Below are 56,255 nucleotides of genomic sequence, written 5' to 3'. Positions count from 1 at the left end.
TGCCAGGCACTTGGCAAGAACAACCATCTCAGGCATACGCGCGAAGTCACTGGCGCTGGCTGGGCGCGCTTGTTAGCATCGCCCCCTACTTGGACATCCGAACCCAGCGAATCCAGCCGATGCAATCCCGGCAGAACGCCCTTTCCACTTTCCTTGCCGAGGCCGAGCGCCGCGCTTTCCGGCACGCGTTGTACGCCGTGCGCGACGAGGAAGCCGCGCTCGACATCGTGCAGGACGCGATGATGCGACTGGCCGAACGGTATGCGGACCGGCCGGAAGCCGAATGGCCGCTGCTGTTCCAGCGCATTCTGCAAAACGCCATTCGCGACCATTTCCGGCGCAGCAAAGTACGCAACTGGTGGGTGACGCTGTTTTCGACATTTCGCCGCGATGGCGAGGACGACACCGACGATCCGCTGGACTGGTTGCCCGAACAGCCGGCATCGCCCAGCCCGGAGCAGGATCGCGAACAGGCGCAGACCATGGCCTTGATCGAAGCCGGCGTGGCGCGTTTGCCGGCACGTCAACGCGAGGCGTTCCTGCTGCGTTACTGGGAAGAGTTCGATGTGGCGGAGACCGCCGAGATCATGGGTTGCTCCCAGGGCAGCGTGAAAACCCATTGCTCGCGCGCGACGCAGGCGCTCGCCGAATGGATGCGGCAGCACGGTGTAGACTGGCAAGGTGGCAAATGAAGCACGGGGGTGCGGCGATGGATGAGCATATGGAACAACGTCTGGGCAGCCTGACCAAGGCGGCGCTGGATGCGCGCGCCGTATCGCCTCAGGTTGCCGCGCGCCTGGCGCAGGCCCGGCAGCGCGCGGTGGCGCGTGCCGGCGAGCGTGCCCGCTTCAACCCGTTGCGCTGGCTGGGCGAACGATTCGGCGCGCATCCGGCGGCCTGGGGTGCCGGCCTGGCCTTCGGGCTGGCGGTCCTGGTCGGCGGAACCTGGCAATGGCAGCACGCAAGTGCCGTCGATCCCATGCTGGACCTTCAATTGCTGGCGGATGAAGTGCCGCTCGATATCTACGTGAGCAACGATTTCGATAAATGGACTACCGCTACCAACTGATCGCCGCGCTATGCGCGGGAGCCCTGCTTGCGCTGCCGGCTGCCGCCGCGGAGTGGCAGTCGCTGACGCCGCAGCAGCGCAGCGTGCTCAAGCCACTGGCCGGCCAGTGGAACAATCTTCCCCCCGATGATCAGGAGCGCTTCGCCCGCATGGCGGATCGCTATCCGCAATTGCCGGCCGACAAGCAGGAGCGCGTTCGGGAGCGGATCGGTCGCTGGGCCGATCTTTCGCCCGAGGACCGCGGTCGCGCGCGCGAAAACTATCGGCGTCTGCGCGAACTGCCTCCGGAGCAGCGCCGCGCCGTGATCGAACGGATTCATCGCGAGCGCGGCGACGGTCCGAACGGTCGCCACGGTGACGGGGATCACGACAGCGGCCATCCACCCAAAAGGAAATAGGCATGGCATTGCCCACATCGACCGCCGCCGGATGGTGGCGGCGTTTTTTTGCCCTGTGGTACGAGGGCCTGCTGGTGGTGCCAGTGGTGTTGCTGGCCGGCGTGGTCGCCGTCGCGGTGCAGGCCGTGATCCAGGGGCTGATGGGTCAGGCACTGACCGGCATGATCGACAGGCCGGTGGCGCACGCCATCAATTTCGTCTGGGTGCTCGCGGTGCTGTTCTTCTATTTCGGCTGGTGCTGGCGCCATGGCGGGCAGACGCTGGCGATGAAGACCTGGCGTATCCGGCTGGTGGATGGCTATGGTGGCGTACCGTCGTGGCGGGCATTGCTGCTGCGTTTCGTGCTGGCGGCCTTGTGCTACGGCCCGTTGATCCCGCTATGGGCGATCGCCCGGGTCAATCCGCACTGGATACCCTGGGCGTGGCTGGCCCTGGCGTGGTTCGTGGCGCCTTTCGTGTGGGCGTGGTTCGACCGCGACGGCCAGTTGCTCTACGACCGCTTCGCCGGCACGCGCCAGTTATACGCGCCGAGCGTACGCCAGGCTGAGCGCGAAGCCGACGACCAAAGCCAGCAGGAACACCCAGTCGCCTAGGCGGGCATAGGGCGTCATGCCGGTGAAATTGCGGGCCCTGCCTTCCAGCAGGGCCTTTTTCATCGGGGCCAGGCTGGCGACCAGCCGGCCTTTTTCGTCGATGATCGCGGTCATGCCGGTATTGGTGGCGCGCAGCATGTAGCGCCCGGTTTCCAGTGCCCGCGCCTGGCTCATCTGCGCGTGTTGTGCGGCGGCCCACGAACCGTCGAACCATGCCAGGTTCGATATGTTCACCAGCATCGTTGCCTCGGGCAGCGCACGGATGATCTCGCGGCCGAACACGTCTTCATAGCAGATGTTGGCGGCCAGCCGGGTGCTACCCAGCGTGAAGGGCGCCTGCTTGGGGGCGCCGCGGCTGAAGCCCGATAGCGGCATGTTCAGGAAGTTGTACATCCAGCCGAACAAGGCCGGTACCGGCACGAATTCGCCGAACGGCACCAGGTGGTGCTTGCTGTAGACCGCCTGCTTTGGCTCGGTGATTGCCATGACCGAGTTGTAATACTCATCGAGCCCCTTGCCCATGATCGGCACACCCGATACCAGATGGCGCTGGCCCACCGCCGCGCGCAGTTCGTCCAGGTACCAGTCGGGAATATCGCTGAGGAAGGCCGGAATCGCCGTTTCCGGCAGCACGACGATCTCGCCCTTGGCGGCCCGGGTCAGCCACAGGTAGGTGCGCAGGTTGTCGACGAAATGGGCCTGATCCCATTTCATGTCCTGAGGGATGTTGCCTTGTGCCAGGCTCACGCTGACCGGCTTGCCCAGCGGCGTGGTCCACGCCACCTGCTGCACGCCCAGCCCCAGCAGCCAGATCGCGGCGACGGCGGCCCAGCGGCGTGGCTCGCGTGGTGAGCCGGTCAGCAGCCCGATGCACAGCGCCAGCAGCAGGCCCACGCCCCAGGCGCCGATCAGCGGCGCGTAACCGGCGAGCGGGGTATAGGGCAATTGCGACGTACCGCTTACCGCCCAGGGAAAGCCGGTGAACAGCCAGCCGCGCAGGTACTCGGTGGCGACAAAAGCCAGCGGAATCACCAGCGTCGGGCGCCACGCGCCGCGCGCCGGCCAGCGTTGCCCCAGCCAGCCAGCCAGCGCGGGAAACAGCGCCAGGTACAGCGCGAACAACAGTGTGCAGCCAGCCGCCATCCAGGCGGGCATGCCACCGTAGTCGTGCATGCTGATGAATACCCAGTGCACATTTGCCAGGAAATAGCCCAGCCCCCAGCTCAGGCCGCGCACCGCGGCGGCGCGTGGCGAAGTGGCACGCGCGATGGCCATGAACAGCGCGGCCAGCGACAGCCACATCATCGGCGCCCAGTACCACGGCGCGAAGGAAAACACGCTGGCCGCCCCGCAGGCGGCCAGACCAAGGTGCATTGGCGCGGCGCGCCAGGAGAGGAACGACAAGGTGGCTCCGATCAGTGCTTCAGGTCGGTTTGGATGAGGGTGGGTTGCAGGCGCACCGTCACGGCGTGGACGCAGCGGCTGTCGGCCCGGATGATGCGGAAATGGCAGCGCCCGATGTTGACCACTTCGCCCCGGCGCGGCACATGGCCCAGTTCATGGGTGATCAGGCCGGACACGGTGCGGAATTCGTCGCAAGGCAGATCGATCTCGAGGATGTCGTTCAGGTCGGAAATCTCGGTGGTGCCTTTCACCCGCCACAGGCCATTGCGTGCTGGCGTGATGTGTTCCTCGGCCTTGTCGTGCTCGTCGGCGATGTCGCCCACGATCTGCTCGATCACGTCTTCCAGCGTGACCAGCCCCGATACCCCGCCGTGTTCGTCGACCACGATCGCCAGGTGATTGTGCGTATCGCGGAACTCGGCGAGCAGGATGTTCAGGCGCTTGGTCTCTGGGGTGAAGACCGGGGGGCGCAGCAGGTCGCGCAGTTCGACCGACTGCCGGTTGACGTAGTAGCGCAGCAGATCCTTGGCCAGCAGGATGCCGAGCACGTTGTCCTTGTTGCCGTCGATCACCGGAAAACGCGAATGCCCGGTCTCGATCGCATGGGGGATGAACTGCTCGGGCGGTGTCGCGATATCGATCACGCTGAGCTGGCTGCGCGGAACCATCACGTCGCGGACCTGCATGTCGCCGACGTTGAGCGCGCCTTCGATCATGGCCAGCGCGTCGGCATCCAGCAGATGACGCTCGAACGCGCTGTGCAGGATATCGACCAGTTCGCCGCGGTTTTCCGGCTCCCGCAGCAGGAAATGGGTCAAACGTTCCAGCCAGTTGGTGCGCGGGCTGGCGGACGGACTGTCATCCATCGGGTTCAGCGCTCTTCGTCGTTTTGGTACGGGTCATCATAACCCAGCCCTGTAACGATCTGTGTCTCCAGCGCTTCCATTGCCTCGGCTTCGGCATCTTCCAGATGGTCGTGGCCCTGGAGGTGCAGCATGCCGTGGACCAGCAGATGGCAGTAATGCGCGAGCAATGGCTTGCCCTGTGCTTCGGCCTCGCTGGCGACCACTGGCGCGCACAGCACCAGATCGCCCATCAGCGGCAGGCCCGGGATCTCGGGCATGTCGTCGTCGAAGGTGAAAGTCAGCACGTTGGTGGCGTAATCCTTGCCGCGATAGTCGCGGTTCAACGCCTGACCTTCTTCCGCATCGACGATGCGCACTGTCACTTCGGCCTGCTTGACCCGAGGTTGCAGCGCGGCTTCGGCCCAGCCCTTGAACTGTGCCTTGGTGGGCAGTCCGGCCGCCCGGGATTCGAGCTGCAACGCCAGCTTCAGTTTCTTGCTCATCGGTTCAGTGCCCGCCTTCCGCACGCTTTTGCGCTTCACGCTCGACGCGTTTGCGCTCGGTTTCCACATCGCGCTCGCGCGCCTTGCGGTCGTAGGCATCGACGATCTTCTGCACCAGCGGATGGCGCACCACGTCGGCGCTGGTGAAGTAATGCAAGGCGATGCCGCGCACATCCGCCAGCACCTCCTGCGCGTCGATCAGGCCGGACTTCTGGTTCTTCGGCAGGTCGATCTGCGTCGGGTCGCCGGTGATCACCGCCTTGGAGCCGAAACCGATCCGGGTCAGGAACATCTTCATCTGCTCGGGCGAGCTGTTCTGTGCCTCGTCCAGGATCACGAACGAGTGGTTGAGCGTGCGGCCGCGCATGAAGGCCAGCGGCGCGATCTCGATGATTCCTTTTTCGAACAGGCGCGTGACCTTGTCGAAGCCCATCAGGTCGTACAGCGCGTCGTACAACGGCCGCAGGTACGGGTCCACCTTCTGGATCAGGTCACCCGGCAGGAAGCCCAGTTTCTCGCCGGCTTCGACCGCGGGGCGCACCAGCACCAGCCGCTTCACCGTATCGCGTTCCAGCGCATCGACGGCACAGGCGACGGCCAGGTAGGTCTTGCCGGTGCCGGCCGGGCCGATGCCGAAGGTGATGTCGTGCGCCATCACGGCCTTGATGTATTGCGTCTGGCGCGGGGTACGGCCGCGCAGGTCGGCGCGCTTGGTGCGCAGCACCGGCGAGTCGGGATCGACCGGCTCGTCCTCGGGCCCGCGCGTCAGCTCGATCACCCCCAGTTGGATATCGTCGATATCCAGCGGATCGTACGATTCGTTGTAGAAGTACTCCAGCGCGTCCAGCGTGAGCTGGATCTGGCGCGGGCTGCCGGACACGCGGAAATGGGCGTCGCGGCGGGCGATGTTCACATCCAGCGCGGTTTCGATCTGGCGGATGTTTTCGTCGAGCGGGCCGCACAGGTTGGCCAGCCGGGTGTTGTCGGCGGGGAGAAAGGAAATGGTGTCGTTATGCAAAACGTAGCCTTGTGAAGTCTATTTGAGCGTAAGAACCAGAAAGCCGGCGACGATCAGCCCGCCGCCCACCAGCACGCGCCAGGTGAGCGGCTCGCCCAGCAGCCAGATCGCCAGCAATACCGTGATCAGGACACTGCTCTTGTCCAGCAGCGCCACGCCGGATACCGGCCCCAGCTTGACCGCGCGGTAATAGCACAGCCAGGACAACATGGTTGCCGCGCCGGAAAAGGCAAGAAAGCCCCAGTCGCGCGGGCTGAGGCGCGACGCTTCCTGGTAGTACCGTCCCACGGCCACGTGCGCAACCACCAGCAGGAAAATGACCGCCGTGCGGATGGCCAGCGCCAGATCGCCGCTGATCTGGCTCATGCCAGCCTTGGCGGTTACCCCGACCACACCGGCGAAGCCGGCGGAAAGCAGGGCATAGAGTACCCAGCTTTCCATTGGGTTTCAGTGCCTGCGGCCAGGCCGCGCGGGGCGCGCGGCGGGGGCGGACTGGGTGGCGCGGGCGCGCCAGTAGTCACGGATGGCGGGCACCAGTTCCGGCAATGCGGCGGCCAGTTGGTGCTCGAACTGGGCGAGGTTCTCGCCTTCGGCCTCCAGGTCGGCGCGCGATTCCTCGTCGGCGCAGTCCAGGATCGGGCCGATCAGCTCGATGCCGTCGTCGTCTTCCAGCAGTGGCTGCCAGCTATCGGGGTCGAGCGAGGTGCCGAGCATGAAGCCGTAGCACCATTGCTGCGCGATATCGGTGCCGCTGTCCTCGTCCACGTAGACCATGGGCGTGTAGGTGGGCGGCTCCGCACCGAGTTCGTCGGCCAACTGGTTGTACAGGCGCAGCACCAGGTCTTCGATGTGCGTCTGCTGCTGGGCGGATTCGAAGCGCGGGCGCTCGCTGCCGTCGCCCCATACCTGCGGCAGCCAGGCCTCGGGCGAGGGTTCTTCGGGGGCGATCAGCAGGGCGGTCAGAAAACCGTGCAGCATGGAAAGATCCATGCATTCGTCCGGCGTGGCATCCGATTCGAGAAACGCCGCCAGTTCGTCCAGCTCGGCTTCGCTCAGCGGCGCCACGGTGTTGGGGGAGTAGCCTTTATTAGCCATGAGGATCCTTTGGATGGCGGTTTTCAGGCCGCGACGGTTTCGCGGGTGACGATCCGGCCACGCAGGCTGTGCGGCAGCGCTTCGGTGATCAACACTTCGGCGAACTGGTTGATCAACCGGGCCGGACCTTCGAAATTGACGATGCGGTTGTTATCGGTGCGGCCGGCCAGCTCCTGCGCGTTCTTGCGCGCATGGCCTTCGACCAGTACCCGCTGCACGGTGCCGACCATGTCGCGGTTCACCTGTTGTGCCAGTTCCTCGATGCGCGCTTGCAGGCGCATCAGGCGGCGGGTCTTCAGGTCCTGCGGCACGTCGTCCGGCAGATCGGCGGCCGGGGTGCCGGGCCGCATGCTGTAGATGAAGCTGAAGCTGGCATCGAAGCGCAAGTCGTCGATCAGCTTCATGGTGCGCTCGAAATCGTCCTCGGTTTCGCCGGGAAAGCCCACGATGAAGTCCGACGACAGGCAGATATCCGGCCGTGCCTCGCGCAGCTTGCGCACCAGGCTCTTGTATTCCAGCGTGGTGTAGCCGCGCTTCATCGCCACCAGCACGCGATCCGACCCGGCCTGCACCGGCAGGTGCAGGTGCGACACCAGCTTGGGCAGCGTGCGATAGCAGTCGATCAGGCGCTGCGTCACTTCCTTAGGGTGGCTGGTGGTATAGCGGATGCGCTCGATGCCGGGAATCTCGTGCACGTATTCCAGCAGCATCGCAAAGTCGGCGATGTCCTGCTCGTCGCCGTCCAGCATCCTGCCGCGATAGGCGTTCACGTTCTGTCCCAGCAGCGTCACTTCCTTCACGCCCTGTTGCGCCAGATCGGCCACTTCGGCCAGCACGTCCTCGAACGGCCGGCTTACTTCCTGGCCACGGGTGTAGGGCACGATGCAGAAGCTACAGAACTTGGAACAGCCTTCCATGATCGAGACAAAGGCGGACGCGCCTTCGACCCGTGCCGGCGGCAGATGGTCGAATTTCTCGATCTCGGGGAACGAAATATCCACCTGCGCGGTACCGGTTTCGCGCTTTCTGGCGATCAGGTCGGGCAGGCGGTGCAGCGTTTGCGGACCGAACACTACATCCACATACGGCGCGCGCTTCACGATCTCGGCGCCTTCCTGGCTGGCGACGCATCCCCCCACGCCGATGACGAGCCCGGGGTTCTTCAGCTTCAGCTCGCGTACGCGGCCCAGGTCGGAAAACACCTTTTCCTGCGCCTTTTCGCGCACCGAACAGGTGTTGAACAGGATGACGTCGGCGTCTTCGGGATTGTCGGTCTTGGTCAGGCCTTCGGTGGCGTTCAGCAGGTCCACCATCTTGTCCGAGTCATACTCGTTCATCTGGCAGCCGAAGGTCTTGATGAATACTTTCTTGCTCATGAGGTGTTTCGGAATTCTGTTCAGTTCGTTGGGGTAGGCGTCGGGGTGGGGCGCGGGGTCGGCGTGGGCTTGGCGCGGGATTTCAGCAACTCATACTCGGCCGCATCGAGTACCCAGATGCGCCAGATGAAACCGGTACTGGATTCGAGCTGATACCAGACCTGCACCTTCAGCGGCACGGCCCCCGGCATCACCAGCGTGTTCTGGGTGCTGTAGATGCGCAGGCCCGGCGCGGCCGTGTATTGCTTGTTGTCGATCTTCACCGCGGCGGGGCTGTAGGCCTTCAGTTCGCCAAGCTGGCCTTGCGGCGGCAGCAGACGTTGCGCATATGCGGTCGCGCTGGCGACAAGCATTAGCGAAAACAAGCACTTATGCATGGTGGTCCGCCCGAGTTTCAAACGCGCAATGGTAACAACGCGCGGCCGGCTTTGAAAGCGCCACGGGCGGACAGCATGACGCCAGGCGTCGCGCGCCGACGGCATTGCCTTCCATCGGCCGTCGTCGACGGCCTATTTGAAGATACCCAGCAGCTTCAGGATGAAGATCAGCACCACCGCGCCCAGCACGCCAAAGGTCAGCCCCGCCAGCGAAAAGCCACCGGCCGCGCCCGCCGAGCCGATGCCCAGCACGGTGCCGAACAGCCAGCTACCCAGCGCCGAGCCCACGATCCCCACCAGGATGTTGGCGATGGCGCCTTGTTGCGAATCGGTGCCCATGATCTTGCTGGCGAGCCAGCCGATCAGCGCGCCGACCAGAATCGCAATGATCCAGCCCATGATGGTTTCTCCGTGTCGTTGGCGATAAACGCAGGCTAGACCTTGATTCCGGCGATACCAAGCCGGGCGGGTGGATGGCGGCGGCACGGCAAAAGGGCGCCGCGTGGGCGCCCTTTCATGAAGCGGACTGACTCAGCGGGCCGAATCCAGCGTTTCGTGGTTGATCGCCACTTCCTGGGCCTTGGCATAGCTTTCGATCAGCAACTGGTATGGCGGGAACACGGCGCTATAGGCTTCGGCCCATTGCAGCGCGTCCTCGCGGTTCCAGGTCTTCTGCACCTCGGAGCAGACGCCGGCTGTGTCGATCGGTACCACGCCCGCCTGGACCACGCGTGCCAGCGTGATTTCCTGCGCCATCTTCGAATAGGTGCCCGAAGCATCGATCACCGCGAACACCTTGTAGCCATCGTATACCGCGCTGATGCTGGGAAATGCCATGCACACGCTGGTGATGGTGCCGGCAACGATCAGGGTATTGCGTCCGGTGGCTTTCACCGCCGCGACGAAATCCGGGTTGTCCCAGGCATTGATCTCGCCCTTGCGCGCCACGTATTGCGCATGCGACGCGTAGCGATGCACTTCCGGGATCAGCGGGCCGTTCGGGCCTTGCGGCACCGAGGCGGTGGTGATGACCGGAATCCGGGCCAGTGTCGCCACCTTGGCCAGCGTGGTGACGTTGGCGCGCAGTTCCGTCATTGGCATGTCCTTCACCGTCTGGAACAGGCCGCTCTGGTGGTCGATCAGCAACATGACCGCGTCGTCGGGGTCGATCACCGGTCTGGCGCCGTTGAAGTTGGCGATGGTGTTGGGAAGGTTCATGGTGATGCTCCTTGTAATGAGTCCCGGGTGGGGACAGGTGGGGCCGGCGCGCCCGCCGGGTGGGGCGGGCGCCGCCGGTTCAGTGGTCCATCCGGCCGAAGCGGCCGCTGTTGAAGTCATCGATGGCCTGGGCGATCTGCGCCTCATCGTTCATCACGAAAGGGCCGTAGCCGACGATGGGCTCGTCGATCGGCTCGCCACTCAGCAGCAGCACGCTGGCGTCGCCGGCGGCCTCCAGGGTGAAAACGCGCTCGGCTGGATCGAACACCACCAGTTGTGCCTCGCGGGCGAGGGTGGCGCCGTTGATCTCGACCGTACCCTTGAGCACCACCAGCGAGGTGTTCCAGCCCGTGGGCACGGTCCACTCGCTGAGCGCGCCGCCGCGCAGTTGCAGGTCCCATACGTGCATTGGCGAAAAGGTGCGGGCCGGGCCGGCGTGGCCGGCGAATTCGCCGGCGATCACCCGCACCGCGCCGGCGTCGTCCAGCAGCGCGATACGCGGGATTTCGGCATCACGGATCGCCTGATAGCCCGGCTCGGTCATCTTGTCCCGCGCCGGCAGGTTGACCCAGAGCTGCACCATGTCGAGCGTGCCGCCGCGCCGGGCGAATGCCTCCGAATGAAATTCCTCGTGCAGGATGCCGCCGCCAGCGGTCATCCATTGCACATCGCCCGGGCCGATCACGCCGCCGCGTCCGGTGGAATCGCGGTGGGCCACTTCGCCCTGGTAGACGATGGTCACGGTTTCGAAGCCGCGATGCGGATGCTGGCCGACGCCGCGCAGATGTTCGGTCGGCGTGAATTCGGCCGGGCCGGCGCGATCCAGCAGCAGGAACGGACTGAGTTGCTTGCCGTGGCTTTGGTAGGAGAACAGCGAGCGCACCGGAAAGCCGTCGCCCACCCAGTGCCCACGCGGGGCGCTGTAAACACCGAGGACTTTTTTCATGGCGATCTCCTGATGTGGCGGCCGGGTTGGCCGCCGTTGAAGACAGCTTATGAGTGGAACGAAATCACGTGTAGTGAGTAAAATCGACCATCAGTGTTCCATTTTGTGAACGATGGTGATGCAGGACCTGAACGACCTTTACTACTACGTGCAGGTGGTGGAGCACGGCGGCTTCGCCCCGGCGGGGCGCGCGCTGGGCGAGCCGAAATCCAAACTCAGCCGGCGCATCGCCGCGCTGGAAGAACGGCTGGGGGTGCGGTTGATCCACCGTTCCACGCGGCATTTTTCGGTGACCGAGATCGGCCAGAGCTACTACGAGCACTGCAAGGCGATGCTGGTCGAGGCGGAGGCGGCGCAAACGCTGATCGACCGCAACCGGGCGCAGCCCAGCGGCGTGGTGCGCATGAGCTGCCCGGTGGCGCTGCTCCAGGCGCACGTCGGCCCGATGCTGGCGGACTTCATGGCGCTGCACCCCGGGGTGACGCTGCATCTCGATGCCACCAACCGTCGCGTGGACCCGATCGGCGAAGGCATCGATCTTGCCATCCGGGTGCGCCCGCCGCCGCTGGCCGACAGCGATCTGGTGCTGCGTGTCCTGGCCGACCGTGGCCAGTGCCTGGTGGCGAATCCGGCGCTGCTGGCCACTTGTGGCACGCCGCAGGCACCGGCCGACCTGAACGACTGGCCCAGCCTGGCACTGGGCAGCCCGCAGCAAACCCACGTCTGGCGACTGTTCGGGCCCGGTGGCGCGCAGGCGGAGGTGCATCATGTACCGCGGCTGGTGACCACCGATATGCTGGCGCTGCGTACCGCCGCTGTTGCCGGTGTCGGGGTGATCCAGCTACCGGAGATGATGGTGCGCGATCAACTGGCGCGTGGCGAACTGGTGAAGCTGCTGTCGGAGTGGGCACCGAAGCGGGAGATCATCCACGTTGTCTTCCCGTCGCGGCGCGGCCTGCTGCCCTCGGTGCGGGCGCTGGTCGATCATCTCGCGATGCGGTTCGAGGCGCTGAACGAGGACTGAGGCGACGCGGGCGGGGAACACGCGTCGCGACGGTGATTGTTCAGCACGCTGCGGTGGCGCTGGCCGGCATACGGAACCGCTGATCCGGCAACGCGCATTTCAGGCGGGAGCCGTACCGCCCCCGTTCAGCGGATCGAGGAACCGCGCGGGAATCCTGTCGTTGAGCGGAAAGTAACGGAACCAGGGCTGCGCTTCGCGCAGTACCCGTTGCATCGACGCCCGCGCCATCAGCCGCTCGAAATACTCATGGAGCACGCGATGCGTTGCGGGCGGCGGCTGCACGATGAAGGCATAGAACAAGGCCGGCGCCGCCGCGCAATCCGCCAGGGTGAAGGTTTCGCCCACGGCCCAGGTATCGCCACCCAGGCGCGATTCGATCAGTTCATACGCCTTCAACAGATCGTCGAGCGCCGCTTCGCTGGCAAGTGGATCGCGCGCTGCGTCCGGCCGCAGGCGCTGTGCGATGAAACGCTGCATCGGCGTCATTACATACTGGTCGAACAGCCGGTCCCACAACCGTACCTGCAACCGGGCCTCGGCCGCCTCCGGCAACAATCGGGGTGACTCCGGAAAATGCAGGTCCAGGTATTCGATCATGATCGAGGTTTCGGGCACCACGCGATCGCCATCCTGAAGCAACGGAATCTTCGCACTGGGCCACAGCCGGGCAAATGCGGCCCTGACGTCCGGATTGCCCAGATCGACCCGCCGCGCTTCGAACGGCAGGTCTTTCTCATACAGTGCGATCAGCGCTTTCCAGCAGTAAGACGACAGTGGGTGTTGGTGCAGCACGAGCATGGTGGGTACCTCGACGGGGTCCGGTCTGGAAACCCTATGCACGGAACAAGGCCGATGCAAAGAATCTTTGCCTGGCGGCCGGATATCGTCGGATCGGTGAGGCGGAAGGGCGGCGGCGCCGGAAAACAAAAAGCCCCGAAGCAGTGCTCCGGGGTTTTGAATTCCCAAGTTTCCCTGGGAAATCGTATGTATGACGGGAACCTGAAATCTCGCTGTAATCCGCTATTTTGTTAGGTTTGTCGGATTTGATAAACAAAATGTACCAACAAATGTACCAACAATTCGTTCGACGTGCCTTGTAGGTACCAACAACGAGGTGCAAGCAGCAGCGCGAAGGGATGCTCCCTTGCCTGCTTCCAAAGTGATCCGCGAGCATCGCTGGGCCGATGGTGAGGGCGTGGAAGAGGTCCATGCCTTGCTGCCCTGGCCGTGAGCACATCCGTGAGCCTGGAAGGGAAAGTGCATGTCCCCAGCCTTCCGCTTTCGAAGTAGGGGCCGAGGAAGCGCTGCAGGTGATCCACCAACTCACCGGGACGTTCGATCTGGTATTTGCCAGTGCTCATGATCCTAAAAAGCCAATTGCAAAACACGGTGGATGCGGTATTGCGTTGATTGAGATACGACACCAAAACCGAGATATGCGGCCACGGCTTTCGAACTATGGCATGCAGTGCATTAAATGACTCCGGGAATTTGAGTAAAGACGCGATTGAACGGCAAATGAGTCATCAGGAGCGAAATGGCGCTAGGGCAGCTTATATTCATAAAGTGGAATACATTTCTGAATGTAGAAAGATGATGCAATGGTTGGCAGCTTGCTAAAGCTATTTACAGAAATCCCGATATGTTGATTCGGCTGATTTGAAGTAATAGACAACGAATGGCGTACCTCCGGTATTTGAGGAGTACTTTAATACCGCTTTCTCTTGTGTCCTCGCGTAACCCTTCAGCCCCACAGTTTTGGGCGGTCCCGCTGGTCCCAGTGGTCCCAGCCGCATAAATGCTGGGTTTGCAAGCTGGTCCCGATGGGGCCAAAGTGGTCGGCATGGTCCCGAAAATATTCGTAGCCCCATGAAAAGTCGAGAGCCCAGTCCGTTCTCAGACCCTCAAAAATAAAAAGCATATGCTTGTAAGTCGAACGTCAAATCGGGGGGGGGGGATAATACCACTGCAGCTATTTTGCAGAGCATTTTCCTCGGGTTTGGGTTTTCTATGCCATTCCCCGCATACCTATCCAAGCTGGGCCAAGGTTCTGAAGTGAATCGCCCAAAACGTGTCCGAGATACGTAAATTTTGCTGCCGGCGAGCCAGGGTTTATTGGCCTACTTAAAGTGTATGGGAAGATTCCTGTTGGATCAATCGACCAAAGTTGAAGGCCGCCACCAATTTGAGGGAAGGATTTCTCGTTAATAAATCGTTCGATTACGTATCGCGGTGCATTTGTCATTGGAAACCCGGGGGCGGTAGGCCCTTGGCGGGCGATGCTAAGTGCATCTTCAAACTCATTTTTATTACTGCCAAGATAAACGTAATCACCATGTTTTAGATGTCGGTATGTATTTCTTTGTATTTCACTACCATCTAATTCAGTACGTATAGGCTTAAAATGGTAGATTTCCATTTTTTGGCTTATCGGGCAATAACCAAAAAGTGCAACTTCAAACGCTGTAGATGGGCCACGTATTTTGGCGTCGTCGTAGATGGTGCGTAAAAAATCTAATACGTACAGCGATATGTTTTCAAGAGATGGAGTGAAATCTTGAAGTGAATACAAATTGCTAAGAAGCGGAGTTAGGGATAGGTACGAATTTTGCCCAAGTAAAGTACTTCCTGCAAAAGCATATCCGTAAACATGATTTGAGCTTACTAAAGAAAAAACCCCATCCTTGTTAGGGATTCTACAAGTCACTTGCAATGGAAATATCTTTGATGCATCCCCGATGAGATGTGACGTTCCGTTGCTTATTAAGCTGTCTCCCGCAGCATAAAGAATGGAGCTATTATCTCTTAAGGTGCTTTGCCAAATTGCTATCGCTGTCAATTAGAGTGTCCTTATTCCTTGTGGCTGACATATTCCTATGATGGTGCCAATGTCGCGAATTCAAGCTCAAATTTCTGATCGTGAAGAAATGCTTGTTTAACTGATACGTGATTTAAACTTGAATCTGAGCGTATAACGTTTTTTATGCTTTGTATTGTATCGGCTGTTGCTCTGGCTCCGATAAGTACCTCCGCAATACATTCTGGTTGTATGGAAAATAAATGTATATCAAAATTTGGTTGAACAATTTTTTGTTCCGATTCGGATAAAGCTCTGAATATTCGCCATTCTTTTTCATAGCTCCAGTCTGAACTTTTGGTAAGAAGCATGTCTTCCGGCGATGTACTCTTTAGAGATTTGCTTGGCCTTTCCGAAGAATACAATACCTTTCGGAGATGACGAAACTCATCAGTCTCATTTTTCTTTTGATGGAAGTGAGGGTGTTCAGTATCTAGACCTACAACAAATCCCTTGTGATTTTGGGCGTAGTGAGCCCACATTAACAAACTATTTTTTGCTTCTGATAAACATAAAACACCAATTTTTCTACTAAATGTGTCGTATGCAATTCTTTTTAAATCTGGTGTTAGTTGATTCTCAATATTTGCTAAATGACTCTCAGTGATTTTCTTGTTAAGAATTTCAGTAAAATCTTTAAGGCTGATTTTTGCTTTTTGCTCGGGTGTTAATCGGAAATACTCGGATTGAATTATGGAGGGTAGTTCTAGATTTACAAATTCATGTCTTTCTGCTGTGGAGGATAGGGTTGTAATATTTGGATTGCATTCAAATGGATCGTTTAAATCGCCGGGTTGAGTATACCGGATCATTTTTTCTGAAAAAAATGATATACGTTCAATGCCGAAATATTTGTAAATTATCTTTGACGGGTTTGTGTCTTTATTTTCTATCATTATGTTGATCTTTTTGAATGTGAATTTCTAATTTTCTCTGCAAGCTTTTTTATTCTTTCTGAGCGGTTGCCTACTATTTCTTCGATGCAGTGCTCTAGTATTTCAAAAGCATCTAGAATGTCTGTTTTTTTGACGGTGTTTTCATGACTTCCTGTGTTTCCTAGCCACTTTAGTGCCATCAGGTGACTGCCGATGTTTGGTTCGCTTTTTGAGTAAATTTCTATTCTTTTGTGAAGGCTTAAATATTCTGTGCTTTCCCCTTTTACTTGAGATGATGGAATGTTTAAATAAGACATTATGGCTTCTAGTGTTGTTCTTATTCTCGCTGCGCATGAGGCACGATCATATAGAAATAACCCAAAGGACTCTTTGAGGGGTGCGCTAATTTCCTCTGGGCAATCCTCCGGTATTTTTATAATGTTTGGCATGGGCTGTATTATTCTGGGGGTGAAGTATTCGAAGTATTCCCAGTCTCCTTCCGCAGAGGTGTATTGAGGTTCGACACCACCGATGCCTGCAATAGCAAATTCTTGAGAGCAAAGGTCGTTGCTGCATTTTCCCCAAGCGATGAATGAAAGTTCTATCCATTCAATGTCGGAATAAGATTCCTTTTGTTGGTTTTTGGACTTGACGGTTTGTGCGTATTTCAAGCTGTTGGGTTCCATTGTGACGTGGCCACTTTGGCATTCCGGACAAATCCATGCAGGGCAGTGGTGAGTGCTTATATGCATTCTCCATATTGGCCTGTCCATGTGCGATTCCTGTGTGTTTTCATAGATAAAAATTTATTGTTTATTGTTTGTCTGGTTCTAGAGGGTGAACTCTTTATTCAAAAATCCAGAGTGGAAGATAAATTTTCAATGCAATAGCTCTTTTTTGCAATTTCGGGGTTTTTTATTATTTTTGATAAAGGTGTCTTTTGTAATTCGTAGGCCCAAAATCTGCGTGTGCTTGAAATGTCATATTTGGCTGTTGTTGGTATCTTCTTCTGAAGGGCTTCTAGGTGTCGAAGTTCAGTGTCTATTTGAGTGATGCAATTTTTCTCGATTTGTCTGCCCTGCTCTCGTCGAGCATTTTCTAAGTTTTTTTTCTGCTGCTCTTGAGCTGCAACAACGTTCGACTCTCTCGCCAAGCTTTCAAGTAGCTCTCTCATAGATAGACCGTACTTCGCTGCCGCGCTCTCCAGGCTCGCTTTTGCTTGCTTGCTGATGATGGTTTGCAGGCGGGTGCAAGGGGCGTTTTCGCCCTGTAGCAGGCGTTTGCGGTAGCTGGCCGGCCGAGCGTTCGGCGTCTGTCTTCGGGTTGGGTTTTCGCTTGGCTGGCATGGCTTAAGGCCGTGTGAGTGTCACGAAATAGCGTAGCCCGGAAATCCATCCACAGGCGCGTCACACCGGACTGTTGGACATTGCTCCCGTCTCATTCGGAGCACACCAACATGAACATGCTTTCCAACGAACTCGGCTTGCCCACCGATCTGGTGGCGGAGGTCGAGGCCGCCGCCGTGCTGGGCTGGCCGTTGCCGGTGCTGATCGAGCGCCGGGAGCTGGGGATCGGGCCACGCTGCTATGTCCTGGGCGGTACCGATCACCGTCGGCTCTGCTACAGCCGGGCCGAACTGCAGGCACTGCTGGCTGATCCGGCCAACCTGCTCACCCGGGCAGATGCGGCGCGGCTGCGGCTGAATCATCAGCTGCAGAAGGGGGGCTTCAATCCAGATCGGCTCACCCCGGCCCAGGCCGCCATCCTGATCGGCCTGTCTGAAGCCACCCTCAATACCAAGCGCAGCCGGGGCGGTGGCATTGCCTACTTCAAGCAGGGCCGGCGCGTGTTTTACCGGCTGGCCGATCTGGAGCACTACCGGGCCAGCCGCACCCAGCGCATGGGGAAGGGGACGGGTGCATGAATGGCACGCCCCTCTCCACAACACCTGCGTCGGCAGCGAACGCCACGGTGCAAGCACTGCCACCGGGGTTTTCCAGAACGAAAAAAGCCCCCGCAAGAAAACTTGACGGGGGCTTTTTTACTTCCCAGGTTGCCCTAGGAAGGACATCTGGTGGCTATGACGGGACTCGAACCTGTGACCCCAGCATTATGAGTGCTGTGCTCTAACCGACTGAGCTACATAGCCATAAGAGCCGGAGATTCTGAAGCGACTGCGCCAGGCTGTCAAGCGTGGCGCGCGCTATAGCCGGTACGAATCGTCGGCGTTGCGAAAGCCCGGCAGCAGCGCGGGCAGGGCGAGGTTGCGGGAGAACGCGATGGCCTTGAACAGTTCGCCCATCTCCGCCGGGCTGGTGAGTTTGTGCGTGGCCGACGCGGCGGACAGGTATTGCGCCGGCGGCAGGGCGGCCAGCCGTTCCGGCAGGCCGGCATCCAGCAGGTACTGCGCTTGCGAGACGTAGCCTTCCAGTTGAAGGCCGCATTGGTCGGCGGCGTTGTAGACGGCGGAAAAATCGACATGGCAGGTCAGGTCGCTCAGGCCGGGCAGAAAGAACGGGTCGGTCAGGCTGTGATGGCGATAGTGCGCCATCAGCGTGCCCCGGTTGCGCTGCGCGTGGTAGTACTCGCCGGACGGAAAGCCATAGTCGAGGAACAGGATGGCACCACGCGTCAGCATGGTTGCCACGCTGTGGATGAATCCCTGCATCTGTGGCTGGATTTCGGTGAGATAGTCGGCGGGCAGTTCCAGCGCGGACGCCAGCGCCAGGAGCGGACCGGGCGCGAGCAGGCGGTCTTCCCAGTTGAAGCCGTCCTTCCAGACTACGCCGCGCTCGAAGAGCGCGCCCGCGCTGTCGCGGTAGACCAGGTCGCACGGGATGGCGTCGAGCACTTCGTTGCCGATTACGCAACCGACGAACTGCTCGGGCAGGCGGTCCAGCCATTGCACCCGATCGACCAGATGCGGTACCAGGGTCGACAGTGTGGCGCGCTGGCGCGCGGCGAGTTCGGCGGAGACGTCGACGATCTGATAGCGGCGCGGCAGGCAGTCCAGGCGCTCCAGTTCGGCCAGCACCTGGGCGGCGAGATGGCCGGTGCCGGCGCCGAATTCCAGTACGTCGCCATGATCGAGTGCGTCGAGCACCGGCGCCAGCGAGCCGGCGACGCAGGCGCCGAACAGCGGTGACAGGCCCGGTGCGGTGACGAAGTCGCCGGACTGGCCGAACTTGGCGGCGCCGCCCGCGTAGTAACCCAGGCCGGGGGCGTACAGCGCCATGCGCATGTAGTCCGCGAAGCTGATCCAGCCATGCGCGTCGATCTCGGCGCGGATCTTGGCGATCAGGGCATCGGAGGCCGCACGTGCATCCGGCGTGGGCAGTGGCAATTGTGGCTTGTCTTGCGAGGGAAGCATGGGCGGCGTGAGAATCGTGCAAAACATCAATTCTAAATCGTCATGAGCGGCTGGCCCACCTCGGGCCGGTCAGCCGGGCAGCGCTTGCGGACCGAAATGAACAGCGAACACAAGGACAAGGTGGCATTGGTCACCGGCGGGGCTCAGCGCGTGGGTGCCGGTATCGTGCGTTATCTGCACGCGCGCGGCTGGCGCGTGCTGATCCACTATCGCGGCAGCGAATCCGCCGCGCTGGCCCTGGCGGCCGAGTTGAACGCGCGTCGCGCTGGCAGCGCCGCCGTCTGCCAGCTCGATCTGCTTCACTGCGCGCGCCTGCCGGAACTGGTGGCGGCGGCGTTGACGGCATTCGGCCGCCTGGATGCGGTGATCAACAATGCGTCGGCTTTCTTTGCGACGCCGGTGGGGCAGTTCACCGAAGCGGCGTGGGATGCGCTGATCGGCTCCAACCTGAAGGCCCCGTTGTTCCTGGCGCAGGCCGCGGCACCGGCGCTGGCCGAGACCGGGGGCTCCATCGTCAGCATCGCCGACATCCATGTGGATCGGCCGTGCCCGGGGCTGGCGCTGTACAGCGTGGCCAAGGCCGGGCTGGTGGCGATGACGCGCGGCCTGGCGCGCGAACTGGCCCCCCGGGTGCGGGTGAATGCGGTGGCGCCCGGCGCCAATCTGTGGCCGGACAGCGAGGCGGTGTTCACCCGTGCCGAGCGTGAACGGATCGAAGCGTCGATTCCGTTGGGTCGTACCGGTACGCCGGAGGATCTGGCGCAGGCGATCCTGTTCCTGCTGGAAGCGCCTTACCTCACCGGCGTGGTGTTGCCAGTGGATGGTGGGCGTAGCGTGGTGCTGTAGCGCTGCCACGGAATCCTGCTGGCGGAGGCGTGGCAAGGCGTCTTGCCCTTGCCGGAGCGACTGCATCGGGGGCGTTTGCTGCCTGGGTGCGGCAACGAAAATGCCAAGGTTCGCCATGGGCTGGCGTCATGCGGCGTTCCACACCCGCTGGGCACGTTTTGCAGCGCTTGCCACGGTTGCCGCGCTGGTTTTTGTCCGGGGTATCCGAGTCTTTGCACGGCGCCTGACAGCCGCGCGCTGCTGCGGTAAAATCCGCGCCAATTCAATCATCTATGGCGGGGCGCGCGGCGCCCCGTCCTGCTTATGAACACCACCACCGACCATGCGGCGTTGTCCGACGCCGACAAGAAAGCCCAGTTCAATTTCAACAAGCTCACCAAGTGGCTGCGCCACGCCGTGGGCGATGCGATCAACGATTTCAACATGATCGAGCCGGGCGACCGGGTGATGGTGTGTCTGTCCGGAGGGAAGGACAGCTACACCATGCTGGACATCCTGCTGGGCTTGCAGCGTTCCGCGCCGATCGATTTCTCGATCGTGGCGGTGAACCTCGACCAGAAGCAGCCGGGCTTCCCCGGGCACGTGTTGCCGGAATACCTGGCATCGCTTGGCGTCGAGTACCGCATCGTCGAGGAAGACACTTATTCCATCGTCAAGCGCGTGGTGCCCGATGGCAAGACCACCTGTGGCCTGTGCAGCCGGCTGCGGCGCGGCATCCTCTACCGCGTGGCCGACGAGCTGGGGGCGACCAAGATCGCACTGGGTCACCACCGCGAGGACATCCTGGAAACGCTGTTCCTCAATATGTTCCATGGCGGCAAGCTGAAGGCGATGCCGCCCAAGCTGGTCTCCGACGATGGCCGCCATGTGGTGATCCGGCCGCTGGCCTATTGCCGCGAGAAGGACATCGTGCGCTACGCCGAGGCCAGGCAGTTCCCGATCATTCCCTGCAACCTGTGCGGCAGCCAGCCCAACCTGCAACGGCAGGTGATCGGCGACATGATTGCCGACTGGGACAAGCGCTTTCCCGGTCGCGTGGAAAACATGTTCCGCGCTTTGCAGAACGTGGTGCCGACCCATCTGGCCGATACCAGCCTGTACGATTTTGCCGGTGCGCGGGCCGACGGTGTGGCGCGCGAGGACGGCGACAAGGCGTTCGATAGCGAGACGTTCAGCGAGCCGAACCGCATCAACATCCTGGCCAACCGGCCCGACGACGTGGCCGGCTGCGGAGCGGACTGATGCTGTTTCGTTCCAAACGCACGCACCAGGGCGTGGACGAGCTGGTGATCGACGTGTCCGAGGAATTCGGCATCCGCAAGCTGCATTTCGGCCAGGACGATACGCAGAGCGCGATGCGGGTATCCGACCCGCTCGAGCTGGTGCTGGCCTATACCCGCTGCGCCTTTGGCGTGCTGCTGTTCATCGAACCGCCACGCGAAATGCTGCTGATCGGCCTGGGTGGCGGTTCCATTGCCAAGTGGGCGTACCACAAGCTGAAACAGACGCGCATCACCTGCGTGGAACTGCACCCCCAGGTGGTCAACGTGGCGCGCAGCATGTTCCATCTGCCGCTCGACGACGAGCGCCTGTCGGTGCTGGTCGCCGACGGCGTGGCCCACGTGTACGCAATGCCGCCCGCCTCGACGGACCTGATCATGATGGACGCGTATTCGTCCACCGGAATCGTTTCCTCGCTGATCTCCAGCGACTTCCTCACCGCCTGCCGCGATCGCCTGACCGACGATGGGGTGCTGGCGATCAACCTGTGGAGTTCGGACAAGCGCTTCGCCGACTATCGCAACCGCCTCAGCGGTGTGTTCGATGGCCATGTGGTCTGTCTGCCGGCGCGGCAGAAGGGCAACGTGATGGCGTTCGCCTTCAATCGCCCGCTGAATAATCCGCAATGGGAACGGCTGACCGAACGCGCCCGTGCGCTGGAGGCCACCTATGACCTGGAGTTCGGTGAGTTCGTCGCCGATCTGGCGCGGATGAATCCTCACAACGATCGCCGCCTGTTCGTTTGAACGGCTTATGGCCATGGGGGGGCGGTGCATGTCGCGCCAGCCAACCCCAATGGCGGGCCATCCGCACATTGCCTACGGCGTCGCCCCAGGGCGAAACGAGTGCTCCGAATGGCGCGCCGCTGTTTGCAAGGCGCGACGGATGTGGAAAAATTGGCGTTAACTAAAGGTTACAGGGTTTACCCCCATGCTCGATCGTGACGGCTATCGCCCGAACGTCGGCATCATCATTCTCAACCATCACGACCAGGTGTTCTGGGGCAAGCGGGTGCGCGAGCATTCGTGGCAGTTCCCCCAAGGGGGCATCAAGCAGGGCGAATCGCCGGAACAGGCGATGTTCCGTGAGCTGATGGAAGAAGTCGGGCTTGCGCCGCAGCATGTCCGCATTCTGGGCCGCACGCGTGACTGGTTGAAATACGATGTGCCGACCAACTGGGTTCGCCGCGAATGGCGCGGTACATACAAGGGGCAAAAGCAGATCTGGTTCCTGTTGCGGCTGGTCGGGCGCGATACGGATGTCTGCCTGCGACGTTCCACGCATCCGGAGTTCGATGCCTGGCGCTGGAACGCCTACTGGGCGCCGCTGGATGCGGTGATCGATTTCAAGCGTGGCGTCTACGAAGCCGCGCTCTCCGAACTCTCGCGTTTCCTTGACGCCACGCCAAACCGCGCGCAGGGCTGAGCGTGCGCCGGTCGCCCCGGATCGCCCGCTGTCGGCGGTCGAGGTCTACTGGCGCTCGCTCGGTTTGCTCAATGCCTTTCGCCTGGCCTCGGTGATCGCGCTGCTGGCCAGCAGCACCTGGCTGATGCCGCTGGCGTTCGCCAGCCAGGCCGCCTGGACTGCATTCCTCTGGTTATCGTCGATCTATACCCTGGCGGGCCTGGCGTTCATCGCTGGCATCCAGGTTCGTCGCCCTTCGTTCGACGTCCAGCTTTCCGTGCATGCCACTACCGACATCCTGTTCCTGGTGTCGCTGGTTCACCTGTTCGGCGGCATGCGCAGCGAACTGGGCATCCTGTTGCTGTGCTATCTCGCCGCCGCCGGCCTGATCGCGCGCGGCCGCATGACGCTGTTCCATGCCGCGCTCGCCAGCGTTGCGCTGTTGATCGAGCACACGTTGCGCGTGATCGAAGGCGTGGCGGAGGTGGACGACTACACCAGCGTGGTGCTGCTGTGCCTTGCCTGCTTCGCGGTGGCGTGGTCGGCGCACCGGCTGGCGCGCTATGCGCGGGAAAGCGAAGCGCTGGCGCAGCAGCGCGGCGAGGATCTGCAAAGCCTGGCCCAGCTCAATGCGCGCATCCTCCAGGATGTCTCGGACGGGGTGATGGTGGTCGATTCGCAAGGGGACATGTGGCAATGCAATGATCAGGCGGCCCGCCTGATCGGCGAGCGGCCGGATTACCCGGTGCCATTGTCGAGCCTGCTGCCCGATCTGGACCGCGTGTTGCGCGAGTGGCGCGAGGACCCATACACCCCGCCGGGGCTGGTGCAGGCGGCCACCACCCGCAAAACGCTGCGGCCACGCTTCGTGCCGGCGTCGTTCACCATGACGGGCGATATCCTGGTCTATCTGGAAGACATGGACCGGCTGCGGCGCGAGTCGCAACAGCTCAAGCTGGCCGCGCTGGGCCGCCTGACCGCCAATCTGGCGCACGAAATACGCAACCCGCTGGGGGCCATCTCGCATGCCGCGCAACTACTGGACGAAGAAGCGGGCGGCGACGCGCTGACGCGGCGATTGACCCGCATCATCGGCGACAATGCCGCACGGCTGGAGCGGATGGTGGCGGACGTGCTGGAGCTGAATCGGCGCGACCGGCTCCAGCGCGTCCATATCCGGCTCGCGGACTGGCTGGAGGTCTTCCTCAACGATGTGCGGCAGGTGGAGGACATCCCTATCGAGGTGCCCTGCGATTGCCCGCCCGAGGCCGAGGTCTATTTCGATGCCGGCCATCTGCACCAGGTATTGTGGAACCTGGTGCGCAACGGCTGGCGCTATTGCAGCAAGGCTCCGGGCAGCCTGACGCTCGCGGTGGATCGCGGCGACGATGGCCGGTGGCGGCTGGACGTGCGCAACGACGGGCCGCCGGTGCCGGTGGATGCGCAGACGCAGTTGTTCGAGCCCTTCTTCACCACCGAATCCAAGGGCACCGGCCTGGGGCTGTATATTGCCCGCGAAATCTGCGCCGCCAACTCGGCCTGGCTGGAATATGTGCCGGTGGAGGAGGGGGCGTGCTTCCGAATCGTGTTCGAGGTCAATGATGGCGAGAAAGGCTAGGAATGCCCGGCGGGTACTGGTGGTCGATGACGAGGTTGATCTCGCCGAACTGCTGGAACTCACCCTGATCAAGATGGGGCTGGATGTCGAGACCGCGTATTGCGTCGCCGACGCCAAGGCCCTGCTCGGGCGTACCCGCTACGACCTGGTGCTGACCGACATGCGCATGCCGGACGGCGAAGGACTGGAACTGGTGGAGTTCGTCCAGGCGCAACGGCTGGATATTCCGGTGGCGGTGATTACCGCGTACGGCAGCATGCAGAACGCGGTCAACGCGCTCAAGGCGGGGGCGTTCGACTACCTGGCCAAGCCGGTGTCGCTGGAACAACTGCGCACCCTGGTCAAATCGGCGCTTAACCTGGAGGAAAGCACCAGTGGCGCGGTGGAGGCCCTGTCCGGCGAGGATCGCCCGCTGCTGGGCAACTCGCCGGCAATCCGCCAGGTGCTGGAGCTGGTGGAAAAACTGGCTCGCAGCCAGGCGCCGGTTTACGTGAGTGGCGAATCCGGTAGCGGCAAGGAGCGCGCGGCGCGGCTGATCCACCTGAGCGGCACGCGGGCCGACAAGCCTTTCGTTGCGGTGAACTGTGGCGCTATCCCCGAGAACCTGATGGAAAGCGAGTTTTTCGGTTACCGCAAAGGCGCGTTCACCGGCGCCGAACAGGATCGCGACGGCTTTTTCCAGGCGGCCACCGGCGGCACGCTGTTTCTCGACGAAGTGGCCGATCTGCCGCTGGCGATGCAGGTCAAGCTGCTGCGCGTGATCCAGGAACGCAAGGTGCGCAAGGTGGGCAGCACGGTCGAGGAACCGGTGGACGTACGGCTGATCTGCGCCACGCACCAGAATCTGGCCAAGTGCGTCGATGCCGGCCGCTTCCGCCAGGATCTCTATTACCGATTGAACGTGATCGAACTGAAGATGCCGCCGCTACGCGAAATGGGCGACGACATTGTCCTGATCGCACGGCATGTACTGGCACGGCTGGCGACGCAGAACGGGCAGGAAGCGCCGTCCTTCGCCGACGACGCGCTTACCGCGCTGCGCCGCTATGCCTTTCCCGGCAATGTGCGCGAGTTGGAAAACATGCTGGAGCGCGCGCTGGCATTGTCCGACGGCAGCCAGATCACCGGCGACGACCTGCAACTGTCGCCGCACGGCTTCGACGAGGAAGCGACCGGGGGCGCGGATTGTCCCTTGCAGGATTACCTGGACCGCGTGGAGCGCGGGGCCATTCAGGATGCGCTGGAAAAGACCGGCGGCAATCGCACCCAGGCGGCCAAGCTGCTGGGCGTGACGTTCCGCTCGCTGCGCTATCGCATGGATCGGCTGGGGCTGGCGGGGAAAGATCGTGACGACTGAGCTGACGCTGGACGCGCGGGGCTACTGCCCGCAGGTGCGACAGGTGGTCAGTCCCAACCACGATGCACGGCTGGATGGCGATGCGGTCAAGGTGGTGGTGGTCCACAACATCAGCCTGCCGCCCGGCGAGTTCGGCGGTGACGACATCGAGCGCCTGTTCACCAATCGCATCGATCCGGCCGCGCGGCCGGGCTACGACGAACTGGCGCGGTTGCGCGTTTCGGCGCATTTCCTGATCCGCCGCGACGGCGAGCTGGTGCAGTTCGTGCCGACCGAAGCGCGGGCGTGGCACGCCGGCGTGTCGCAATGGTGCGGGCGCGCGCGCTGCAACGATTTCTCGGTGGGCATCGAACTGGAAGGCTGCGACTTCGCGCCGTTCGAAGCGGCGCAGTACATCAGCTTGCTGGCGGTGCTGCGGGCATTGGCGCATCGCTACCCGCTGGAAGCCATCGTCGGCCACAGCGAAATCGCGCCGGGCCGCAAGACCGACCCCGGTCCGTTCTTTGACTGGGCACAGGTACATGCTGCATTGCCGCAACTACGCCCAGCCTAATTCCGGTGAGCGGATCGACACGAGGCTATAATCCGCGCACATCACTTCCCGTAAGTTCCGCATGAATCCCACTTCCCATGCAGGCAAGCCCACCGGCCGTGCCGCCATGACCCTGGCCGCGCTGGGCGTTGTCTATGGCGACATCGGTACCAGCCCGCTCTATACCCTCAAGGAGTGCCTCAACGGTCACGTACCGCTGCCCATCGTGCCCGAGAACGTGCTCGGCATGCTCTCCATGGTGTTCTGGGGGCTGATGCTGGTGGTCTCGGTGAAATACGTGGTGCTGATCCTGCGCGCGGACAACCGTGGCGAGGGCGGGGTACTTGCGTTGATGGCACTGGCGCTGCGCGAGGCGGGTACCGGTAGCCGCAAGGCATTGTTCTTTACCGCGCTGGGTATCTTCGGCGCGTCGCTGTTCTACGGCGACAGCATCATCACGCCAGCGATTTCTGTCCTGTCTGCGCTGGAAGGCATCGGCGTGGTATCGCACCGCCTGGACCCGTACATCGTTCCCATCACCATCGTGGTGCTGATCGTGCTGTTCGTATTGCAGGCACGCGGCACGGCCAGCATGGGCAAGCTGTTCGGGCCGGTGATGCTGTTGTGGTTCGTCACGCTGGGCCTGCTCGGGCTGTACCAGGTTGTCCAGTCGCCGGGCGTGCTGGCCGCGATCAACCCGATCTACGCGCTACGCTTCGTGGTGCACCACGCCTGGCAGGCATTCGTGCTGCTGGGGGCGGTGGTGCTGGCGCTGACCGGCGCCGAGGCGTTGTACGCCGACATGGGCCATTTCGGCCGCCCCGCCATTCGCCGCGCCTGGTTTGGTCTGGTGCTGCCGTCGCTGGTGCTCAACTATTTCGGACAGGGCGCCTTGTTGCTGGCCAACCCCAAGGCCATCGCCAATCCCTTCTTCCTGCTGGCGCCGTCGTGGGGCGTGCTGCCGCTGGTGGTACTGGCCACGGTGGCGACGGTGATCGCGTCGCAAGCGGTGATCTCCGGTGCGTACTCCATGACCAGCCAGGCGATCCAGCTTGGCTTCGCGCCGCGCATGGATATCGAGCACACATCCGATACCGAGATCGGCCAGATCTACATGCCCGGCATCACCTGGTTCCTGCTGGTGGCGGTGATCGCACTGGTGCTGCTGTTCCGCTCCTCCGGCAACCTCGCCTCGGCGTATGGCTTCGCCGTGACCTGCACCATGGTCATGACCACGTTGCTGGCGTTCACCGTGCTGGGTCGGCGTTTCGCCGGCATTCCGCGCCTCGGTATCTTTGCCTTGTTGTCGGTGCTGCTGGTGATCGACCTGCTGCTGTTCTCGTCGAACGCGCTGAAGATCCACGACGGTGGCTGGTTCCCGCTGCTGGTCGGGGTGATCGCCTTTACGCTGATGATGACCTGGAAGCGCGGCCGCGCGCTGCTCAACGACCGGCTGCACCAGGGCGAGCTGCCGCTGGAAGGCTTTGTGGAGATGCTGGAATCCAGCCCGCCGCAACGCGTGGAAGGCACCGCCATCTTCATGACCGGCAGCGCGGATCGTGTGCCACACGCTTTGCTGCACAACCTGAAGCACAACAAGGTATTGCACGAGCAGGTGGTGCTGATGACGGTGGAGAATGCCGACATCCCGTACGTCGCCACGCGCGAGCGGGTGGCGGTGCGGCGTTTGGGCGAGACCTTCTACCAGATCATCGCCACCTACGGTTTCAAGGAAGAGCCGAGCGTGCCGGCCATCCTCAAGCTGGTGAAGGAGCTTCAGCCCGAGCTGGACCTGGACCCGATGCAGACCTCGTTCTTCCTCTCGCGCGAAACCATCGTTGCGGCCAAGTACCCCGAAATGTCGCTGTGGCGCCGCAAGATATTCGCCCTGATGAATCGCAACGCCCTGCGCGCCACCAGCTTCTTCAAGATTCCCCCGAACCGCGTGGTGGAAATGGGGATGCAGGTGGAGCTGTAACGGCTGGGAAGGGAGAAGCGGGAAGAGGGAAGGGCGAAACCCGGAAACCCCAAATCTTGAAACACAGAGGGTACAGAGAACACGGAGTTTCACAGAGGAAACCAGAGAAAAAGCGAGAAAAGCGGCAGGTAGCCGCCGTGCAGCCTCTCCTTGCGGTTTTCGTTTTCCTCCCGCCTTTCTCTGTGTTCTGCGTGTTCTCTGTGTTTCAAGATGTGGGGTTCAGCGTTTTTGGTGCAGCCGGCCCGGTAACTGGTGCAACCCGTTCAGCAAGTAATCCACCGCTGCATGGCCGCGCCGGTGCGGGCGTAGCCAGACCGTGCGCATGCGCAGGCGTTTGGCGGTGGCCAGGTTTGCCACGCTGTCTTCCACCATGACGCAGTGACGCGGGTTCAGGCGGTAGCGTGTCAGCAAGCGGCGATAGCCGTGGCTGAATGGTTTGGGGTGAAAGCGTGCCTGATCCACCCCGACCACTACATCGAAGTAGCGTGCCACGCCCAGCGCTTCCAGCATTGCCTCGCCATAGGCGGTGGGTCCGTTGGTGAACAGGATCTTCCGCCCGCGCAGCCGCGCCAGCGTGCGGGCCAGCCGTGGCACGGGATGCAGCGTTTCCAGCAGGTGCGGCAACGGATGGACCGCGCTAAGGAAGTGATGGGGATCGACCTGCGGATGGTGGCGTCGCAGCCCCAGGATGGTGGCGCCATAGCGCTGCCAGTAATGGACGCGCAGGTAATTGGCTTCGTCGTGCGACACCGCCAGCTCCCGCGCGATCCAGGCCGTCATTGCGGCGTCGATCACGGGAAAGGCGTGCCGATGCGCATGGTGCAGGGTGTCGTCGAGATCGAACAGCCAGGTGGGATGGGGCATGGGGTGCAGTATCGGGAACCACGCGGATAATCCGCAAGTGGCGCCAGGCCGGAGTTGGGCAAAGCTCCCTCGAGGCGGCGAGGGCGGGGGAGTGGAATCGATCAGGATGCGCCGTTGCCTGCGCTTCCGCCCCGTTTCGCGCCCGGCTTTGCCGGGCGCTTGTTCCGGCCCATCGGCCGCCAGGGTGTGCAAAATCGGGTAGGCGCGGCGCCGACGATGGTGGTGTCAGCGAATACCGTAAATGTACTGCGAGAGCTGTTCGATAGTGTATTGCTGATCGGCGATCTTGGCGCGAACCAGGTCGCCGATGGAGAGAATGCCTCTCACCTCATCGCCGTTCAGCACCGGCAGGTGGCGGATGCGCTTTTCGGTCATCAGGGCCAGACAGGTGTCGATGTCGGTGTCGGGCGGGATCACCATCAATTGCCGCGTCATGATGTCCGCCACCGGCGTGCCCGCCGATGTCTTGCCTTGCAGCACTACTTTGCGCGCGTAGTCGCGTTCCGAAAAAATCCCCACCAGATGCTTGCCTTCCATCACCAGCACGGCGCCGATGTTTTTTTCCGCCATCAGTTGCAGCGCCTGGTAGACGGTGGCCTGGGGCGAAATCGAAATGATGTCGTGGATCTGCTTATCTGCCAGAAGATGACGCGCAGTATTCATTGAGTGCCTCGCGGGTGGAAAGGGGGCCGGTCACCCCGCCGGCCGGGCGGGGTGCGATGCCGACCCTATCAATCTAGCCAGCAAGGTCGAACATGCAAAGCGGGCACTGGCTTGCATGGCCGTCGGCATGGGTGGATGCGGGGCCGGAACGAAGGGGGCGGTGGATGCATCGCGCCTCCACCGCCCCGTGATCCGGTCCTCGCGTCATGCGCGAGGTTGCTTATTTCGCGCGGATCATCGTTCCCACGCCCTGCTCGGTCAGCACTTCCAGCAGCAGCGCATGCTTCACGCGGCCGTCGATGATGTGCACCGAGTTGACGCCGCTCTTGGCCGCGTCCAGCGCCGAGGCGATCTTGGGCAGCATGCCGCCGGAAATGGTGCCGTCGGCGAACAGCTCGTCGATGCGGCGCGCGGTCAGCTTGGTTAGCAGGTTCATGTCCTTGTCCAGCACGCCGGGGGTGTTGGTCATCAGGATCAGTTTCTCGGCGTGCAGCACTTCAGCCAGCTTGCCGGCCACCAGGTCGGCGTTGATGTTGTAGCTTTCGCCGCTGGCATCGACGCCGATGGGGGCAATCACCGGGATGAAGTCGGCGGCGTCCAGGTGGGCGACGATGGACGGGTCGATCTTCTCGATCTCGCCTACTTGGCCGATATCGACCAGCTCGTCTGGATTGGTGCCCTTGAGGAACATCTTGCGCGCGCGGATGAAGTGGCCGTCCTGGCCGGTCAGCCCGACGGCCTTGCCGCCGTGCTTGTTGATCATCGACACGATTTCCTTGTTGACGTGGCCGCCCAGCACCATCTCGACCACGTCCATGGTCTCGGCGTCGGTCACGCGCATACCCTGGATGAACTCGCCCTTCTTGCCGATACGATCGAGCAGGTCGTTGATCTGCGGGCCGCCGCCATGGACGACCACCGGGTTCATCCCCACCAGCTTGAGCAGCACCACGTCCTGGGCGAAGCCTTCCTTCAGTTCCTCGTCGATCATGGCGTTGCCGCCGTACTTGATCACGATGGTCTTGTCGAAGAAACGTTGGATGTAAGGCAGGGCTTCGGAAAGGATATGGGCCTTTTCCTGCGGGGTGATCTCGATCATGGCGGCTCCAGGGTGGCAACACGGTTGAACGGTGCGGATTGTAACGCCGGTGCGGGTTCGCGGGTGTATCCGTTTGCGGCGACGATATCGATGTTCGCCGATGCCCGCGCTTTCCCCCATGTGCCACGGCGTAGCGGTCAGTCTGACCCGCGCTGTTCTCCCGCCGGACGGCGGCTGACAAGTAATTGACAACGCATTCGCTGGCTCGGAATAATAAATGAACATTCATTTATTAAATGTGACGCCGACTGGTTTGACCCGGCGCCATGCTTTCCGGTCACTCGCATGCCTCATTGCCCGATCGCCAAACGCTGGTCCCGCCGCAAGGCCGCCCGCCCGCAGGAAATCCTGGAAGCCGCGCTCGATGTGTTCGCGGAAAAAGGCTATGCCGCCGCCAAGGTGGAAGACATCGCGCGGCATGCCGGGGTCACGCGCGGTACGCCTTATCTCTATTTCAAGAACAAAGAGGAAATCTTCGCCGCGCTGATCCGCGAGTTGCTGCTGCCCAAGATCGCCTTCGGCCATTCACTGATGGCCGAACCGGGGCTGACGGCCAGCCAGCGGCTGGGCAAGCTGGTGCGTACCTGGTGGGCCGAAGTGGGCGCCACGCGTCTGTCGGCGCTGCCCAAGCTGATGATCGCGGAGGCGCGCAACTTTCCCGACGTGGCGCAGCTTTACCACGATGAGTTCATCGCGCCGGGCCAGGCGTTGATGCAGCGGGTGCTGGAGGAGGGCATCGCCTCCGGCGAGTTTCGCCCCGTGGCGGCCGATCTGGCGGTGCATGTGATCTCCGCGCCCATCGTGATGCTGATGATCTGGCAGCACACCTTTGCGCCCTGTTGCGTCGGCCAGGAAGTCGATCCGCAGCTTTACCTCGAAACCCTGCTCGACCTGCTGCTGCGCGGCCTGTCGTCCACCCCACCATCCGCCTGATAGGTAAACCGCCATGCTTTCCGTCCGCCGCCGAATCTGGGCCGCCTTGCTGTTGTCGTTGCTGCTGGGCGCTTGTGGTAAATCCGCGCCGCCACTGGAGGAAATCCGCCCGGTGCGGGTGATGCGGGTCGGCGCGCCTGTCAGCGCGCCGGGCGCCGAACTGACCGGCACGGTACGTGCCCACGTGGAAACACCGCTGTCGTTCCGTATCGGCGGCAAGCTGGTGGAGCGCCGCGTCGATCTGGGGGCCGTGGTGAAGCAAGGGCAGGCGATCGCGCGCATCGATCCGCAGGATGCCTCGCTCAACGCCACGGCGGCCGATGCCCAGGCGGCCGCCGCCAGGGCGCAACTGGCCCAGGCCACGATGGATTACGAGCGCGCGCTGCGGCTGTACGAACAGAAATTCGTCAGTCAGGCCGAGGTCGACAATCGCCACACCGCGCTGGATGCCGCGCGCGAGTCGGCGCGGCAGGCGGATGCCCAGCGCGCGCTGGCGCGCAATCAGGCCGGCTATACCACGCTGCTGGCTGACGCGAACGGCGTGATCACCCAGGTGGCGGCGGAGCCGGGGCAGGTGCTGGCGGCGGGCCAGCCGGTGGTGACGCTGGCGCACGACGGCGAACGCGAAATCGCCGTGGACGTGCCCGAGCATCTGCGCGCGTCGGTCAAGCTAGGCGATGCCGTCGAGGTGCGATTCTGGGCCTTGCCCGGCAAGACGCTGCCAGGGCGGATCAGCGAGCTTTCCCCCGCCGCCGACGCCGCCGCGCGCACCTATCCGGCGCGGATCGGCTTCAATCATGACGCGGCAGTGCAACTGGGCATGAGTGCCAGCGTCCGTCTCGCCGCGCCGGGTGGCAAGGCTGGCGCGCCAGCCGGCGACGCGGTGCAGATTCCGTTGACCGCCCTGTTCGGCGAAACCGGCAAGCAGCAGGTGTGGTTGCTGGATCTGAAAGCCGGGCGGGTCCACGCCAGGGCGGTCCGGGTGCTCGGCATCACCGACGACGCGGCGCTGGTTAAGGGCGTTGTCGCCGATGATCTGGTCGTCACCGCTGGCGCGCACCTGCTGCGCGAGGGGCAGCGAGTGAAACGCCTGGGCGCGGCCAATGCGGGGGCGGGCCAATGAATGAAATGGAACGCGAGCCCGCGACGCATGCCGGGCATTTCAATGTCTCGGCCTGGGCGCTCAACCATCGCTCGCTGGTGCTGTACCTGATCATCGTACTCTCGCTGGCCGGCGCGCTGGCGTATACCAAGCTCGGGCAGAAGGAAGACCCGGAGTTCACTTTCAAGGCCATGGTGGTACGTGCTTTCTGGCCCGGCGGTTCGGCCACCGAAGTGGAGCAGCAGCTCACCGATCCGCTGGAAAAGGCATTGCAAGGCATTCCCACCGTGGACTACACGCGTAGCTACTCGCGAGCCGGCGAATCGCTGACGCTGGTGATCCTGAAGGAATCGGTGCGCGGCCAGCAGGTGGAAGATAGCTGGTACCAGGTACGCAAACGCGTTTCCGACCTCCAGGCCACCGGCGGTTTGCCGCAGGGCGCGGTCGGGCCGTTCTTCAATGATGAGTTCGGCGAGACCTACGGCAACCTCTACGCCTTCACCGCTGACGGTTTCACCATGCCGGAACTGAAGCGTTACGTGGAATCGGTACGCCAGGAACTGCTGCGCATCCCGGACGTGAACAAGGTGACGCTGGTCGGCGAGCAGGACCAGAAGATCTACGTCGAATACTCCACTGCCAAGCTGGCCAGCCTGGGCCTGTCCCCATTCCAGGTGAACCAGGTATTGGCCGCCACCAACGCGCTGACGCCGGCGGGCGTGATGGAAGGGCGGGAAGAGCGCGTCTTCGTCCGTGTGACCGGCAATTTCGACGCGGCGGCACAGATTCGCGACACGATGATCGAGGCGGGCGGCAAGCGTTTTCGCGTCGGCGATGTGGCGCAGGTCTATCGCGGCACCATCGATCCGCCGGAAATGGCGATGCGCTTCCAGGGGCAGCCCGCCATCGGCCTGGGTGTGTCGATGCGCCATGGCGGCGACGTGTTGCGCATGGGCCAGCAGATCGACGCTACGCTGGCGCGCGTGCGCGCCTCGCTGCCGGTGGGCATCGAGTTCCACGCCGTGTCCGATCAGCCGGCGGTGGTGAAACGTGCGGTCGGTATCTTCATGGATTCGTTGCTGGAAGCGGTGGTGATCGTGCTGGCGGTAAGTTTTCTCTCGCTGGGCTGGCGCACCGGCGTGGTGGTGGCGCTGTCCATCCCGCTGGTGCTGGCGCTGACCTTCCTCGGCATGTTCCTGGCCGGGATCGATCTGCAACGGATTTCGCTGGGTGCGCTGGTGATCGCGCTCGGTCTGCTGGTGGATGACGCCATCATCGCCGTCGAAATGATGGCGCTGAAGCTGGAGCAGGGCTGGGATCGCTTTCGCGCCGCCACCTTTGCCTATACCAGCACCGCGATGCCGATGCTGACTGGCACGCTGATCACCGCCGCCGGGTTCCTGCCAGTGGGCCTGGCCAAATCCAATGCCGGTGAATACACCTTTTCGATCTTTGCCGTGGTCGGCATCGCGCTGATCCTGTCGTGGATCGTGGCCGTGGTGTTCACGCCGTACCTGGGCTATCAACTGTTGCCTGAAAAGCCCAAAGAACACGGGCACGATGTCTACCAGGGGCGCTTCTACCGGCGTTTCCGCGCACTGGTCACCTGGTGCATCACCTGGCGCAAGACCACGGTTGCCGCGACGTTCGGCGTCTTCGTGCTGGCGATGGTCGTGTTTGCACTGGCCGTTCCCAAACAGTTCTTTCCCGCATCCGCGCGGCCGGAACTGATGGTGGATCTGTGGCTGCCCTACGGCGCGTCGTTCCAGGCCACCGAGCGCGAGGCGAAAAAGCTGGAAGCGCTGTTGATGCGCGATCCGGACGTGGTCAACGTCACCAGCTATGTCGGCTTCGGCTCGCCGCGCTACTACCTGCCGCTGGACGAACAGCAGCCCAACCTCAACTTCGCGCAGCTCACGGTGATGACGCGCGACGAAAAGGTGCGCGAGCACGTGTTCGCCCACCTCAATCAATTGTTTGCCGACGATTTCCCGCAGGTGCGCGGCCGGGTGACGCGGCTGGAGAATGGTCCGCCTGTGGGTTATCCATTGCAGTTCCGCATTTCCGGCGATGATCCGGCCGAGTTGCGTCGCGTCGGGCAGCAGGTAGCCACGGCGATGCGGGGCAATCCGCATACGCGCGACGTGCATTTCGACTGGGGCGAACAGGTGAAGGTGCTGCGTATCCATGCACACCAGGACAAACTGCGCGACACCGGGCTGACCACGCAACAACTGGCGCAATACCTGCAACTGGCGATTTCGGGCGTGACCGCCACCCAATATCGCGAAGATAACGAGATGATCGATGTGGTGGCGCGGCTGGTACCGGGCGAGCGCGGCTCGCTCACGGCGATCCGCGATCTGCCGGTGAAGCTGGCGAACGGGAGCAGTGTGTCGCTGTCGCAACTGGGCGATATCCGGCTGGAGTCGGAGGAAAGCCTGATCTGGCGGCGCAACCGCGTGCCGACGCTGTCGGTGCGCGCCGATGTCAACGGGGCGCAGGCGCCGGACGTTACCGTGGCGCTCGGGCCGAAAATCGATGCCATCGCCGCGAAACTTGCGCCGGGTTATCACATCGAAACCGGCGGCACGCTGGAGGCGTCGCGCATCGGCGAAGAATCGATCGCTGCGGTGATGCCGCTGATGCTGCTGGTGGTGATGACCCTGTTGATGATCCAGCTCCAGAGCATGAAACACATGGTGATGGTGCTGTTGACCGCGCCGCTGGGACTGATCGGGGTCACGCTTTCGCTGTTGCTGTTCGATGCGCCATTCGGCTTTGTCGCCCAACTGGGCGTGATCGCGCTATCGGGTATGATCATCCGCAATTCGGTGATCCTGATGGACCAGATCAAGCAGGATATCGCCCACGGGCACGAGCCATGGACCGCCGTGATCGAATCGGCGGTGCGCCGCTTCCGCCCCATCATGCTGACCGCCGCGGCCGCCATCCTGGCCATGATTCCCCTCACGCGGGACACCTTCTGGGGACCGATGGCGGTGGCGATCATGGGTGGGCTGTTCGTGGCCACCGTGCTGACCTTGCTGTTCCTGCCGGCCTTGTACGCGATCTGGCACCGCGTGCGCCCGCCGGAGGCGCCGACTCCCTGAATAAACGAAAACCAAGGGGCTTAACTAGATGAAACGAACCATGATCGCCACCAGCCTGGCCGTGCTCTCCCAGGTTGCGGCGGCGGCCGACCTGCTCGATAGCTGGCGTGCCTCGCAGCAATACGACGCCAACTATCAGGCCGCGCGTTATGCGCTGGATGCGGGGCGCGAGAAGGTCAACCAGGGCCGCGCGCTGTGGTTGCCCAAGATCACGCTCGATGCCGGCGCCAATGCCGCCAGCCAGAAGTACCACCCGGGCCGCGATACGCTGACCGCGCCGGAAACCAGCGCCAATGGCGATCAATACAACGTGGGTGTTTCCGCCGCGCAGCCGATCTACCGCGCCGACGTATTCGTCGGTGCCGACCAACTGAGCAAGCAGACCGATCTGGCCGAAGTGCAGTTTCGCGATGCCGAACAGCAATTGATCCTGCGCGTGGCGCTGGCTTATTTCGAAGTGCTGGCCGCTGAGGAACGGGTGCAATTGTCCGCATCGCAAAAGGAAGCGGTGTCGCAACAATTGGCTCAGGCCAGAAAGTCGTTCGAAGTGGGCGTGGCCACGATTACCGATACCAACGAAGCCCAGGCCCGTTATGACGCGATCACCGCCAGCGAAATCGCCGCGCTCAACGATCTGGAAATCAAGCGCAACGCATTCCAGATGCTGACCGGGCTGGATGCCACGCAATTGGCCAAGATCGCCGAAGGCAAAAAGCCCACGCGCCCGCAGCCGCCCGTCATGGACGAATGGACACAGCGCGCCCAGGTCGAAAACATGTCCGTGCTCGCACAGCAATTGAACGTGGACATCAGCGCGCGGGAAATCGACCGCTATCGCGCCAGCACCGCGCCCACGCTGGATCTGGTCGCCAAATACGGCAGCAGTTGGGATTCGGACGAGTTGTCGCGCTCTGGTGGCAGGGATCGCAGCGATAGTGGGTTGATCGGCCTGCAACTGTCGATCCCCCTCTATACCGGTGGCGATCGCAGCTCGCGCTATCGCGAAGCCATCGCCAATCGGGATAAGGAAGGCTCCAGCCTGGAAGCCGCCAAGCGCAACAGCGTGCAGCAGGCGAAGCAGGCCTTCCTCGGCGTACAAAGCGGTGCCGCGCAGATCGAGGCGCTGGAACAGGCGCAGCGTTCCAGCCTTTCCTCGCTGGAATCGACCAAACTGGGGCGTGAAGTTGGCGTGCGTACCACGGTGGATGTGCTCGATGCCGAGCAAAACTATTATCAGACCCGATATGACCTGGTGGTGGCGCGATATCAATACCTGTACTCGCGTTTACAACTGGCCTATGCGGTAGGGCAGCTCGATGAAGGCGATGTGAATGAAGTGAACCAATGGATGCATTAGCGTTCCATGTGGTTGTGCCACTGCAATCGAAAACCCGGCATGAATGCCGGGTTTTTTAATGCAGGCTTGCAAAGCGTACATAATGAGGTATTAATACAAAATATCACCGCCTTGTATTCGAATGAAACGGGGGGCATAATGCGGCGCATAAGCACCCCCAAAATCCGCACCGACGTATAGATCATCAGGAGAAACAAATGGATTTGTCCGCGCTCACGCTGCCGCAACTGTACCAACTGCAAAAAGACCTGGACCGCGAAATTGTGCGTCGCAAGGAAACCGATAAGCAGGATCTGCTGAACGAACTGCAAAACCTGGCCGCCGCCAAGGGTTTCTCGCTGAATGAAGTGCTGGGCTTCGACAAGAAAGCCGGCAAGAAAGCCGCCGCACCGTCCACTTCCAAGGCGCAATTCCGTAACCCGAATGATGCCAACCAAACCTGGTCCGGCCGTGGCCGCAAGCCGCAATGGGCACTGGACTGGATTGCTGCCGGCAAGTCGATCGACGACCTGCGCATCTAAGTAGTAAGCATCTCCGCAGTCGCAAGGGGTAGCCGCACGGCTACCCCTTCTTTTTTGTACAATCGTTCTATTCGAACGATTCCTCCCGCGGTCCCATGTCCCATCCGCTTACGCAATTTCTCAATCCCCAGCAGGCGGCCGCCGTCGAGCTGCCCGACGAACACGCCTTGATCCTGGCTGGCGCCGGCAGCGGCAAGACACGCGTGCTGACCACGCGCATCGCCTGGTTGCTGTCCACCGGGCGCATCAGCCCGGCGGGCCTGCTGGCGGTCACCTTCACCAACAAGGCCGCCAAGGAGATGCTGGCGCGCATCACGGCAATGATGCCGCTCAATCCACGCGGCCTGTGGGTGGGCACCTTCCATGGCCTGTGCAATCGCATGCTGCGATTGCATCATCGCGATGCCGGGCTGCCACCAACCTTCGCCATCCTGGACAGCCAGGATCAACTGGCCGCGATCAAGCGCGTGCTCAAGACGTTGAACGTGGACGAAGAGCGCTACCCACCACGCACGGTGCAGCAATACATCAACGGACATAAGGAAAACGGCCGGCGCGCGGCGGATGTGGAAAGCTGGGACGATTATTCCCGCCACCTGAAACAGATTTATACGGAATACGAAGCGCAATGCCGTCGCGAAGGCGTGGTGGATTTCGCCGAGCTGCTGCTGGCCAGCTATGAATTGCTGCTGCGCAACGAAGCCCTGCGCACCCATTACCAACAGCGTTTCAAGCATGTGTTGGTCGATGAATTCCAGGATACCAACCGCCTGCAATACGCTTGGCTGAAATTGTTGACCGGTCCCCAATCCGCGCTTTTTGCCGTGGGGGACGATGATCAATCCATTTATGCCTTCCGCGGGGCCAACGTCGGCAATATGCAGGATTTCCAGCATGATTACGCCGTACGTCATGTAATCCGCCTGGAGCAGAATTACCGCTCCCACGGCAATATCCTGGATGCGGCCAACGCCGTCATCGCCAACAACCGCGAACGGCTGGGCAAGCAGCTCTGGACCGAGGAAAGCGGCGGCGAGCCGATCCGGGTATTCGAGGCCAGCAGTGATTACGAGGAAGCTGATTTCCTGGTGGACGAGATCGGCCAGTTGAAGCGTGATGGCATCGAGCCTGGCGACGTGGCGATTCTGTATCGCTCCAATGCGCAATCGCGCCTGATCGAACACGCGCTGGTCCAGGCTGGCCTGCCCTACCGCGTCTATGGCGGCCTGCGTTTCTACGAGCGCCAGGAGGTCAAGCACGCGCTGGCCTATCTGCGGCTGATGGCCAACCAGGACGACGACAACGCGCTGCTGCGCATCATCAACTTTCCCACGCGGGGCATCGGCAATCGCACCATCGAAACCGTGATCGAAACCGCTCGCGTGACCGGCACCAGCTTGTGGCTGGCTGCCTGCTCGGGCGGCGCGGGGCGTAGCGCGGCAGCGGTGGGGCGTTTCGTACAACTGATGGAAAACCTGCGCCAGCAGACGACCGGCCTGCCGTTGCCGGAACTGGTGAGCGTGATGCTCGACCTGTCCGGCCTGCGCGAGCACTACCGCAACGACAAGGAAGGTGAGGAGCGGCTGGCCAACTTGGACGAACTCGTCAATGCCGCCGCCGGCTTTGTCACCGAGGACGAAAACGACCTGATCGCTTTCCTGGCCAACGCCAGCCTGGAAGGCGGCGAGCACGAAGCGCGCCCCGGCGAGACGGCGGTGCAGATGATGACGGTGCACGCCGCCAAGGGGCTGGAGTTCCACAGCGTGTTCCTCACCGGCCTGGAAGAAGGCCTGTTCCCGCACGAGAACAGCCTGGCCGACCCCAAGGGTCTGGAGGAGGAACGCCGGCTGATGTATGTGGCGATCACCCGGGCGCGGCGGCGGTTGTATCTCTCGCTGGCGCAAAGTCGCATGTTGCATGGCCAGACCCGTTACTCGGTCGCCAGTCGTTTTCTCGACGAAATTCCCGCGCCTTTGCTCAAGTTCCTGAACCGGGGCTATGCGCCGCAGACGTTTGCGGCACCCAGTGCGGCCAGGACCGCCGATCCGGGGCATGGCCTGAAGCTGGGCATGAGTGTGCAGCACCCCAAGTTCGGCATCGGCGTGGTCACCGACCACGAAGGCGGTGCCACCGGCAACGTGCAGGTCAACTTTCGCGACCATGGATTGAAGTGGCTGGCCGTGGCCTATGCCAAATTGCAGCCGGTGACGGGCGAAGCCTGAGCGGAAGGCGGCGGGGCGTCGCCGAGGCTTTTTAGGAATTCCGTGATAGACATCTGTTGTGCCGGCTCTAGACTCGATGGGCTGCGCTGGATTTGACGCACTGGCTGGATCAAACGCTGCGAGATCAGCCATTGTTCGACCTTCGCCGCCGTATCGAAGCGCGATTCCGCTTGTGAATCACGCGAATACCAACAATATCGTCCAATAATGCAGATATCCGTTCGACCTCGACCCGGGACACCGCGAATGGCTGAACAGCAACGCTTTCCCTCGCTTTCCGGCGGACGCGCCCTGGTGATCGACCGTGCCAGCGAGATGCGTGCCGCGCTGGGCCGGGGCCTGGCCGCCTGCGGCATCGCCAATGTCGATTACGTCGCGCGCGTCAGCGATGCGCTGGCGCGGCTCAACCAGTCCAGCTACGACATCGTGCTGTGCGAGTACGACCTGGGCCAGGGGTTCGACGGCGTGAACCTGTTCGAGACCAGCCAGCGCCATCAGTTGCTGAAGCCCTCGACCATTTTCATGGTGATCACCGGCGAGCGCCGACTGGCGCAGGTGATGAGCGCCGCCGAACTGGCCCCTGACGACTACCTGCTCAAGCCCTTTTCCGGCGGCGAGCTGATCTCCCGTATCGAACGTGCCTTGCGTCGCAAGGGGCGATTCCGTGTCATCGACGATGCCGTGCGCGTCGGCGACTATCTCGCGGCGGTGTCCGCCTGCGACGAAGTGCTGGCCGCCGAAGCGCCGGATGCGATCGAATTCCGCCGCATGAAAGGCCGATTGCTGGCGCAGGTGGGCGAACACTCCGCTGCGCGCGATCTTTATCGCGAACTGCTGGCCGAGCGTGACGCGCCGTGGGCTTTGCTGGGCCTGGGTCGTGCGCAGTTCTCCCTTCAGCAGTACGACGAGGCGCAGCAGTGCTTCGAGCGCGTCAAGCAGGAAAACGAACTGGTGATCGAGGCCTACGACTGGCTGGCGCGCACCATGGTGGCGCAGGGCGATCCCAAGACCGCGCAGGAGGTCCTGCAAGACGCCGCCAGGCGTTCGCCGCTGGTGGCGCAGCGTCAGCGCGCGCTGGGGGGATTGGCGCATCGCAACGGCGATCTGGCCGCAGCCGAGGCCGGCCTGGCGCAGGCCATCGAGTTGTCGCGCGGCTCGTTCTGGCGTGATCCGGCCACGTATGGCGAGTTGGCCCGCGTGCAGTTGGAGCGGGGCGATATCGGCGCCGCGCGCCGCACCAGCACCCGCCTCAAGCACGACTTCCGTGGTGATGCCGCCGCCGATGTCCTGCTGCAACTGGTGGACGCCGCCGTCACCGAACAGATGGGTGGCGACAGCAAGCTGGAGCGCGACAAGGCGCGCCAGAAGCTCAAGGAGGCTTGCGAGCAACTGGAAACCCTGGACGATGTGCCGGCCGGGGTGCTGCTGGAAGCCGCGCACGCCTGCTATGCCCGGCGCCAGCGTGATCAGGGCGAAGCCTTTGTGCGCAAGGCATTGCGCAGCAGCCATGACGATACCGAGTTGCTGGCGCGCGTCGAGGGGCTTTATCAGGCGCTGGGCGAGCCGGAAACCGGCAGCAGCCTAATTGCCGCCGCGACGCAGGATATTCTGGAACTGAACAACGAAGCCGTCCGCGCGGTACAGGCCGGAGATCTGGCGGGCGCCGCCCAGCGCTTCGTCGGTGCGCTGGAATCGCTGCCAGGCAACGTGCAGGTGCTGCTCAATGCGGTGCATACCATCCTCTCGCTGATCAATCGCGACGGGTGGAATCCGCAGTACATGCTGCTCGCCGAACAGTATCTGGCGCGCGCCAAGCGACTGGACCCGGCCAATGGCAAGACGCGGCAACTGATCGACGCCTATCGGCGCACGCAGCGTCGCTACGGGGTCGATGCGCCCGGAGCCGCCGCCGCACAGGCCGCCGCAGCGGCCGCGGAGCAGGGGGAGGGCACCGACAAGGCCGCCTGAACGACCCGGGGCGGGCGGCCATTCGCCGGCCATCCCAGGTTTTCACGGCGTTGCCGCTGGCGCTGTCTACCATTCCAGCTAACGGATGCGCTTTGGTCGTGGTCGTTGGGGGCAAGCCCCGTGCGTGCCGATCCGCTCAATCAGGAGAACCCATGCAAGCCAAACTGATATTGACGCCCCCCGTCGCCCGCATTGCCATCCAGGGGCATTTCACTTTCGAAGGGCACCGCCAGTTCAAGGAGGCCACGGCTGCCGCGCTGGCCGCACCGCAGATCGAAACCGTCGAGATCGACTTCGCCGAGGTCGGCTACCTGGATTCCGCCGCATTGGGCATGCTGTTGTTGTTGAACGAGCGTGCCGAAGGCCATCGCATCGTGTTGCGCCATGCCACCGGCACGGTGCGCTCGGTGCTGGATATCGCCAACTTCGGCAAGATCTTCGAGATCGACTGAGCTTCATGCCATCGGTGCGCGGGCACAAAAAAGGCCGCTTCAAGCGGCCTTATTGCAATGGGGTTCTCATACGTCGCTGTCCATCCCCAGTTCCTGAATCTTGCGCGTGAGCGTGTTACGGCCCCAGCCGAGCAACTCTGCCGCCTCGATGCGCTTGCCGCCGGTATGCGCCAGCGCCCGCTCGATCACCGCGCGTTCGAACGCAGGCATGATCTCGTCCAGCACGCGCGATTCGCCGCGCGCCAGCCGCCCACCGATATCCTCGGCCAGCGCCAGCTTCCAGTCGCCGTTCGCCAGGAAGGCGCCATTCACGCCGTTCGCCTGCTCGCTGATCTCCGGTGGCAGGTCGTCGGCTTCGACAATGGCGCCCGGTGCCATCACCGTGATCCAGTGACACAGGTTTTCCAGTTGCCGCACGTTACCGGGGAAGGGAAAGGCGGTCAGGCGTGCCATTGCCTCTTCGGACAGGCGCTTTGATTCCACCCCCAGCTCTGCCGCCGACTTGCCGAGGAAGTGCCGCGCCAGCAGCGGGATATCCTGGCGACGCTCGCGCAATGCCGGCAGCCGCAGGCGGATCACGTTCAAGCGATGGAACAGGTCTTCGCGAAAGCCACCGGCCTTCACGCGCTCTTCCAGGTTCTGGTGCGTGGCGGCGATGACACGCACATTGGCCTTGATCGGCGCATGGCCGCCGACGCGATAGTAAAAGCCATCGGACAGCACGCGCAGCAAACGGGTCTGTAGATCGGCGGGCATGTCGCCGATTTCGTCGAGGAACAGCGTGCCGCCCTCGGCCTGCTCGAAGCGCCCCTGGCGCCGCGCATCCGCGCCGGTGAACGAGCCGCGCTCGTGGCCGAACAGCTCCGATTCCAGCAGCTCCTTGGGAATGGCGGCGGTGTTGATCGCGACGAAAGGCTTGGCGGAGCGCGGGCTGTGGCGGTGCAGCGCACGGGCGACCAGCTCCTTGCCCGAGCCGGATTCGCCCGTGATCAGTACCGTGGCGGCCGATTGGCTGAGCCGGCCGATGGCGCGAAAGACATCCTGCATCGCCGGTGCCTGGCCCAGGATATCGGGCGTGGAGACCGGCGCGTCCTCATGACCGCTCTGGCGCGCGCCTTCGGCCAGCGCCCGCTGGATCAGCGCCACGGCGGCATCCACGTCGAACGGCTTGGGCAGGTATTCGAACGCTCCGCCCTGGAAGGCGGAGACGGCGCTTTCCAGGTCCGAATGCGCGGTCATGATGATCACCGGCAGACCGGGGTGGTCGCGCTTCACGATATCCAGGAAGGTCAGGCCGGATTCGCCGGGCATGCGGATATCGCAGACCACGGCCTGCGGCACTTCGCGCGCCATGCGCGCCATCGCCTCGGTGGCCGAAGCAAAGGTCAGGTGGGCGATGCCTTCGCGCAGCAGCGCTTTTTCGAACACCCAGCGGATGGAACGGTCGTCGTCGATGACCCAGACGGTACTCATGCTTGGTCCTTTGTGTGCGAAGGGGCTGGCCAGCCGTTGAGCGGCAGGTGCAGGGTGAAGCAGGTGTGGCCCGGCCGGCTTTCGAAATCGACCGTGCCGTGGTGCTGCGTGACAAAGGTATGCGCCAGATGCAGCCCGATGCCGGTGCCACCGGGGCGGCCGGAAACCAGCGGATAGAACAGCGTGTCGCGCAGCGTTTCGGGAATGCCCGGCCCGTTGTCGATGATCTGCACCATGATGGCGAGCGGAAAACGCTTGCGATTGAGCGTCACCTGTCGCGCGATGCGTGTGCGCAGCAGGATCTCGCCCACACCCGCCATCGCCTGGACCGCGTTCCTTACGATATTGAGCACGGCCTGGATCAGTTGTTCACGGTCGCCGATCAACGCGGGCACGCTGGTGTCGTAGTCGCGCTTCACTGCCAGCCCGTTGGGTGTTTCCGCCAGCATCAGGCTGCGTACGCGCTCCAACACTTCGTGCACATTGATTTCGGAGAGCTGAGGCAGGCGGTGCGGTGTCAGCAAGCGGTCGAGCAGGCTTTGCAGGCGTTGCGACTCCTCGATGATGACCTGGGTGTATTCGCGCATCTGCGGGTCGTGCAACTCGTGCGCCAGCAATTGCGCCGCGCCGCGTATCCCGCCCAGGGGGTTCTTGATCTCGTGCGCCAGGTTGCGGATCAGCTCCCGGTTGGCCTGCTGCTGTGCCTGGAGCCGCTCCTCGTTGGCGATGCGGCGTTGCTGGTCGATCTGCCGTACTTCCACCAGCGCGGCTGCGCCTTCGGTTTCGATGGGGCCGGCGGTGATCGAGACGTAGACCTCGCCATGCAGGGTGTACAGCGGGATTTCGTGCTCGGTGATCGAGATATTGTCGCGGCAGGCATTGCGCACGGCCTGGGCGATCGGGCTTTCCGGGCCGAGGCAGGCTTCCATCGGCAACCCCGTCTGGTCTTCGCGCACCCCCAGCAGGTCGGCTGCGGCGGGGTTGTGGTAAACCAGCGCCCCATCCTCGGCGAAGGCCAGGATGGCTGCGTCCAGAAAGTCGAGGCCGCTGAAGACGGTGTAGGGCATGGCAGGGACCACGATGTTGCGCTCCAGCCTGACTAGCAATTAGCGGGCCAGCGTCGGATGCACGGAAAACCTCGCGCTGCGTACCGCTATGTGACAGGTATGCACCATTGTAGTGCGTTCACTGGTTGAAGTTGGTGCGATAGCTGGACGGCCATCGCCACCGGCATGCTCGCCACGGGCATGCCAAGTGCTGCCGCTCGGGGCGGGCGGGGCGGAGGTGACTGGCGGGAGTTACTGGAGGCGGCCGAGTTCGGACGTCAATGCGGTGACGTTCTTCTCATGCACCACGGCGGCTTCGCGCAGGCGTGACAGACGCTGCACGTACTTCTGCGGGTTCTGCTTTTCCTCGGCGCTGCGCGTGCCTTCGGCATCGGCCAGCGCCTGGCGTGCTTCGTCCAGCGCGCGCTGTTCGGCGGCGAGTTCTTCCTGCAGGATCAGGCGGCGGTTGGTATCGCGCGCTTTCTGGGTGGCCGAATCCACCTTGGGGAAGTTGCCCGGCGACGGTGCGCTGACGCGCGGGCTGACGGTGCCGCCGCCTGCCTTGGCGCGGGGCTTGGGGGCGGGAATGACCGAGATCGAATCGACGTAGATGCGTTGCGCACCCTTGATCGGAATATTGGAAAACGTAACCCGGCCTTCCTCATCCACATATTTGTAGATATCGGCGTGGGCGAGCGGTGCCGCGACGCAGACTGCGAGCGACAATCCGAGCAGGGTGGAACACGTTTTCATGGCGGCTACCTTACCACAGCGATCCCCGGATCGCCCGTTATGAAGCGGCAACCCGTCGCGATGGATGATTCAGATCCAGCCCCTGGCACGCCGGGGGCTCTGCTGCGTTACTGCTATTCTTCCTGCCCCTGCTGCGGGGAGGTGCTTCCGCTGGGCCTGGCGTGGGAGTCCGTTTCGGCATTTCGACGATCGCTATGCCCCAGCGGCCGATCCGGCGCAATCAGGTCGCGGATTTTCTGCTTCAGCTCCGCGGCCTGTGGAAAACCTTCATCCCGCTTGCGATCCCATACCAACACGCCGTCGCAATGGATTTCGAAGATGCCGCCCCGCCCCGGAGCCAGCGCCACTTCGCCCACTTCGTCGGCAAAGGTGGAGAGCAGTTCCTGCGCCAGCCATGCGGCGCGCAGCAACCAGTGGCACTGCGTGCAGTAATGGATCACGATGCGCGGTTTGTCCGTCGCCATCAGAACACCAGGCCCAGTTGCGCGAGCTGCGCGGCGGTTTGCGCGGCGTCGCGATGATGGATGCCGTGCCAGCCCAGCGCGGTGGCGGCGTCCGCATTCTTCTGGCTGTCGTCGATGAATGCCAGTTCACCGGCTTGCAGGTCGGGCAGATCGGCAGCAATGCGCGCGAACAGCAAATGGTAGATCGCCGGGTCCGGCTTGATCAGCCGTTCGCGACCGGAGACCACGATATGCCGGAAACGATGCAGCAGCGGATAGTGCGCCCAGGCGTAGGGGAAGGTTTCGGCCGACCAGTTGGTCAACCCGTAGAGTGGCACACCGGCTGCTTCCAGCCGTTCCATCAACGCCACACCCGGGGCTAGCGTACCGGCCAGCATTTCCGGCCAGCGCTCGTAGAACGCGTGTATCAGCGCTTCGTGCTCCGGGTGGCGCGCCAGCAGCTCGGCATTGGCGTCGGCGATGGAGCGCCCCGCATCCTGTTGCAGATTCCAGTCGGGGGTGCAGATGTCGCACAGGAACCGGGCGCGTTCGCCTGCCTCGGGGATCAGCTTGCGGTAGAGGTGCTCGGGGTTCCAGTCGAAGAGGACCCCGCCGAAATCGAAGACGACGGCGCGGATGGTCATGATGCGTGCGGAAAAGGCGGATAGCGGGATTGTACCCTGTCAGCCACTGGCAAACCGCCGCGCTGCGCCGACACGCCCTAGCTGTCGCCACCCGGCATTACGGAGGGCGCCACCATCACACGGTTGCGCCCGGCGCGCTTGGCGGAGTACAGCGCGTCGTCGGCCCGCTTGATCAGATCGTCCAGCGTGGCATCGTTGGGGCGCAGCGTGGTCACGCCGACGCTGATCGTTACCTGCACCCGGCGTTCGTTGTGATCCACCCAGGTGGCCGCGGCGGCGTAGCGCAGTTTTTCGGCAACCTGCGCGGCCTCGATATCGCCTGTGTTCGGTAGCAGCACGACGAATTCCTCGCCGCCCCAGCGACCGAAATGATCGGTGGCGCGCAGCGCGCCTTCGCAGGCGCGGCATACCGCGCGCAGTACCAGATCGCCGATGAGGTGGCCGTAGGTATCGTTGACCGATTTGAAGTGGTCGAGGTCGAGCATCAGCACGCTCAGGGGCTCGTCGGTGCGGCGCGACAGCATCATGGCTTCGGCGCTGTGACGTTGCCACTCGCGCCGGTTGGCCACGCCGGTCAGCTCGTCGGTGGTGGCCATTTCCGCCAGCCGCGCGTTGGCCTTGCGCAGCTCACGGGTCCGCAGTGCCACGTCGTGTTTCAGCTCGCGCTGGTATTCGAGCAACTGTTCCTGGCCGAACGCCATGTATTGCAGGGTAAGCGTGACGGAAAACAGGAACAGGTGAAGGTCGAGGAAGTTGGCGTGCTGCGTCGCGTGATCGTAGGGCCCGCCACCGCTGGCGGTGACCACGGTCAGCGACACCGAGATCAGCAGTAGCGACAGGGTGACGCCGGGCAGGCGGTAGTAAATGGTGGTGCCCAGCAGTACGGGCAACAGCAGCACCAGGGCCGAGCCATTCATGACCAGAAGGACGATCACCACCACCAGCGCCAGTTGCGGCGGCCACCACCAGTGCTCGACACGGCGGCGTATCGACCAGCGCCTGCGGTCACGCCAGATCACCAGGCACGGTGCGATCAGCAGCATGCCGAGGATGTTGCCGGTGACGTATTCCAGGGTCGTCAGCGCCGTTTCGTCCATGGCGGGCAGCGGTATACCACTGGTCGTCAGGGTCAGCAGGGCGGGCAGGATGCCCATCAGGGCCGGCAGCGCGCAGACGCGCCCCCAGAAGAAGATCAGTTCACGCGGGCGTTGCAGCAAGGGGCGATGCCCCTGTAGCTCGCGCTGGCGCCACTGCGATGCGGCCAGCCAGGCCTGGCCGGTGTCCAGGATGGCCAGCATCGGCAACAGCCAGGCCTGGTTCCCATCGGGTGCGATGCGGTAGTGCGCCCAGCCGACCAGCAGGTTGCCGATGAAGCACAGCAGCACGCCAAGGCGACCCATCAACAGCAGCGTGGCGAGACCGATGCCGGCGGGCAACCAGAATACCGGCGGCATGCCCGGCGCGAGCCGGCCTGGCCAGGCGCTGAGCGCGGCGGTCAGGGCGAAGGCCAGCAGCAACGCAACGGTCAGGCGTGCGGGCGAGGGGTGGGCGACTGCGGTCGTCATCGATGTGCGCGGGAAGGGTTGGCTCCAAGTGTAGTGAATCGATTCCGGCGCGATGGGGGCGATTCGATGGGACGGTAAAAAAAGCCACTGATTCCTGCGTTTGAGCAAACCGGGCAGGGCGGGGATAAGCGCAATCGTCGATCCAGGAGCCAAGCGTGGTTCGTTCTCGCCCGGTGGGGCCCGGTTCGTCGCATCGGGACATTGGACAAACAAAAACCCCGCGAGCGGACTCGCGGGGTTTTTGATCGGCGAACCCTGGCCTGTGCCGGCTGGGGCTGTCGCTACTGCCCGATTACAGGCTGTAGTACATGTCGAATTCGACCGGGTGCGTGGTCATGCGGATGCGATTGACTTCGTTCATCTTCAGTTCGAGATAAGCGTCGATCCATTCGTTGGTGAACACACCGCCACGGGTCAGGAACTCGCGGTCCGCATCCAGGGAATCCAGCGCTTCTTCCAGCGACGCGCAGACGGTCGGGATCAGCTTGTCTTCTTCCGGCGGCAGGTCGTACAGGTTCTTGTCGGCCGGATCGCCCGGGTGGATCTTGTTCTGCACGCCATCCAGACCGGCCATCAGCAGTGCGGAGAAGGCCAGGTACGGGTTGGCCAACGGATCCGGGAAGCGCGCTTCGATGCGGCGGCCCTTGTCGGAGGCCACATGCGGGATGCGGATCGAGGCGGAACGGTTACGGGCGGAGTAGGCCAGCTTCACCGGGGCTTCGTAGTGCGGCACGAGGCGCTTGTACGAGTTGGTGCCCGGGTTGGTGATGGCGTTCAGCGCCTTGGCGTGCTTGATGATGCCGCCGATGTAGTAGATGGCGAATTCGGACAGGCCGGCATAGCCGTTGCCCGCGAACAGGTTCTTGCCATCCTTCCACACGGACTGGTGCACGTGCATGCCGGAACCGTTGTCGCCGACGATGGGCTTGGGCATGAAGGTGGCGGTCTTGCCGTACTGGTGCGCCACGTTGTGCACCACGTACTTCAGGATCTGGGTCCAGTCGGCGCGCTGGGTCAGCGTGCTGAACTTGGTGCCGATTTCGTTCTGGCCGGCGTTCGCCACTTCGTGGTGGAACACTTCGACCGGCACGCCCAGCTCTTCCAGTACCAGCACCATGGTGGCGCGGATGTCCTGGTGGCTGTCGACCGGGGGAACCGGGAAGTAGCCGCCCTTGACGCGCGGACGGTGGCCCATGTTGCCGCCTTCGGTATCGCTCGAGGTGGCCCAGGCGCCTTCATCCGAATCGATCTTCAGGAAGCAGCCGGACATGTCCACGTTCCAGCGCACGCCGTCGAAGATGAAGAATTCGGGTTCCGGACCGAAGTAGGCGGTATCGCCCAGGCCGGATGCCTTCAGATAGGCTTCGGCGCGCTTGGCGATGGAACGCGGATCGCGGTCATAGCCCTTGCCGGTATCCGGCTCGATCACGTCGCAGGTCAGGAAGACGGTGGGTTCGTCGAAGAACGGGTCGATGTTGGCGGTGGAGGGGTCCGGCATCAGCAGCATGTCGGACGCCTGAATACCCTTCCAGCCGGTGATCGAGGAGCCATCGAAGGCGTGGCCGTTGGTGAACCATTCCTCGTCCACCACGTGAGACGGCACGGTCACGTGCTGTTCCTTGCCAATGGTGTCGGTGAAACGCAGGTCCACGAACTTGATGTCGTTTTCCTGAATCAACTTGAGAACGTCGGCTGCCGACATCTTGAAACTCCTTGCTGAAAAGGATTGATGATTTTATCTGACCCGGAACGCCGGGCCGGCGCGGGATGGACCAATGGTAAGCAGAATTCGTGCCAGCCGCTGAATGCGGGACGCACCATTGTGCCACAAACGATTGTTGCTCCCGCGGCGTTTTGGATGTGCGCGCAAAGGGTGCAACCCCAGGGCTATTTGCACCATATTGGTGCGTTGAGATGAAGGGCGGGGCACGCGTTAGAATGACTGGTCGAAATCGCGTCGCTTTCAAGGAGCCCAATCAATGAGTGAAGCCACACTTATCCTGCAACGCGCACGCGAACGGGCGGCGGACCTGGGCTTGCCCTATTCCGGCGCGGTCACCCCCACCGAAGCGCATACGCTGGCGCAAACCCTGGCGGGGGTCTGCATCGTCGACGTGCGCACCGCCGCCGAATGGCAGTTTGTCGGCGTGGTGCCCGGTGCGGAACTGATCGAGTGGAAGCGTTTTCCCGAGATGTCGCTCAACCCCGATTTCCTCACGCAGTTGAAGCACAAGGTCGATCCGCAGGACGTAGTACTGTTTCTCTGCCGTTCCGGCGCGCGCAGTCACGATGCGGCGGTGCTGGCGGCCTGCCACGGCTACAGCGAGTCCTACAACATTCTCGAAGGGTTCGAGGGCGACAAGGACCCGGCCCAGCATCGCAACAGCGTCAACGGCTGGCGCGCAGCCGGCCTGCCCTGGGTCCAGGGCTGAGCCACGTTTCCATCCACCTGTTCAACGACTTCGATTCCATTCATGCGCTATTTCGTCATCGGCAACCCCATTGCCCACAGCAAATCCCCGCAGATCCACGCCGCGTTCGCGGCGCAGTTCGGGTTGGATGATTTCAGCTATGAGCGGCTGCTGGCGCCGCTGGATGCCTTTGCGCAGACGGTGCGCACCCTGATGGCCGAGGGCGGTGGAGGATGCAACGTCACGGTGCCGTTCAAGGAAGAAGCGTTCCGGCTGGCCGATACGCTGACGCCGCGGGCGGCGGCGGCGGGCGCGGTGAATACCTTGCAGGTACGCACCGACGGTTCGCTGCTGGGCGACAACACCGATGGTGCCGGGCTGGTGGCCGATCTGCTGCGTCATGGTCCGCTGGCGGGGCAGCGCGTGCTGCTGCTGGGTGCGGGCGGCGCGGCGCGGGGCGTGCTGTTGCCGCTGTCCGAGGTGCTGCCGGCGGAAATCGTGCTGGCCAACCGCAGCGTGGACAAGGCGCATGCGCTGGTGGCGGAGTTCGCCCCACGCCTGGCGGTACCGCTGTCGGCGTGCGCCTTTGCGGCGGTCGAAGGCGCCTTCGACGTAGTGATCAATGCCACCTCGGCCAGCCTGGGCGGCGCGGCCATTCCGCTGCCCGACGGCGTGTTCGCGCCCAGCGCACTGGCCTACGACATGATGTACGGCAAGGAAGAAACCGCGTTCCTGGCCCATGCCCGGGCAGCGGGGGTGGCACGGCGCATCGATGGCCTGGGCATGCTGGTCGGGCAGGCCGCCGAGGCATTTGCGCTGTGGACGGGCCGTCAGCCGGACGTGGCGCCGGTGCTGGCGATGATGCGTGGCGCGCTGTAACGCACCGTCACGCCCCGCTGCTTACGCCCATTGCATAACCGTCGCATAATCGCCGCGATTTCAAGACGATGGCGATAACGTGAGCAAGAGCACCAAGACGTTTGGCTGGTGGGTGAAACGCGGGCTGTTGACCCTGCTGGGCCTGTTCGTGCTGTGGAATCTGTGGATCTTCGGCCACGTGCTGGCCTGGCGCTGGTTCAACCCGTCCGAAACGGCCTTCATGGACCAGCAACTCGAACGGCTGCGCGAGGACAACCCCGAAGCTGAATTACGCCATCGCTGGGTGCCGTACGACCGGATTTCCAACAACCTCAAGCGTGCGCTGGTTGCCAGCGAGGATGCCAAGTTTCTGGAGCACGACGGCTTCGACTGGGAGGGTATCCAGACCGCCTGGGAAAAGAACCTGAAGAAAGGCCGCATCGTCGCCGGTGGCTCGACCATCAGCCAGCAACTGGCGAAGAACCTGTTCCTGTCCGGGCGTCGTACGCCGTGGCGCAAGATCGAGGAAGCACTGATCACCGTGATGCTGGAAGCCGTGCTGGACAAGCGGCGTATCTTCGAGATCTACCTCAACTCCATCGAGTGGGGTGATGGCGTGTTCGGTGCCGAAGCGGCATCGCGCCATTACTACGGCAAGAGCGCGGTCCGTCTATCCAGCTATGAAGCCGCCCGTCTGGCGGCCATGGTGACCAACCCGCGCTACTACGACGCCCACCGGGGCGATCGCCGGCTGGCACATAAGACGAGCATCATCCAGCGTCGCTTGGGCTACGCGGACATCCCCTGAGGCCACCCTCTCGCTGTCAGTATGCGGTTTTCGTCACAATTACCCCGGGTTGACTGATTCAAACAAACGTTGGCACTGCCTTCGGGAGTACGATTGCCAAAAATTAGGCACTGGCAGGGTTTTGGGATGAGCCGTACATGGTGGCGCCGCGACAACCTGGTCGCGCTGGCCGTGGTTCTTGCTTACTTGTTGCTGGCGTGGGCAACGCCTTGGTCGGGCTGGCTGGAAGCCCGCACCTACGATGCCGGCGTACGTCTGACCGAGCGTTCGCCCGATCCTCGTATCGCGGTGATTGCCATCGACCAGCAGAGCCTGGACAACATCGGCCGCTGGCCATGGTCGCGTGAGGTTCACGCGCGTTTGATCGACAAGCTGGCGGCGGGCGGCGCGAAGGTGATCGCCTCCACCGTCTTCTTCACCGAACCGCAGCAGGATCGCGGTTTGCCCTATCTCAAGCAGTTCGAGCAACGTTACCGGCAAAACCCCGAAGCCTATCCACTGGGATTCGGCGAACAGGTGAAGCACGCGCTGGGCGCGCTGGACGTGGACAGCCAGCTCGCGCGCAGCATGCACAACGCTGGCAATCTGGTACTGCCGATGCAGTTCAGCCTGGGCGAAGGGCAGGGCGAGCCGGATAAGCCGTTGCCCGATTTTGTCGCGCGTACCGAGCTGGAGCCGGGTGGCGATCCGGCGCATGGCTGGCCGCTGCCGGTGAACGCCGCCACGCCGCCCATTCCGCAGATCGGCGCCGCCGCTGCGCTGGCGGCCGGTGAGCTGCTGGTGCCGGACGACGATGGCGTGGTGCGCCGGGTACCGCTGGCGGTGCGCTACTTCGACGCTATCTATCCGACCTGGCCCTTGGCAGTGGCGGCGCGCACGCTCAATATCGGCACCGACCGCATCGCGCTCGACCTGGGGCGCTCGATCACGCTGGGCAATGTGCGGTTGCCGATCGATGCCGATGCTACCTTCCTGCCGTACTTCTATAGCCGCGATGGCGATGCTGCCTTCCCGGTGGATTCGTTCTACGACGTCTACGCCGGCAAGATTTCCGCCGAGAAATACCGGGGCAAGACCGTGCTGATCGGCGCCACCGCGCTGGGCGTGGGGGCGCTGTACGTGACCCCGGCATCGGCCGGCACGCCGTCGGTGCTGGTCGCCGCCAACGGGTTGTCGGCGCTGCTGCAACAGGACTACTACACCAGCCCTCCGTGGGCGGGGTGGCTCAAGTGGGGCGCGCTGGCGCTGGTGGTGCTGTACCTGATCGCCGCGCTGCCGCGCCTGGGCGCCGGGCCCGGCGCGGCCATCACCGTGGGCGCGCTGGCCGTGCTGCTGCTGGCGCAGTTCGCGTTGATGATCCAGGGCATGTTGTGGGTGCCGCTGGTGTTGCCTGCCGCCCTGCTGCTGGTGGGGCACGCGGTGCTGACCACCAAACGCTACCTGCTGACCGAAGAGCAGGGGCAGAAGAGCGCGGCGGAGTCGGCCGAATCCAACCGCATGCTGGGTCTGGCGTTCCAGGGGCAGGGGCAACTGGACATGGCGTTCGACAAGTTCCGCCGCGTGCCGCTGTCCGACGATCTGATGGAGCCGCTCTACAACCTGGCGCTCGATTTCGAGCGCAAGCGCCAGTTCAACAAGGCCGAGAATGTCTACCGCCACATGGCGCGCCACAACCGCAACTATCGCGATCTGAAGGACAAGCTGAAGCGGGCGAAGCAGATGGCCGAGACGGTGATGCTGGGCCGTGGCGACAAGGGCGGTACGCTGCTGCTGGCCGGGGGCGATGTGGAAAAGCCCATGCTCGGTCGCTACCGCGTGGAAAAGGAATTGGGCAAGGGCGCGATGGGTGTGGTCTACCAGGGGCGCGATCCCAAGATCGGCCGCGTGGTGGCGATCAAGACCATGGCGCTGAGCCAGGAGTTCGAATCGGACATGCTGGAAGAGGCGCGTCAGCGCTTCTTCCGCGAGGCGGAGACGGCGGGGCGGCTGAACCATCCCAGCATCGTCACCATCTACGATGCCGGCGAAGAACACGATCTGGCGTTCATCGCCATGGAGTTCCTCAAGGGCGCCGACCTGACGTCCTGCACCCAGCCCGGCCAGTTGCTGCCGCTGCCCGAGGCGGTGGGCATCGTGCGCCGGGTGGCCGAGGCACTGGACTACGCACACAAGGCGGCGGTGGTCCATCGCGACATCAAGCCGGCCAACGTGATGTACGAGCGCGAAAGCGGTCAGGTCAAGGTGACCGACTTCGGCATCGCGCGCATCACCGACGCCAGCCGCACCCGTACCGGCATGGTGCTGGGCACGCCGTCCTACATGTCGCCGGAGCAGCTTTCCGGCAAGAAGATCGACGGTCGCTCCGATCTGTTCTCGCTGGGTGTGATGCTGTATCAGCTCTGCACCGGCCATCTGCCGTTCAATGGCGAATCGATGGCGGAACTGATGTACCGCATCGCCAACGACGCACCCACCGATCCACGCATGCTCAACCCGCGCATACCCGGTATGCTGGCCGCAATTGTCATGAAGGCTTTGCAAAAAGATATCGAAGCCCGATTCCAGAGCGGCGCCCATTTCGCCGCGGCATGCGCGAAGCTGGAAGCCGGGTTGAAGGAGAGGGCTGCGCATGGTTGACCTGAGCCGGTCGCTGAGGATGGAAGGGGTGAGCGATCCCGGATTGATCCGCGACCATAACGAAGACGCGCTGGGCTACGACCCGGCCCTGGGCTACGCCGTGCTGGCCGACGGCATGGGCGGCTACAACGCGGGCGAAGTGGCCAGCGGCATCGCCATCGAGATGATGGCGCATACCGTGCGCGAAGGGCTGGCGACCCGCGCCGCCGCCGCGCTGGACCGTCGTGGCGTGCCGCACGCGCGCACGGTGCTGGAGGAAGCGGTATTCCAGGCCAACAGCGCCATCCACGGCACCGCGCAGGCGCAGCCGCAATGCGCCGGCATGGGCACCACGCTGGTCGCCACGCTGTTCTTCGACAACCGGGTGATGGTGGCACACGTGGGCGATTCGCGGTGCTATCGCTTGCGCGATGATGTGTTGGTCCAGCTCACCCGCGACCACTCCTTCCTTCAGGAACAGATCGACAGTGGCCTGATCACGCCACAGGAGGCGCGGCTGTCGCACCACAAGAATCTGGTGACCCGCGCGGTGGGGATCGACCTTTCGGTCGAGGCGGAACTGCATGGTTACGCGGTGCAGCCGGGCGACCTCTACCTGTTGTGCTCGGATGGCCTGAACGACATGCTGGAAGACGAGGAGATCGCCGAGGTGCTGAGCGATCTGGGCGGTCATCCGTCGCTGGCGGTGGCACGCCTGGTGGAGTGTGCGAATGCGGCCGGTGGCCGCGATAACGTGTCCGTGCTGCTGATCGAGGTCAAGCGGCCGTTCCCGGCGCGCGGGACGCTGTGGCAGAAGGTGTCGTCGCTGTTGGGCGGCGGCAAAAGCAGAATATAAAAAATGGGCCGCCAAGGCCGGGGGAGATGATGGCAAGAGTGCTGCTTTGCCTGGATGGCAACGTAATCAAGGAGGTGCGGCTGGTCCGCGACCGGACCACGGTCGGCCGCCGCCCCAGCAACGATATCCAGATCGAGAACCTGGCGGTGTCCGGAGAGCACGCCATGTTCAACCGTGTGGGGCGCGATGTCTTCATCGAAGACCTGGGCAGCACCAACGGTACGCTGGTCAACGGTAAGCCGGTGCAGCGGCAGTTGCTGGACGATGGCGACGAAGTGGTGGTGGGCAAGTACCAGCTCAAGTTCTGGCGGGATGCCGACAGCAACGACGACTTCGAGAAGACCATGATGCTGCAGGCGCCCACGCGGCCGATACCGCCACCCGCGCCGCGCACGGCGGCCGTGGTCAGCACCCGCCCCACGCCGGTCCCCGACGTCTACGTACTCGAGCTGTCCAGCTTCCAGCTCGAAACCACCTCCACGCTGGCGCCCGACGCGGCCACCG

At 62.9% G+C, this 56,255-nt stretch carries 55 protein-coding genes and 1 tRNA gene; 28 read left to right on the top strand and 28 right to left on the bottom strand.

Annotated elements, in window-relative coordinates:
• Positions 1–119: 119 nt before the first annotated feature.
• From FAZ21_RS13530 to FAZ21_RS13515, 4 genes are read left to right on the top strand one after another with little or no spacing between them, the layout of a single operon-like run.
• Positions 120–692, top strand: coding sequence for an RNA polymerase sigma factor (locus tag FAZ21_RS13530; RefSeq protein ID WP_136773970.1), 573 nt, complete (start codon positions 120–122; stop codon positions 690–692).
• Positions 693–721: 29 nt separating this feature from the next.
• Positions 722–1,069: a DUF3619 family protein gene (locus FAZ21_RS13525; RefSeq protein WP_169307393.1), complete on the top strand. Its 348-nt coding sequence runs from the start codon at positions 722–724 to the stop codon at positions 1,067–1,069.
• Positions 1,048–1,467, top strand: coding sequence for a DUF3106 domain-containing protein (locus FAZ21_RS13520; protein ID WP_136773968.1), 420 nt, complete (start codon positions 1,048–1,050; stop codon positions 1,465–1,467). The genes FAZ21_RS13525 and FAZ21_RS13520 overlap by 22 nt, the downstream gene beginning before the upstream one ends.
• Before the next feature lie 2 nt (positions 1,468–1,469).
• Entirely contained in the window at positions 1,470–2,060 is a 591-nt protein-coding gene (locus FAZ21_RS13515) for an RDD family protein (RefSeq protein WP_136773967.1), read from the top strand.
• Here FAZ21_RS13515 and lnt read toward each other — a convergent pair.
• The 11 genes from lnt to FAZ21_RS13460 form a co-directional block, all read right to left on the bottom strand.
• Positions 1,986–3,464, bottom strand: a complete 1,479-nt coding sequence (gene lnt, locus FAZ21_RS13510) for an apolipoprotein N-acyltransferase (RefSeq protein ID WP_211243462.1) — start codon at positions 3,462–3,464, stop codon at positions 1,986–1,988. The genes FAZ21_RS13515 and lnt overlap by 75 nt on opposite strands.
• An 11-nt stretch (positions 3,465–3,475) precedes the next feature.
• Entirely contained in the window at positions 3,476–4,330 is an 855-nt protein-coding gene (locus FAZ21_RS13505; protein ID WP_136773966.1) for a CorC family transporter, read from the bottom strand.
• A gap of 5 nt (positions 4,331–4,335) precedes the next feature.
• The gene (ybeY, locus tag FAZ21_RS13500) at positions 4,336–4,812 is read right to left on the bottom strand and encodes an rRNA maturation RNase YbeY (RefSeq protein ID WP_136773965.1); all 477 of its coding nucleotides are present in this window, start codon (positions 4,810–4,812) and stop codon (positions 4,336–4,338) included.
• 4 nt (positions 4,813–4,816) lie between these two features.
• Positions 4,817–5,830 carry a PhoH family protein gene (locus tag FAZ21_RS13495; protein ID WP_136773964.1) on the bottom strand — a complete coding sequence of 338 codons (1,014 nt, stop codon included), beginning with the start codon at positions 5,828–5,830 and terminating at the stop codon, positions 4,817–4,819.
• Between the two features lie 18 nt (positions 5,831–5,848).
• Entirely contained in the window at positions 5,849–6,271 is a 423-nt protein-coding gene (locus tag FAZ21_RS13490; RefSeq protein ID WP_136773963.1) for an EamA family transporter, read from the bottom strand.
• Between the two features lie 6 nt (positions 6,272–6,277).
• Positions 6,278–6,925, bottom strand: coding sequence for a UPF0149 family protein (locus tag FAZ21_RS13485; RefSeq protein WP_136773962.1), 648 nt, complete (start codon positions 6,923–6,925; stop codon positions 6,278–6,280).
• Between the two features lie 23 nt (positions 6,926–6,948).
• Positions 6,949–8,301, bottom strand: a complete 1,353-nt coding sequence (gene miaB / locus FAZ21_RS13480) for a tRNA (N6-isopentenyl adenosine(37)-C2)-methylthiotransferase MiaB (RefSeq protein WP_136773961.1) — start codon at positions 8,299–8,301, stop codon at positions 6,949–6,951.
• A 20-nt stretch (positions 8,302–8,321) separates the two neighbouring features.
• Positions 8,322–8,654 carry a hypothetical protein gene (locus FAZ21_RS13475; protein WP_136773960.1) on the bottom strand — a complete coding sequence of 111 codons (333 nt, stop codon included), beginning with the start codon at positions 8,652–8,654 and terminating at the stop codon, positions 8,322–8,324.
• Between the two features lie 156 nt (positions 8,655–8,810).
• Positions 8,811–9,077, bottom strand: a complete 267-nt coding sequence (locus FAZ21_RS13470) for a GlsB/YeaQ/YmgE family stress response membrane protein (protein ID WP_136773959.1) — start codon at positions 9,075–9,077, stop codon at positions 8,811–8,813.
• Between the two features lie 132 nt (positions 9,078–9,209).
• Complete coding sequence (locus FAZ21_RS13465; protein ID WP_136773958.1) at positions 9,210–9,896, bottom strand: isochorismatase family protein; 687 nt, start codon at positions 9,894–9,896, stop codon at positions 9,210–9,212.
• 79 nt (positions 9,897–9,975) lie between these two features.
• Positions 9,976–10,842 (bottom strand): pirin family protein, encoded by an 867-nt coding sequence (locus FAZ21_RS13460; protein WP_136773957.1) that lies wholly within the window; start codon positions 10,840–10,842, stop codon positions 9,976–9,978.
• Between the two features lie 118 nt (positions 10,843–10,960).
• Here FAZ21_RS13460 and FAZ21_RS13455 point away from each other — a divergent pair, with 118 nt between their 5' ends.
• Positions 10,961–11,866, top strand: coding sequence for a LysR family transcriptional regulator (locus FAZ21_RS13455; protein ID WP_136773956.1), 906 nt, complete (start codon positions 10,961–10,963; stop codon positions 11,864–11,866).
• A gap of 99 nt (positions 11,867–11,965) precedes the next feature.
• Here the strand turns inward: FAZ21_RS13455 and FAZ21_RS13450 are convergent, their stop codons facing one another.
• The 5 genes from FAZ21_RS13450 to FAZ21_RS13425 all read right to left on the bottom strand — a co-directional run bounded on the left by FAZ21_RS13450 (position 11,966) and on the right by FAZ21_RS13425 (position 16,772).
• Entirely contained in the window at positions 11,966–12,664 is a 699-nt protein-coding gene (locus tag FAZ21_RS13450) for a glutathione S-transferase family protein (protein ID WP_136773955.1), read from the bottom strand.
• Positions 12,665–13,874: 1,210 nt separating this feature from the next.
• A complete protein-coding gene (locus tag FAZ21_RS13440; protein WP_136773954.1) occupies positions 13,875–14,705 on the bottom strand; it encodes a hypothetical protein in 831 nt (276 codons plus the stop codon).
• Positions 14,706–14,740: 35 nt separating this feature from the next.
• Positions 14,741–15,619 carry a DUF2971 domain-containing protein gene (locus FAZ21_RS13435; RefSeq protein ID WP_136773953.1) on the bottom strand — a complete coding sequence of 293 codons (879 nt, stop codon included), beginning with the start codon at positions 15,617–15,619 and terminating at the stop codon, positions 14,741–14,743.
• Entirely contained in the window at positions 15,619–16,371 is a 753-nt protein-coding gene (locus FAZ21_RS13430) for a DUF8608 domain-containing protein (RefSeq protein WP_136773952.1), read from the bottom strand. The genes FAZ21_RS13435 and FAZ21_RS13430 overlap by 1 nt, the downstream gene beginning before the upstream one ends.
• Before the next feature lie 77 nt (positions 16,372–16,448).
• A complete protein-coding gene (locus FAZ21_RS13425) occupies positions 16,449–16,772 on the bottom strand; it encodes a hypothetical protein (protein ID WP_136773951.1) in 324 nt (107 codons plus the stop codon).
• Positions 16,773–17,054: 282 nt separating this feature from the next.
• On the opposite strand from FAZ21_RS13425, the gene FAZ21_RS20600 reads away from it, so the two are divergent.
• A complete protein-coding gene (locus FAZ21_RS20600) occupies positions 17,055–17,522 on the top strand; it encodes a helix-turn-helix domain-containing protein (protein ID WP_211243460.1) in 468 nt (155 codons plus the stop codon).
• A 148-nt stretch (positions 17,523–17,670) separates the two neighbouring features.
• Here FAZ21_RS20600 and FAZ21_RS13415 read toward each other — a convergent pair.
• Both FAZ21_RS13415 and FAZ21_RS13410 read right to left on the bottom strand, forming a co-directional pair.
• Positions 17,671–17,747 (bottom strand) — tRNA-Met (locus FAZ21_RS13415).
• Positions 17,748–17,801: 54 nt separating this feature from the next.
• Complete coding sequence (locus FAZ21_RS13410) at positions 17,802–18,968, bottom strand: class I SAM-dependent methyltransferase (RefSeq protein WP_136773950.1); 1,167 nt, start codon at positions 18,966–18,968, stop codon at positions 17,802–17,804.
• Between the two features lie 96 nt (positions 18,969–19,064).
• On the opposite strand from FAZ21_RS13410, the gene FAZ21_RS13405 reads away from it, so the two are divergent.
• The 8 genes from FAZ21_RS13405 (at position 19,065) to FAZ21_RS13370 (ending at position 27,984) form a co-directional block, all read left to right on the top strand.
• Complete coding sequence (locus FAZ21_RS13405) at positions 19,065–19,814, top strand: pteridine reductase (protein WP_136773949.1); 750 nt, start codon at positions 19,065–19,067, stop codon at positions 19,812–19,814.
• A 303-nt stretch (positions 19,815–20,117) separates the two neighbouring features.
• Complete coding sequence (ttcA, locus tag FAZ21_RS13400; protein ID WP_136773948.1) at positions 20,118–21,056, top strand: tRNA 2-thiocytidine(32) synthetase TtcA; 939 nt, start codon at positions 20,118–20,120, stop codon at positions 21,054–21,056.
• The gene (locus FAZ21_RS13395) at positions 21,056–21,841 is read left to right on the top strand and encodes a fused MFS/spermidine synthase (protein ID WP_136773947.1); all 786 of its coding nucleotides are present in this window, start codon (positions 21,056–21,058) and stop codon (positions 21,839–21,841) included. The genes ttcA and FAZ21_RS13395 overlap by 1 nt, the downstream gene beginning before the upstream one ends.
• Before the next feature lie 184 nt (positions 21,842–22,025).
• The gene (locus FAZ21_RS13390; protein ID WP_136773946.1) at positions 22,026–22,520 is read left to right on the top strand and encodes an RNA pyrophosphohydrolase; all 495 of its coding nucleotides are present in this window, start codon (positions 22,026–22,028) and stop codon (positions 22,518–22,520) included.
• Entirely contained in the window at positions 22,489–24,117 is a 1,629-nt protein-coding gene (locus tag FAZ21_RS13385) for a sensor histidine kinase (protein WP_136773945.1), read from the top strand. Before FAZ21_RS13390 ends, FAZ21_RS13385 begins: the two co-directional genes overlap by 32 nt.
• Entirely contained in the window at positions 24,101–25,474 is a 1,374-nt protein-coding gene (locus tag FAZ21_RS13380; RefSeq protein WP_136773944.1) for a sigma-54-dependent transcriptional regulator, read from the top strand. Before FAZ21_RS13385 ends, FAZ21_RS13380 begins: the two co-directional genes overlap by 17 nt.
• Positions 25,464–26,027: a 1,6-anhydro-N-acetylmuramyl-L-alanine amidase AmpD gene (gene ampD / locus FAZ21_RS13375; RefSeq protein ID WP_136773943.1), complete on the top strand. Its 564-nt coding sequence runs from the start codon at positions 25,464–25,466 to the stop codon at positions 26,025–26,027. Before FAZ21_RS13380 ends, ampD begins: the two co-directional genes overlap by 11 nt.
• A 61-nt stretch (positions 26,028–26,088) precedes the next feature.
• Complete coding sequence (locus FAZ21_RS13370; protein ID WP_169307392.1) at positions 26,089–27,984, top strand: potassium transporter Kup; 1,896 nt, start codon at positions 26,089–26,091, stop codon at positions 27,982–27,984.
• A 219-nt stretch (positions 27,985–28,203) separates the two neighbouring features.
• Here the strand turns inward: FAZ21_RS13370 and FAZ21_RS13365 are convergent, their stop codons facing one another.
• The 3 genes from FAZ21_RS13365 to argB all read right to left on the bottom strand — a co-directional run bounded on the left by FAZ21_RS13365 (position 28,204) and on the right by argB (position 30,610).
• Entirely contained in the window at positions 28,204–28,848 is a 645-nt protein-coding gene (locus FAZ21_RS13365; protein WP_136773942.1) for a pyrimidine 5'-nucleotidase, read from the bottom strand.
• A 225-nt stretch (positions 28,849–29,073) separates the two neighbouring features.
• On the bottom strand, positions 29,074–29,511 hold the full coding sequence (locus tag FAZ21_RS13360; protein WP_136773941.1) for a CBS domain-containing protein: 438 nt from the start codon (positions 29,509–29,511) through the stop codon (positions 29,074–29,076).
• Positions 29,512–29,731: 220 nt separating this feature from the next.
• Positions 29,732–30,610 (bottom strand): acetylglutamate kinase, encoded by an 879-nt coding sequence (gene argB / locus FAZ21_RS13355; protein ID WP_136773940.1) that lies wholly within the window; start codon positions 30,608–30,610, stop codon positions 29,732–29,734.
• 285 nt (positions 30,611–30,895) lie between these two features.
• Here argB and FAZ21_RS13350 point away from each other — a divergent pair, with 285 nt between their 5' ends.
• The 8 genes from FAZ21_RS13350 to FAZ21_RS13315 all read left to right on the top strand — a co-directional run bounded on the left by FAZ21_RS13350 (position 30,896) and on the right by FAZ21_RS13315 (position 42,278).
• Complete coding sequence (locus tag FAZ21_RS13350; protein ID WP_136773939.1) at positions 30,896–31,543, top strand: TetR/AcrR family transcriptional regulator; 648 nt, start codon at positions 30,896–30,898, stop codon at positions 31,541–31,543.
• Between the two features lie 13 nt (positions 31,544–31,556).
• Positions 31,557–32,666, top strand: coding sequence for an efflux RND transporter periplasmic adaptor subunit (locus FAZ21_RS13345; protein WP_136773938.1), 1,110 nt, complete (start codon positions 31,557–31,559; stop codon positions 32,664–32,666).
• A complete protein-coding gene (locus tag FAZ21_RS13340) occupies positions 32,663–35,758 on the top strand; it encodes an efflux RND transporter permease subunit (RefSeq protein ID WP_136773937.1) in 3,096 nt (1,031 codons plus the stop codon). The genes FAZ21_RS13345 and FAZ21_RS13340 overlap by 4 nt, the downstream gene beginning before the upstream one ends.
• A 28-nt stretch (positions 35,759–35,786) precedes the next feature.
• Positions 35,787–37,115: a TolC family outer membrane protein gene (locus tag FAZ21_RS13335; RefSeq protein ID WP_136773936.1), complete on the top strand. Its 1,329-nt coding sequence runs from the start codon at positions 35,787–35,789 to the stop codon at positions 37,113–37,115.
• A gap of 197 nt (positions 37,116–37,312) precedes the next feature.
• Positions 37,313–37,636: an H-NS histone family protein gene (locus FAZ21_RS13330; protein WP_136773935.1), complete on the top strand. Its 324-nt coding sequence runs from the start codon at positions 37,313–37,315 to the stop codon at positions 37,634–37,636.
• Between the two features lie 95 nt (positions 37,637–37,731).
• Positions 37,732–39,858, top strand: a complete 2,127-nt coding sequence (locus FAZ21_RS13325; RefSeq protein WP_136773934.1) for a UvrD-helicase domain-containing protein — start codon at positions 37,732–37,734, stop codon at positions 39,856–39,858.
• A 246-nt stretch (positions 39,859–40,104) separates the two neighbouring features.
• Positions 40,105–41,826 (top strand): tetratricopeptide repeat protein, encoded by a 1,722-nt coding sequence (locus FAZ21_RS13320; protein ID WP_169307391.1) that lies wholly within the window; start codon positions 40,105–40,107, stop codon positions 41,824–41,826.
• A gap of 152 nt (positions 41,827–41,978) precedes the next feature.
• A complete protein-coding gene (locus FAZ21_RS13315) occupies positions 41,979–42,278 on the top strand; it encodes an STAS domain-containing protein (protein WP_136773932.1) in 300 nt (99 codons plus the stop codon).
• Between the two features lie 66 nt (positions 42,279–42,344).
• On the opposite strand, the gene ntrC is transcribed toward FAZ21_RS13315, so the two are convergent.
• From ntrC to glnA, 7 genes are all read right to left on the bottom strand, one after another.
• Positions 42,345–43,751 carry a nitrogen regulation protein NR(I) gene (gene ntrC, locus FAZ21_RS13310; protein ID WP_136773931.1) on the bottom strand — a complete coding sequence of 469 codons (1,407 nt, stop codon included), beginning with the start codon at positions 43,749–43,751 and terminating at the stop codon, positions 42,345–42,347.
• Positions 43,748–44,818, bottom strand: a complete 1,071-nt coding sequence (gene glnL / locus FAZ21_RS13305) for a nitrogen regulation protein NR(II) (RefSeq protein ID WP_136773930.1) — start codon at positions 44,816–44,818, stop codon at positions 43,748–43,750. Before glnL ends, ntrC begins: the two co-directional genes overlap by 4 nt.
• Positions 44,819–45,049: 231 nt before the next feature.
• The gene (locus tag FAZ21_RS13300; RefSeq protein WP_136773929.1) at positions 45,050–45,550 is read right to left on the bottom strand and encodes a DUF4124 domain-containing protein; all 501 of its coding nucleotides are present in this window, start codon (positions 45,548–45,550) and stop codon (positions 45,050–45,052) included.
• Positions 45,551–45,663: 113 nt separating this feature from the next.
• On the bottom strand, positions 45,664–46,014 hold the full coding sequence (locus FAZ21_RS13295; RefSeq protein WP_136773928.1) for an Rdx family protein: 351 nt from the start codon (positions 46,012–46,014) through the stop codon (positions 45,664–45,666).
• Positions 46,014–46,637 (bottom strand): HAD family hydrolase, encoded by a 624-nt coding sequence (locus FAZ21_RS13290; RefSeq protein WP_136773927.1) that lies wholly within the window; start codon positions 46,635–46,637, stop codon positions 46,014–46,016. The genes FAZ21_RS13295 and FAZ21_RS13290 overlap by 1 nt, the downstream gene beginning before the upstream one ends.
• 77 nt (positions 46,638–46,714) lie before the next feature.
• The gene (locus FAZ21_RS13285; protein ID WP_136773926.1) at positions 46,715–48,202 is read right to left on the bottom strand and encodes a sensor domain-containing diguanylate cyclase; all 1,488 of its coding nucleotides are present in this window, start codon (positions 48,200–48,202) and stop codon (positions 46,715–46,717) included.
• A 292-nt stretch (positions 48,203–48,494) separates the two neighbouring features.
• Complete coding sequence (gene glnA / locus FAZ21_RS13280; protein WP_136773925.1) at positions 48,495–49,904, bottom strand: glutamate--ammonia ligase; 1,410 nt, start codon at positions 49,902–49,904, stop codon at positions 48,495–48,497.
• A gap of 277 nt (positions 49,905–50,181) precedes the next feature.
• On the opposite strand from glnA, the gene FAZ21_RS13275 reads away from it, so the two are divergent.
• The 6 genes from FAZ21_RS13275 to FAZ21_RS20905 form a co-directional block, all read left to right on the top strand.
• Positions 50,182–50,634 (top strand): rhodanese-like domain-containing protein, encoded by a 453-nt coding sequence (locus tag FAZ21_RS13275; protein ID WP_136773924.1) that lies wholly within the window; start codon positions 50,182–50,184, stop codon positions 50,632–50,634.
• Between the two features lie 42 nt (positions 50,635–50,676).
• Entirely contained in the window at positions 50,677–51,492 is an 816-nt protein-coding gene (gene aroE, locus FAZ21_RS13270) for a shikimate dehydrogenase (protein WP_136773923.1), read from the top strand.
• 79 nt (positions 51,493–51,571) lie between these two features.
• The gene (mtgA, locus tag FAZ21_RS13265; RefSeq protein WP_246038640.1) at positions 51,572–52,279 is read left to right on the top strand and encodes a monofunctional biosynthetic peptidoglycan transglycosylase; all 708 of its coding nucleotides are present in this window, start codon (positions 51,572–51,574) and stop codon (positions 52,277–52,279) included.
• Between the two features lie 126 nt (positions 52,280–52,405).
• The gene (locus FAZ21_RS13260; protein WP_136773922.1) at positions 52,406–54,916 is read left to right on the top strand and encodes a CHASE2 domain-containing serine/threonine-protein kinase; all 2,511 of its coding nucleotides are present in this window, start codon (positions 52,406–52,408) and stop codon (positions 54,914–54,916) included.
• Positions 54,909–55,751 carry a Stp1/IreP family PP2C-type Ser/Thr phosphatase gene (locus tag FAZ21_RS13255; RefSeq protein WP_211243459.1) on the top strand — a complete coding sequence of 281 codons (843 nt, stop codon included), beginning with the start codon at positions 54,909–54,911 and terminating at the stop codon, positions 55,749–55,751. Before FAZ21_RS13260 ends, FAZ21_RS13255 begins: the two co-directional genes overlap by 8 nt.
• Positions 55,752–55,780: 29 nt before the next feature.
• The coding region (locus FAZ21_RS20905) for an FHA domain-containing protein (RefSeq protein ID WP_136773921.1) at positions 55,781–56,255 on the top strand (475 nt) is incomplete at its 3' end.

It is taken from the genome of Chitiniphilus eburneus (assembly GCF_005048205.1).
Classification (GTDB): Bacteria; Pseudomonadota; Gammaproteobacteria; order Burkholderiales; family Chitinibacteraceae; genus Chitiniphilus; species Chitiniphilus eburneus.
The sequence above is the reverse complement of the archived record's forward strand: the minus strand, read 5'-3'. Positions and strand labels throughout refer to the sequence as shown.

What these genes read in the sequence shown, in the direction of transcription:
- FAZ21_RS13530 (WP_136773970.1), top strand. Translation starts at nt 120, where the DNA reads ATGCAATCCCGGCAGAACGCCCTTTCCACTTTCCTTGCCGAGGCCGAG.
- FAZ21_RS13525 (WP_169307393.1), top strand. Translation starts at nt 722, where the DNA reads ATGGAACAACGTCTGGGCAGCCTGACCAAGGCGGCGCTGGATGCGCGC.
- FAZ21_RS13520 (WP_136773968.1), top strand. Translation starts at nt 1,048, where the DNA reads ATGGACTACCGCTACCAACTGATCGCCGCGCTATGCGCGGGAGCCCTG.
- FAZ21_RS13515 (WP_136773967.1), top strand. Translation starts at nt 1,470, where the DNA reads ATGGCATTGCCCACATCGACCGCCGCCGGATGGTGGCGGCGTTTTTTT.
- FAZ21_RS13505 (WP_136773966.1), bottom strand. Translation starts at nt 4,330, where the DNA reads ATGGATGACAGTCCGTCCGCCAGCCCGCGCACCAACTGGCTGGAACGT.
- ybeY (WP_136773965.1), bottom strand. Translation starts at nt 4,812, where the DNA reads ATGAGCAAGAAACTGAAGCTGGCGTTGCAGCTCGAATCCCGGGCGGCC.
- FAZ21_RS13490 (WP_136773963.1), bottom strand. Translation starts at nt 6,271, where the DNA reads ATGGAAAGCTGGGTACTCTATGCCCTGCTTTCCGCCGGCTTCGCCGGT.
- FAZ21_RS13485 (WP_136773962.1), bottom strand. Translation starts at nt 6,925, where the DNA reads ATGGCTAATAAAGGCTACTCCCCCAACACCGTGGCGCCGCTGAGCGAA.
- miaB (WP_136773961.1), bottom strand. Translation starts at nt 8,301, where the DNA reads ATGAGCAAGAAAGTATTCATCAAGACCTTCGGCTGCCAGATGAACGAG.
- FAZ21_RS13475 (WP_136773960.1), bottom strand. Translation starts at nt 8,654, where the DNA reads ATGCTTGTCGCCAGCGCGACCGCATATGCGCAACGTCTGCTGCCGCCG.
- FAZ21_RS13470 (WP_136773959.1), bottom strand. Translation starts at nt 9,077, where the DNA reads ATGGGCTGGATCATTGCGATTCTGGTCGGCGCGCTGATCGGCTGGCTC.
- FAZ21_RS13465 (WP_136773958.1), bottom strand. Translation starts at nt 9,896, where the DNA reads ATGAACCTTCCCAACACCATCGCCAACTTCAACGGCGCCAGACCGGTG.
- FAZ21_RS13460 (WP_136773957.1), bottom strand. Translation starts at nt 10,842, where the DNA reads ATGAAAAAAGTCCTCGGTGTTTACAGCGCCCCGCGTGGGCACTGGGTG.
- FAZ21_RS13455 (WP_136773956.1), top strand. Translation starts at nt 10,961, where the DNA reads ATGCAGGACCTGAACGACCTTTACTACTACGTGCAGGTGGTGGAGCAC.
- FAZ21_RS13450 (WP_136773955.1), bottom strand. Translation starts at nt 12,664, where the DNA reads ATGCTCGTGCTGCACCAACACCCACTGTCGTCTTACTGCTGGAAAGCG.
- FAZ21_RS13435 (WP_136773953.1), bottom strand. Translation starts at nt 15,619, where the DNA reads ATGATAGAAAATAAAGACACAAACCCGTCAAAGATAATTTACAAATAT.
- FAZ21_RS13430 (WP_136773952.1), bottom strand. Translation starts at nt 16,371, where the DNA reads ATGGACAGGCCAATATGGAGAATGCATATAAGCACTCACCACTGCCCT.
- FAZ21_RS13425 (WP_136773951.1), bottom strand. Translation starts at nt 16,772, where the DNA reads ATGAGAGAGCTACTTGAAAGCTTGGCGAGAGAGTCGAACGTTGTTGCA.
- FAZ21_RS20600 (WP_211243460.1), top strand. Translation starts at nt 17,055, where the DNA reads ATGAACATGCTTTCCAACGAACTCGGCTTGCCCACCGATCTGGTGGCG.
- FAZ21_RS13410 (WP_136773950.1), bottom strand. Translation starts at nt 18,968, where the DNA reads ATGCTTCCCTCGCAAGACAAGCCACAATTGCCACTGCCCACGCCGGAT.
- FAZ21_RS13405 (WP_136773949.1), top strand. Translation starts at nt 19,065, where the DNA reads ATGAACAGCGAACACAAGGACAAGGTGGCATTGGTCACCGGCGGGGCT.
- ttcA (WP_136773948.1), top strand. Translation starts at nt 20,118, where the DNA reads ATGAACACCACCACCGACCATGCGGCGTTGTCCGACGCCGACAAGAAA.
- FAZ21_RS13395 (WP_136773947.1), top strand. Translation starts at nt 21,056, where the DNA reads ATGCTGTTTCGTTCCAAACGCACGCACCAGGGCGTGGACGAGCTGGTG.
- FAZ21_RS13390 (WP_136773946.1), top strand. Translation starts at nt 22,026, where the DNA reads ATGCTCGATCGTGACGGCTATCGCCCGAACGTCGGCATCATCATTCTC.
- FAZ21_RS13380 (WP_136773944.1), top strand. Translation starts at nt 24,101, where the DNA reads ATGGCGAGAAAGGCTAGGAATGCCCGGCGGGTACTGGTGGTCGATGAC.
- FAZ21_RS13370 (WP_169307392.1), top strand. Translation starts at nt 26,089, where the DNA reads ATGAATCCCACTTCCCATGCAGGCAAGCCCACCGGCCGTGCCGCCATG.
- FAZ21_RS13365 (WP_136773942.1), bottom strand. Translation starts at nt 28,848, where the DNA reads ATGCCCCATCCCACCTGGCTGTTCGATCTCGACGACACCCTGCACCAT.
- FAZ21_RS13360 (WP_136773941.1), bottom strand. Translation starts at nt 29,511, where the DNA reads ATGAATACTGCGCGTCATCTTCTGGCAGATAAGCAGATCCACGACATC.
- argB (WP_136773940.1), bottom strand. Translation starts at nt 30,610, where the DNA reads ATGATCGAGATCACCCCGCAGGAAAAGGCCCATATCCTTTCCGAAGCC.
- FAZ21_RS13350 (WP_136773939.1), top strand. Translation starts at nt 30,896, where the DNA reads ATGCCTCATTGCCCGATCGCCAAACGCTGGTCCCGCCGCAAGGCCGCC.
- FAZ21_RS13345 (WP_136773938.1), top strand. Translation starts at nt 31,557, where the DNA reads ATGCTTTCCGTCCGCCGCCGAATCTGGGCCGCCTTGCTGTTGTCGTTG.
- FAZ21_RS13340 (WP_136773937.1), top strand. Translation starts at nt 32,663, where the DNA reads ATGAATGAAATGGAACGCGAGCCCGCGACGCATGCCGGGCATTTCAAT.
- FAZ21_RS13335 (WP_136773936.1), top strand. Translation starts at nt 35,787, where the DNA reads ATGAAACGAACCATGATCGCCACCAGCCTGGCCGTGCTCTCCCAGGTT.
- FAZ21_RS13330 (WP_136773935.1), top strand. Translation starts at nt 37,313, where the DNA reads ATGGATTTGTCCGCGCTCACGCTGCCGCAACTGTACCAACTGCAAAAA.
- FAZ21_RS13325 (WP_136773934.1), top strand. Translation starts at nt 37,732, where the DNA reads ATGTCCCATCCGCTTACGCAATTTCTCAATCCCCAGCAGGCGGCCGCC.
- FAZ21_RS13320 (WP_169307391.1), top strand. Translation starts at nt 40,105, where the DNA reads ATGGCTGAACAGCAACGCTTTCCCTCGCTTTCCGGCGGACGCGCCCTG.
- FAZ21_RS13315 (WP_136773932.1), top strand. Translation starts at nt 41,979, where the DNA reads ATGCAAGCCAAACTGATATTGACGCCCCCCGTCGCCCGCATTGCCATC.
- ntrC (WP_136773931.1), bottom strand. Translation starts at nt 43,751, where the DNA reads ATGAGTACCGTCTGGGTCATCGACGACGACCGTTCCATCCGCTGGGTG.
- glnL (WP_136773930.1), bottom strand. Translation starts at nt 44,818, where the DNA reads ATGCCCTACACCGTCTTCAGCGGCCTCGACTTTCTGGACGCAGCCATC.
- FAZ21_RS13300 (WP_136773929.1), bottom strand. Translation starts at nt 45,550, where the DNA reads ATGAAAACGTGTTCCACCCTGCTCGGATTGTCGCTCGCAGTCTGCGTC.
- FAZ21_RS13295 (WP_136773928.1), bottom strand. Translation starts at nt 46,014, where the DNA reads ATGGCGACGGACAAACCGCGCATCGTGATCCATTACTGCACGCAGTGC.
- FAZ21_RS13290 (WP_136773927.1), bottom strand. Translation starts at nt 46,637, where the DNA reads ATGACCATCCGCGCCGTCGTCTTCGATTTCGGCGGGGTCCTCTTCGAC.
- FAZ21_RS13285 (WP_136773926.1), bottom strand. Translation starts at nt 48,202, where the DNA reads ATGACGACCGCAGTCGCCCACCCCTCGCCCGCACGCCTGACCGTTGCG.
- glnA (WP_136773925.1), bottom strand. Translation starts at nt 49,904, where the DNA reads ATGTCGGCAGCCGACGTTCTCAAGTTGATTCAGGAAAACGACATCAAG.
- FAZ21_RS13275 (WP_136773924.1), top strand. Translation starts at nt 50,182, where the DNA reads ATGAGTGAAGCCACACTTATCCTGCAACGCGCACGCGAACGGGCGGCG.
- aroE (WP_136773923.1), top strand. Translation starts at nt 50,677, where the DNA reads ATGCGCTATTTCGTCATCGGCAACCCCATTGCCCACAGCAAATCCCCG.
- FAZ21_RS13260 (WP_136773922.1), top strand. Translation starts at nt 52,406, where the DNA reads ATGAGCCGTACATGGTGGCGCCGCGACAACCTGGTCGCGCTGGCCGTG.
- FAZ21_RS13255 (WP_211243459.1), top strand. Translation starts at nt 54,909, where the DNA reads ATGGTTGACCTGAGCCGGTCGCTGAGGATGGAAGGGGTGAGCGATCCC.